The organism is Mycetohabitans endofungorum (assembly GCF_037477895.1).
Taxonomy (GTDB): domain Bacteria; phylum Pseudomonadota; class Gammaproteobacteria; order Burkholderiales; family Burkholderiaceae; genus Mycetohabitans.
This window is the reverse complement of the sequence record NZ_CP132745.1, coordinates 403,699-461,369: the sequence shown is the minus strand read 5'-3', so window position 1 is coordinate 461,369 and position 57,671 is coordinate 403,699. Positions and strand designations below refer to the sequence as shown.

Annotated in this window: 43 protein-coding genes and 5 pseudogenes; 32 read left to right on the top strand and 16 right to left on the bottom strand. The window is 58.8% G+C overall.

What is annotated here, in order from left to right:
* Window positions 1–589: 589 nt before the first annotated feature.
* Both RA167_RS14230 and RA167_RS14225 read right to left on the bottom strand, forming a co-directional pair.
* On the bottom strand, window positions 590–733 hold the full coding sequence (locus tag RA167_RS14230) for a hypothetical protein (RefSeq protein ID WP_175972484.1): 144 nt from the start codon (window positions 731–733) through the stop codon (window positions 590–592).
* A gap of 244 nt (window positions 734–977) precedes the next feature.
* Window positions 978–1,040 (bottom strand): annotated as a pseudogene (locus RA167_RS14225) (CopG family transcriptional regulator); the annotation flags it as partial.
* Window positions 1,041–1,485: 445 nt separating this feature from the next.
* On the opposite strand from RA167_RS14225, the gene hpnI reads away from it, so the two are divergent.
* The 4 genes from hpnI (at window position 1,486) to RA167_RS14205 (ending at window position 6,128) form a co-directional block, all read left to right on the top strand.
* Window positions 1,486–2,712: a bacteriohopanetetrol glucosamine biosynthesis glycosyltransferase HpnI gene (gene hpnI, locus RA167_RS14220; protein ID WP_076788244.1), complete on the top strand. Its 1,227-nt coding sequence runs from the start codon at window positions 1,486–1,488 to the stop codon at window positions 2,710–2,712.
* 82 nt (window positions 2,713–2,794) lie between these two features.
* A complete protein-coding gene (hpnJ, locus tag RA167_RS14215) occupies window positions 2,795–4,216 on the top strand; it encodes a hopanoid biosynthesis associated radical SAM protein HpnJ (RefSeq protein ID WP_076788242.1) in 1,422 nt (473 codons plus the stop codon).
* Window positions 4,213–5,070, top strand: coding sequence for a hopanoid biosynthesis-associated protein HpnK (gene hpnK / locus RA167_RS14210; RefSeq protein WP_076788241.1), 858 nt, complete (start codon window positions 4,213–4,215; stop codon window positions 5,068–5,070). Before hpnJ ends, hpnK begins: the two co-directional genes overlap by 4 nt.
* A complete protein-coding gene (locus RA167_RS14205; protein WP_076788239.1) occupies window positions 5,067–6,128 on the top strand; it encodes a lysylphosphatidylglycerol synthase domain-containing protein in 1,062 nt (353 codons plus the stop codon). The genes hpnK and RA167_RS14205 overlap by 4 nt, the downstream gene beginning before the upstream one ends.
* A gap of 10 nt (window positions 6,129–6,138) precedes the next feature.
* On the opposite strand, the gene RA167_RS14200 is transcribed toward RA167_RS14205, so the two are convergent.
* The 3 genes and pseudogenes from RA167_RS14200 to RA167_RS14190 all read right to left on the bottom strand — a co-directional run bounded on the left by RA167_RS14200 (window position 6,139) and on the right by RA167_RS14190 (window position 7,260).
* Window positions 6,139–6,498 (bottom strand): DUF3564 family protein, encoded by a 360-nt coding sequence (locus RA167_RS14200; protein WP_076788663.1) that lies wholly within the window; start codon window positions 6,496–6,498, stop codon window positions 6,139–6,141.
* An 89-nt stretch (window positions 6,499–6,587) separates the two neighbouring features.
* The gene (locus tag RA167_RS14195) at window positions 6,588–6,896 is read right to left on the bottom strand and encodes a DUF1488 domain-containing protein (RefSeq protein WP_076788238.1); all 309 of its coding nucleotides are present in this window, start codon (window positions 6,894–6,896) and stop codon (window positions 6,588–6,590) included.
* A gap of 129 nt (window positions 6,897–7,025) precedes the next feature.
* A pseudogene (locus RA167_RS14190) lies at window positions 7,026–7,260 on the bottom strand (hypothetical protein).
* Between the two features lie 318 nt (window positions 7,261–7,578).
* On the opposite strand from RA167_RS14190, the gene RA167_RS14185 reads away from it, so the two are divergent.
* Both RA167_RS14185 and RA167_RS14180 read left to right on the top strand, forming a co-directional pair.
* Window positions 7,579–8,133 (top strand): NAD(P)H-dependent oxidoreductase, encoded by a 555-nt coding sequence (locus RA167_RS14185; protein WP_139337200.1) that lies wholly within the window; start codon window positions 7,579–7,581, stop codon window positions 8,131–8,133.
* Between the two features lie 1,030 nt (window positions 8,134–9,163).
* Window positions 9,164–9,769 carry a hypothetical protein gene (locus tag RA167_RS14180; RefSeq protein ID WP_237574049.1) on the top strand — a complete coding sequence of 202 codons (606 nt, stop codon included), beginning with the start codon at window positions 9,164–9,166 and terminating at the stop codon, window positions 9,767–9,769.
* Between the two features lie 206 nt (window positions 9,770–9,975).
* Here RA167_RS14180 and ahpF read toward each other — a convergent pair whose 3' ends face one another.
* From ahpF to RA167_RS14165, 3 genes are all read right to left on the bottom strand, one after another.
* Entirely contained in the window at window positions 9,976–11,571 is a 1,596-nt protein-coding gene (gene ahpF, locus RA167_RS14175; RefSeq protein ID WP_076788235.1) for an alkyl hydroperoxide reductase subunit F, read from the bottom strand.
* A gap of 78 nt (window positions 11,572–11,649) precedes the next feature.
* The gene (gene ahpC, locus RA167_RS14170; RefSeq protein WP_076788233.1) at window positions 11,650–12,213 is read right to left on the bottom strand and encodes an alkyl hydroperoxide reductase subunit C; all 564 of its coding nucleotides are present in this window, start codon (window positions 12,211–12,213) and stop codon (window positions 11,650–11,652) included.
* Between the two features lie 614 nt (window positions 12,214–12,827).
* Entirely contained in the window at window positions 12,828–13,610 is a 783-nt protein-coding gene (locus RA167_RS14165) for a putative hydro-lyase (protein ID WP_076788232.1), read from the bottom strand.
* A 543-nt stretch (window positions 13,611–14,153) separates the two neighbouring features.
* Between RA167_RS14165 and RA167_RS14160 the strand changes: the two genes are divergently transcribed.
* Entirely contained in the window at window positions 14,154–14,867 is a 714-nt protein-coding gene (locus tag RA167_RS14160) for a class I SAM-dependent methyltransferase (protein WP_076788230.1), read from the top strand.
* A gap of 113 nt (window positions 14,868–14,980) precedes the next feature.
* Here RA167_RS14160 and pip read toward each other — a convergent pair whose 3' ends face one another.
* Together pip and RA167_RS14150 are read right to left on the bottom strand one after the other, a co-directional pair.
* Window positions 14,981–15,961 (bottom strand): prolyl aminopeptidase, encoded by a 981-nt coding sequence (gene pip / locus RA167_RS14155; protein WP_076788659.1) that lies wholly within the window; start codon window positions 15,959–15,961, stop codon window positions 14,981–14,983.
* Window positions 15,962–16,244: 283 nt separating this feature from the next.
* Entirely contained in the window at window positions 16,245–16,544 is a 300-nt protein-coding gene (locus RA167_RS14150) for a hypothetical protein (RefSeq protein ID WP_237574399.1), read from the bottom strand.
* Between the two features lie 46 nt (window positions 16,545–16,590).
* Between RA167_RS14150 and RA167_RS14145 the strand changes: the two genes are divergently transcribed.
* Window positions 16,591–17,214: a GNAT family N-acetyltransferase gene (locus RA167_RS14145; protein ID WP_076788229.1), complete on the top strand. Its 624-nt coding sequence runs from the start codon at window positions 16,591–16,593 to the stop codon at window positions 17,212–17,214.
* 54 nt (window positions 17,215–17,268) lie between these two features.
* Here RA167_RS14145 and RA167_RS14140 read toward each other — a convergent pair whose 3' ends face one another.
* Window positions 17,269–17,493, bottom strand: a complete 225-nt coding sequence (locus tag RA167_RS14140) for a hypothetical protein (RefSeq protein WP_076788657.1) — start codon at window positions 17,491–17,493, stop codon at window positions 17,269–17,271.
* Between the two features lie 542 nt (window positions 17,494–18,035).
* Between RA167_RS14140 and uvrA the strand changes: the two genes are divergently transcribed.
* The 5 genes from uvrA (at window position 18,036) to RA167_RS14105 (ending at window position 28,076) form a co-directional block, all read left to right on the top strand.
* Window positions 18,036–23,963, top strand: coding sequence for an excinuclease ABC subunit UvrA (gene uvrA, locus RA167_RS14135; protein WP_076788227.1), 5,928 nt, complete (start codon window positions 18,036–18,038; stop codon window positions 23,961–23,963).
* Between the two features lie 674 nt (window positions 23,964–24,637).
* Window positions 24,638–25,414 carry an SDR family NAD(P)-dependent oxidoreductase gene (locus tag RA167_RS14130; RefSeq protein ID WP_076788225.1) on the top strand — a complete coding sequence of 259 codons (777 nt, stop codon included), beginning with the start codon at window positions 24,638–24,640 and terminating at the stop codon, window positions 25,412–25,414.
* 422 nt (window positions 25,415–25,836) lie between these two features.
* On the top strand, window positions 25,837–26,736 hold the full coding sequence (locus tag RA167_RS14125; RefSeq protein WP_076788224.1) for a LysR family transcriptional regulator: 900 nt from the start codon (window positions 25,837–25,839) through the stop codon (window positions 26,734–26,736).
* A gap of 263 nt (window positions 26,737–26,999) precedes the next feature.
* The gene (locus RA167_RS14120) at window positions 27,000–27,275 is read left to right on the top strand and encodes a hypothetical protein (RefSeq protein ID WP_076788655.1); all 276 of its coding nucleotides are present in this window, start codon (window positions 27,000–27,002) and stop codon (window positions 27,273–27,275) included.
* Window positions 27,276–27,860: 585 nt separating this feature from the next.
* Complete coding sequence (locus RA167_RS14105; protein ID WP_139337198.1) at window positions 27,861–28,076, top strand: hypothetical protein; 216 nt, start codon at window positions 27,861–27,863, stop codon at window positions 28,074–28,076.
* A 26-nt stretch (window positions 28,077–28,102) separates the two neighbouring features.
* Here the strand turns inward: RA167_RS14105 and RA167_RS14100 are convergent, their stop codons facing one another.
* A complete protein-coding gene (locus RA167_RS14100; RefSeq protein ID WP_076788223.1) occupies window positions 28,103–29,899 on the bottom strand; it encodes a pyridoxal phosphate-dependent decarboxylase family protein in 1,797 nt (598 codons plus the stop codon).
* A gap of 1,724 nt (window positions 29,900–31,623) precedes the next feature.
* Here RA167_RS14100 and RA167_RS14095 point away from each other — a divergent pair.
* The 6 genes from RA167_RS14095 (at window position 31,624) to RA167_RS14070 (ending at window position 38,792) form a co-directional block, all read left to right on the top strand.
* Window positions 31,624–31,722: a transposase gene (locus tag RA167_RS14095; protein WP_338877383.1), complete on the top strand. Its 99-nt coding sequence runs from the start codon at window positions 31,624–31,626 to the stop codon at window positions 31,720–31,722.
* Between the two features lie 296 nt (window positions 31,723–32,018).
* Entirely contained in the window at window positions 32,019–33,479 is a 1,461-nt protein-coding gene (locus RA167_RS14090; RefSeq protein WP_076788221.1) for a DegQ family serine endoprotease, read from the top strand.
* A gap of 279 nt (window positions 33,480–33,758) precedes the next feature.
* Window positions 33,759–34,358, top strand: a complete 600-nt coding sequence (locus RA167_RS14085; protein ID WP_076788220.1) for a TetR/AcrR family transcriptional regulator — start codon at window positions 33,759–33,761, stop codon at window positions 34,356–34,358.
* Between the two features lie 131 nt (window positions 34,359–34,489).
* Complete coding sequence (locus RA167_RS14080) at window positions 34,490–35,599, top strand: NADH:flavin oxidoreductase/NADH oxidase (protein ID WP_076788219.1); 1,110 nt, start codon at window positions 34,490–34,492, stop codon at window positions 35,597–35,599.
* Window positions 35,600–35,778: 179 nt separating this feature from the next.
* Complete coding sequence (locus RA167_RS14075) at window positions 35,779–36,504, top strand: ProQ/FinO family protein (RefSeq protein WP_076788218.1); 726 nt, start codon at window positions 35,779–35,781, stop codon at window positions 36,502–36,504.
* Window positions 36,505–37,220: 716 nt separating this feature from the next.
* Window positions 37,221–38,792: a hypothetical protein gene (locus RA167_RS14070; RefSeq protein WP_237574397.1), complete on the top strand. Its 1,572-nt coding sequence runs from the start codon at window positions 37,221–37,223 to the stop codon at window positions 38,790–38,792.
* A 163-nt stretch (window positions 38,793–38,955) separates the two neighbouring features.
* Here RA167_RS14070 and RA167_RS14065 read toward each other — a convergent pair whose 3' ends face one another.
* Entirely contained in the window at window positions 38,956–40,389 is a 1,434-nt protein-coding gene (locus RA167_RS14065; RefSeq protein ID WP_076788215.1) for a hypothetical protein, read from the bottom strand.
* Window positions 40,390–40,898: 509 nt separating this feature from the next.
* Here RA167_RS14065 and argG point away from each other — a divergent pair.
* Together argG and RA167_RS14055 are read left to right on the top strand one after the other, a co-directional pair.
* Window positions 40,899–42,257: an argininosuccinate synthase gene (gene argG / locus RA167_RS14060; protein ID WP_076788213.1), complete on the top strand. Its 1,359-nt coding sequence runs from the start codon at window positions 40,899–40,901 to the stop codon at window positions 42,255–42,257.
* Window positions 42,258–42,324: 67 nt separating this feature from the next.
* A complete protein-coding gene (locus RA167_RS14055) occupies window positions 42,325–43,770 on the top strand; it encodes an NAD-dependent succinate-semialdehyde dehydrogenase (RefSeq protein WP_076788212.1) in 1,446 nt (481 codons plus the stop codon).
* An 83-nt stretch (window positions 43,771–43,853) separates the two neighbouring features.
* Here RA167_RS14055 and RA167_RS14050 read toward each other — a convergent pair.
* Window positions 43,854–43,973: pseudogene (locus tag RA167_RS14050) on the bottom strand (aspartyl/asparaginyl beta-hydroxylase domain-containing protein); the annotation flags it as partial.
* Here RA167_RS14050 and RA167_RS14045 point away from each other — a divergent pair.
* From RA167_RS14045 to RA167_RS14010, 8 genes and pseudogenes are all read left to right on the top strand, one after another.
* A pseudogene (locus tag RA167_RS14045) lies at window positions 43,953–44,345 on the top strand (IS5/IS1182 family transposase); the annotation flags it as partial. The pseudogenes RA167_RS14050 and RA167_RS14045 overlap by 21 nt on opposite strands.
* 654 nt (window positions 44,346–44,999) lie before the next feature.
* Window positions 45,000–46,022 (top strand): hypothetical protein, encoded by a 1,023-nt coding sequence (locus RA167_RS14040; protein ID WP_338877377.1) that lies wholly within the window; start codon window positions 45,000–45,002, stop codon window positions 46,020–46,022.
* Window positions 45,985–46,110, top strand: coding sequence for a hypothetical protein (locus RA167_RS14035; RefSeq protein WP_255710814.1), 126 nt, complete (start codon window positions 45,985–45,987; stop codon window positions 46,108–46,110). The genes RA167_RS14040 and RA167_RS14035 overlap by 38 nt, the downstream gene beginning before the upstream one ends.
* Before the next feature lie 105 nt (window positions 46,111–46,215).
* Window positions 46,216–47,076 (top strand): IS5 family transposase, encoded by an 861-nt coding sequence (locus RA167_RS14030; protein ID WP_076788209.1) that lies wholly within the window; start codon window positions 46,216–46,218, stop codon window positions 47,074–47,076.
* Window positions 47,077–47,189: 113 nt separating this feature from the next.
* On the top strand, window positions 47,190–47,396 hold the full coding sequence (locus tag RA167_RS14025) for a helix-turn-helix domain-containing protein (RefSeq protein ID WP_076788207.1): 207 nt from the start codon (window positions 47,190–47,192) through the stop codon (window positions 47,394–47,396).
* Between the two features lie 125 nt (window positions 47,397–47,521).
* Window positions 47,522–50,173, top strand: a complete 2,652-nt coding sequence (locus RA167_RS14020; protein WP_076788206.1) for a hybrid sensor histidine kinase/response regulator — start codon at window positions 47,522–47,524, stop codon at window positions 50,171–50,173.
* Between the two features lie 122 nt (window positions 50,174–50,295).
* Entirely contained in the window at window positions 50,296–51,540 is a 1,245-nt protein-coding gene (locus tag RA167_RS14015; protein WP_076788204.1) for a phosphatidylserine decarboxylase family protein, read from the top strand.
* A gap of 296 nt (window positions 51,541–51,836) precedes the next feature.
* Entirely contained in the window at window positions 51,837–52,691 is an 855-nt protein-coding gene (locus tag RA167_RS14010; protein WP_338877373.1) for a LysR family transcriptional regulator, read from the top strand.
* A gap of 356 nt (window positions 52,692–53,047) precedes the next feature.
* Here RA167_RS14010 and RA167_RS14005 read toward each other — a convergent pair whose 3' ends face one another.
* Together RA167_RS14005 and RA167_RS15730 are read right to left on the bottom strand one after the other, a co-directional pair.
* On the bottom strand, window positions 53,048–53,977 hold the full coding sequence (locus RA167_RS14005; protein WP_076788200.1) for a DMT family transporter: 930 nt from the start codon (window positions 53,975–53,977) through the stop codon (window positions 53,048–53,050).
* A gap of 494 nt (window positions 53,978–54,471) precedes the next feature.
* A complete protein-coding gene (locus RA167_RS15730; RefSeq protein ID WP_076788199.1) occupies window positions 54,472–54,687 on the bottom strand; it encodes a hypothetical protein in 216 nt (71 codons plus the stop codon).
* A 557-nt stretch (window positions 54,688–55,244) separates the two neighbouring features.
* Between RA167_RS15730 and RA167_RS14000 the strand changes: the two genes are divergently transcribed.
* The 3 genes and pseudogenes from RA167_RS14000 (at window position 55,245) to RA167_RS13990 (ending at window position 57,544) form a co-directional block, all read left to right on the top strand.
* A complete protein-coding gene (locus RA167_RS14000; protein WP_076788651.1) occupies window positions 55,245–56,078 on the top strand; it encodes a sulfite exporter TauE/SafE family protein in 834 nt (277 codons plus the stop codon).
* 50 nt (window positions 56,079–56,128) lie between these two features.
* Window positions 56,129–56,638: pseudogene (locus tag RA167_RS13995) on the top strand (aromatic ring-hydroxylating dioxygenase subunit alpha); the annotation flags it as partial.
* A gap of 759 nt (window positions 56,639–57,397) precedes the next feature.
* A complete protein-coding gene (locus tag RA167_RS13990; protein WP_170872321.1) occupies window positions 57,398–57,544 on the top strand; it encodes a hypothetical protein in 147 nt (48 codons plus the stop codon).
* Window positions 57,545–57,671: the final 127 nt, after the last annotated feature.

Here is a 57,671-nt window from a genome sequence, read left to right as displayed (position 1 = left end):
TATTGCTTTCATGAGACAAGCCATCGCTGTTGCCAATGACTTACTTTTTTCTGTCCGGACCACTGCGCACGATCGTAGATTCGCTACTACGCGCGGTTTTTCGTAACGATGCCAAATCACTATAGGTTTGAATTGCAAGAATCCCAAGAAATTTTTGCTTATTCAAACCGACAAAATTGTAATGGAAAAGACCTCAATGTCACATGGTGAAAAATTATTTATGTTATTCAGGCTTAATATCATTAATAATTTGCTGATTTGTGTTGACTGAAGGTGGATATAATTGGGTAAAAAATTGGCTTAAATTTAGATTTAAGAAAAATTAAGCAGCGTGTCGAGCGCCGATATAATGCTGAATCAGCCGGAAAAGTCGCCTTGCTCTGCGGCGGCGTCATGCGATGGGCAACGTCCTCCCATGCTGCGATCGGGCAGGACGGCTAGAGCCAGGGCGCTTTGCCCCCGGCGGCCAGCCAAATTCCTGCAGGTATGGTTACTTCAAATTCCTCCTCTAATGATCTCCGGCACCCGGTGCAAAGACATTGATTTGGTTAGCCGCGCATTGGCTCGGCTTGTCTCGCCTCGCTTCTAATCAAGGAACTGGACTTGACTTTTGCCGCTGATTGGCCCGCTTGACGCCGAGTTTGAGACGGCCATCACCGAGCAGTATGCCGACCAGGTGTGAGCAGGATTGGATGTGTTCAATGAAATATTTGTCCGGCGCAAATGCAATCATTTCAATTCTCAAAGGGTGCCCCGCGATGCTTGCTCAGTTGCAAGCTCATGCTCACAGACTTTGGTTTGCCTTCAATCGTTGCGCAGGGGCTGTTTTGCGGTGTCTATAAAAGCCAGCACACCAACGCGGATCTCGTCCGTATTGAAGCGCTGCAGTTGGATTTGATCGCGAGGATGCGCAGTTGCTCGCACAGTGCGATGTAGCGGCGCTTGGGCTGCTCGATGGAACATCGTAGTTGAACGACGCCTCGAACCCTCGCAGCCCGGTCAATCAAGCTTCGCTCCTCGGATTTGATGCGCAGATTCAATGTCTCGCGCTTGGTAAATTAAGCGTCGACCCGTCGCAGGTGCCAACACCCGGCGCCGGTGCAGGCCCACAAAAGGACGAAGGGCCCACCAAGATGACGAAGGGTCTTTGTGTGGTTGTGTGCGAGCTTGTGATTTTCGTCAAGACGCGGTTGCTGCCATCACATCGAGTCGTTATCATCCTGGACTCGCTTTTGAGCCTGGCGCGCCAACGGACTTGCGTGGGGTGCAACGGGGGCTGCGGCAAAGGCTGGAAAACGCGGCATCCGGTCGGTAGTATGGGTGAACGCGCACGCCATCAGAATACTGCGTACACTTGATGTAGCAGAAAATAGCCTTTCATGTTGCTTTGGTTGATTACTTTAACGTTGTCCCGGCCCGGCTTGGGCTGGCAAGAATGAATGAAAACGACGCATGTCGCTAAGGTGGCATGCGTCATACTGTGTGATGGCAGTCATCGCAAATCTCGCGTCCTGGTTAATCGTGACCGTCGCCGCCATGGCGGTGTTGTACGCCGTGATCGCCGCAGCGGCGTCGCTGCGCGGGCGTCGACCCTCGCATCAGGCACGGTTGAATGCGCTAGGCGCGCCGCTTGCGTCGGTCAGCGTGCTCAAGCCGCTATGTGGGCTAGAGCCGCGGCTGTTCGAGAATCTCGCGACGTTCTGCGAGCAGGATCATCCGTGCTTCGAATTGCTTTGTGGCGTTCACTCCTCGAACGATCCGGCAATCGCGGTCGTCGAACGGCTGCAAGCGGCTTATCCGGCATGCGACATCCGACTGTGTGTCGATCCGCACGTGCATGGCAGCAATCTGAAGGTCAGCAATTTGATCAACCTGGCTGCACACGCCCGCTACGATACGATTGTCCTTGCCGACAGCGATATCGCGGTGGAGCCGCATTATCTGGCCTCGGTGTGCGCGCCGCTGGCCGATCCGGCTGTGGGCGTGGTCACGTGCCTGTACCGGGCACACGGCGTCGGTCCGTGGTGGACGCGGCTCGGCGCGATGTTTGTCAACGACTGGTTCGCGCCATCGGTGCGGGTCGCGCATGCTGGCGGATCGACCCGCTTCGGTTTCGGCTCGACGCTGGCGCTGCGGCGGCAGACCCTTGATACAATTGGCGGTTTCCAGCGGTTGAAGAACTGCCTTGCGGACGATTATTGGTTGGCCGAGCACGCACGCGAAATTGGGCTCGCGACGGTGTTGTCCGACATCACCGTGTCCACCGACGTCGCGGAGTCGCATTTCAGTGCGCTGTGGCGGCGTGAAACGCGTTGGTTGCGCACGATCCGCTCGATCAATCCGCTCGGTTTCGGTTTCCTGTTCGTCACGTTCACATCGCCGTGGTTGACCGTGGCTGCCGCACTCGCGCTGGCCCGGCCCGCGTCCCAGACGCTGTTGAGCGGCGTTGCCGCGGTGCTGGCCGGCATCGGTTTGCTCGCGCGGCTAGTGCTGCACTGGCGTGGCATCTACATCACCGGCGAGGTGGTTCGGGACCACGGCGCGCGCACCGTGCGCGCCTTCCTGCGCGATGTGCCGCTGGTGCCGTTGCGCGACATGTTGTTGTTGGGCCAATGGTTGAGCGCTGCGGTCGGCTCGCACGTATACTGGCGCGGCTCGCGCGTGCCGCTGGTCGGCACGCCATTACCGTCGCGCAAACGTGAGTCGCTGTAGTGGCGCGCGGCCCGACGGATCAAGGCCATGGTTTTGGGGAACGGGTGCGGCGTTCATCGCACATTGCGGAGCATTTGACTAAATGAAGACGCTTTTCTTGCAGGCTCCGTCGTTTGACGGTTTTGACGGCGGCGCCGGATCACGCTATCAGGCCAAGCGCGAAATACGCTCGTTCTGGTACCCGACGTGGCTCGCGCAGCCCGCTGCGATGGTGCCGGGCAGCCGCGTGCTCGATGCGCCGGCTGACGGCCTATCGGTCGAGGCGACGCTTGATATCGCGCAAGGCTATGACCTGGTCGTTATCCACACGAGCACGCCGTCGTTCCCAACCGACGCGTTGTTTGCGCAGAAGCTCAAGGAGCGCAAGCCGTCGGTGATGATTGGCATGGTTGGCGCGAAAGTGGCGGTCGATCCGCATGGCTCGCTCAGCGCGAGTGCGGCGATCGACTGGGTCGGCCGCGAGGAGTTCGACTATACGTGCAAGGAAGTCGCCGAAGGCCGGCCGTTGAAGGACGTCACCGGCCTGTCGTACCGGCTGGCCGATGGCTCGATCGAGCACAATCCACCGCGACCGATGATCGAGAACATGGACGAGTTGCCGTTCGTGGCGCCTATCTACAAGCGCGACCTGAAGATCGACAACTATTTCATCGGCTACCTGAAGCATCCGTACGTGTCGATCTATACCGGCCGTGGCTGCCGCTCGCGCTGCACGTTCTGCCTGTGGCCACAAACGGTCGGTGGGCATCGCTATCGGGTACGCTCGGTCGAGAATGTGCTGGAGGAAGTGAAGTGGATTCGCGACAACATGCCTGAAGTCAAGGAGATCATGTTCGACGACGACACGTTCACCGACTTCAAGCCGCGCGTGGAGGCAATCGCGCGCGGGCTCGGCAAGCTCGGTGTCACGTGGTCGTGCAATGCCAAGGCGAACGTGCCGTATTCGACGCTGAAGATTATGAAGGAGAACGGTCTGCGGCTGTTGCTGGTCGGCTACGAGTCTGGCGACGATCAGATCTTGCTGAACATCAAGAAGGGATTGCGCACCGATATCGCACGCCGTTTCAGTGAGGACTGCCGCAAGCTGGGCATCAAGATTCACGGCACGTTCATCCTCGGTCTGCCCGGGGAAACGCGCGAGACGATTCAAAAAACCATTGCGTATGCGAAGGAGATCAACCCGCATACGATCCAGGTGTCGCTGGCTGCGCCGTACCCCGGAACGACACTGTACAAGCAGGCCGTCGAGAACGGTTGGCTGGAGGAAAACAAGGTTATCAACCTGGTCAGCCACGAGGGCGTGCAGTTGGCGGCGATCGGTTACCCGCATCTGTCGCGCGAGGACATCTATCACGGCCTCGAGGAGTTCTATAAGCGGTTCTATTTCCGGCCGTCAAAAATATGGGAGATCGTGCGGGAGATGCTAACGAGCTGGGAAATGATGAAGCGCCGGCTGCGCGAGGGGGTCGAGTTCTTCCGTTTCCTACGAGCACGCGAGGCGTGACACAGTCGCCGGCCCGCGCATTGATCGTTACCGCCGACGACTTCGGGCTGCATCCGCGCGTGAACGAGGCGGTCGAGCGCGCGCATCGCGATGGCATCTTGAATGCGGCAAGCCTAATGGTGGCCGCGCCAGCCGCGCGCGATGCGCTCGAGCGTGCGCGTCGGATGCCGTCGCTGCGTGTCGGCTTGCATCTGGTGCTGGCCGACGGCAATGCGATGCTGCCGCGTGAGCGCATCGCGTCCCTGGTCGACGCCCACGGCCGGTTTGGCAATACGATGGCGCGCGATGGGGCCCGGTTCTTTTTCCTGCCGCATGTGCGCCGGCAACTGGCCCGCGAGATCCGCGCGCAGTTCGACGCGTTCGCGGCGACTGGCTTGACGCTGGACCACGTCAATACGCACAAGCATTTCCACCTGCACCCGACCGTCTTGTCGCTGATTGTCAAAATCGGCCGCGATTACGGCATGCACGCGATGCGGCTGCCGCGAGAGGCTGACGCGCCGCTGCTGCTGCGGCCGTGGATCGCGCTGGTCCAGTCGCGGCTGCGGCGTGCCGGGATCGCGTACAACGATTACGTAGTGGGCATTGCCCGCAGTGGTCAGATGGACGAGGCCGCGCTGCTCGCGGCTATCGCGCATCTGCCGCCCGGGGTCGGCGAGATCTATCTGCATCCGGCCGTGCCGGGCGAGGAGGCCATCACGCCGTCGATGCGCGATTACCGCCATGCGGATGAACTCGACGCGCTGCTGTCGCCGTGTGTTGCCGCGGCGCTGGCAGCGGCGAACGTGCGGTGCGGCGGTTTCCGCGATGTGCTGCCAGCCCGGGCCGGCACGAATCGCGAGGCACTCGCATGAAGTTGCTGCGCGCACTGAGTTGGCCTCTGGGCATCGCGATCTTCGTCGCGTTGCTGTGGCATGAGGGCGTGCATGACGTGAGCCAGCCGCTGTCGCAGGCGGGCTTTGCGTTGTTATGGCTGGTGCCATTTCACATCGTGCCGCTTGCATTCGATGCGCAAGCATGGCGAATCCTGCTAGAGCGACGTGCGTCGCTGCTGTTCCTGACCTGGGCAGCGACCGTGCGCGAAGCCGTGTCTCGGATGCTGCCGTCCGCGGGCATCGGCGGTGAACTGGTCGGTATCCGGCTGGCCGCGTGGCGCGTCAACGATGCGAGCCTGGTGGCCGTGTCGGTGGTTGTCGAGGTGCTGACCACGATCGCGGTCCAGTACGTGTTCTCGGTGCTGGGCATCGTGCTGATCTTTTTGCAGGCTTCGCACCACGGTTCGCTGACCCCGATTGTCGTCGGCCTCGTATTGTCGTTGCCGATACCGATCGTGTGCGTGGTGTTGTTGCGACGCGGCGGCTTGTTCGATAAGCTCGACCGTTTCGCGAAACGATTGTTTGGGGCTGGTCACCGGTTGCTGGCCGGCGTCGATGGCGCCGCATTGGATTGCCGCATCGACGCGGTGCTTACGCGTGCGGCGACGTTGGCGTCAGCGTTCGCATGGCAATTGGCCGGCTACGTGATCGGCGCACTGGAAACGTATTGGGCATTGGCGCTGCTGGGTCATCCCGTATCGATCGGCGCGGCGCTGGCTATCGAGGCGCTGACCCAGGCGGTACGCCACGCCGCGTTCATCGTGCCGGCCGGTCTTGGGGTGCAAGAGGCGGCGGTGCTCGTGCTGGCGCAGATGCTGGGGATCGATGCGGCGACCGCGATGTCGCTGGCGGTGACCAAGCGCATGCGCGAGGTCGTGTTCAGCGGCCTGGCGCTTGCGTCATGGCAGCTCGCGGAGTCCTGGCGTGCACATCGGACCATCGGTGAGCCATTGCGCCGTCGTTGGCGGGTGCAGCAACGGCTGCGACGGCGGGCGCGCCGTGCTGCCGCAGTTTCCGTGTCGTTGGTGCGTCGCTGACGCAACGCCGTTAGTGGCGCAATTCGCTGGGCTCGGCCGGTTCGGCTTCGCAGTTGACCGTCTGCAGGTGCCAGCGGCCGTCCACGGGCTCACCGCTGCGGAGGCTGACCCAGGCGGCGGCGCCATGCTCGATCGCGGCGCGCACGCCACGCCCGAAGCGCAAGCCGTGCAGCGTGCACAGTGGGGCGTTTTCCTCGGGGCCGCACAGCAGCATCGTGTCGTCCTCATCGCGCAGCCGTCCCCATGACGGCAGATCGATGCCACTGTGCGATTCCCGTGACCAGACGCGTTCGTCAATATCGGGCCACAACACCGCGAGGTCGTCGCGAGTCTGCGGGTCGCTACCGTTAACTAGGATTGTCAAGCGCATCGTGTGCTCCTTCGCGGTTGCGCACAGACACCGTTTGACCTCGACCGTGACCGGTGATCCGGCGTAACCAACGTGATAGAGGCGCGGCGTCAGCCACACTGTGTCGCGCGTGCCGCTTCGCGGCATTGCTGGAAGCGCAGGTAGCCGCTACGCAACAAGATCTCGTTGAAACCCGAACCTTGAAGCACGTTACATGCGGCATGCTCGATCGCCGCGCGGTGCCGGTCGAACGCCGCCAACAGGTCGCCCGGATCGGTTGACTCCGCGCCGAAATGGTCCTTGAGCGCTTCTGCCGAGATCGAGCAATCGACTTGTCGGTCATCGACCTTCGCGGTGAACCCCACGGTCAGATTCCAGTCGCGGAATTCCGGCGGTGTATTGACGAAAATGATCTCCATGATAGGCTCCCCGCGTGGCGCGGACGGGGGCGGTGCGCACGGCCGCGCCACGGCGCATCATCCAGGGCTGGGCGGGCTGCCAGCCCTAATTGAATGATCGTAGCCACTAACACGCGAAAAGCAAGAAGATTAATCATTGGGCGCCCAGTGTCCGCGCACCCATTTCCAGTGATCGTAGTCCCACACGATAGTGGCCCTTAGTCCAATGGTATCCCGGCATGGGACCGCCCGGTACCATCTCCACGACGGGGGCCGGTTGCGGCGGGCGTGCGGGCTCCACCACGCACGCGGCAAGCGCGGCGGGTACGGCTGCGGTGAGCACGAGCGCGCGCAGGCGCTGAATCGTCGGGATGGCATATTCCATGCGAATTCTCCTGTGAATTAGTCGGGGCACCGGCGTAAAGACGGCGCCTTTCCGTAGAACAACGGCTCAGGACGGCGCGTACATCACGGTTGTATGCAAACGCCTGAAGGTGTAACGGGTGATTGCGCCGATGCAGCATGCTGACGCGCGCAGCGCGTGTGAGCTTGGGCAATGTTGGCCGATCCTGCCTCATGTATTGTCCGAATGTATCGGACGCGCTGCTCGATACTTTTATTCAGCGCCGCTATAGTGAGGAGAAGTCGCGCGCGATGGTCAGTATGGGCGTGCATTGTTCTATCCACCCGTTCGAAGGAGGGCGTGATGGCCTACAAAGTTGCGGTAATAGTCGGAAGTATCCGCGTGGATTCGTGGAACAAGAAGCTCGCGCATGCGCTCGCGCGGCTGGCGGGCGACCGGCTCGAGTGCCGGTTCATCGATATTGCCACGTTGCCATTGTTTAGTGAGGATCTGGAAGTGCAGATGCCGGAGCCGGTCAGCCGGCTAAAGCTTGACATCGAGGCGGCGCAGGCGTTGTGGTTCTTCACCCCCGAGTACAACCGCGGCCTGCCCGGCGTGTTGAAAAACGCGATCGACTGGGCCTCCCGTCCGTATGGCAAGAGCTCGTTTGCTGGCAAGCCGGCTGCGGTGGCAGGCGCTTCAATTGGCACGATCGGTACGGCGATCGCCCAGCAGCAGCTGCGCAACGTACTGGCGTACCTAGATGTGCCCACGCTCGGTCAACCCGAGGTCTTCCTGCACGTCAAGGACGATACGTTCAATGCCGATGGCGACATTGCGAACGCCAGAACGAAGCAGTTCTTGCAAGGTTTCGCCGATCGCTACGTCGGATGGCTGGACAAGTTGCTGAAGTGAGTGCTGACTGCGCGCATCGGCCACGGCGGTGACCAAGGCGCGCCGCGCAGTCGCGCCTCGGTTTTTACGCCTTCCGCGACGAGGATGCCACGCAGCATCGCCCAGCCAGGGCAGTGGCCGGGCAGCATGCTTTCCAATGCCGCGCTGTCAACAATGCTGTTCCAACCCGCTGGTCGGTCGCGGCGGCTCGGCGAGCGCTCGCCGAGGGTACAACGTAGTCGCTGACCACGTGATGGCCGACGTTCTGCAAGTCGAAGAATTGGCGCGGGCCATTTGAGATCCGAACGAACCCTACCAGGCGAGCGTGATGCAGATAGGCGGCCCGACATCCCGAAGGTGAGAGCATTCGGGACAGGGGCGTGGGATGCCGGTGCGACGCAGCAGCGGGCGCCGCAAAGGTGAGGTTATTCGGGAGCCCTTGAGCGCCGATGCCGTAAATCAGGCCCACGTACGGGCCTGTCGCATGGCGCGCGATGAATCGCACCGAGCGGGCGCTTTGCTACCGTGACACGGCATCAACATTGGGTATGCCGCGCATGCTGTATCCTGCATGGATGAAGCCGGTTATCAATCCATTGGTAGCGGAGCAACGTTAAACGCGGATGGCACACTGGTCGAAAGGATGTTATGCGGATTCACCGCAAAGGTCGCCGTTGTGCATGATTATGCGATCACGTATATGGACCATCGTTCAGAGGTCTCTAACCTATCCCGCGAAGAAGTATAGAGCATACGCTGTCGCCATACTGTGACGCAGCGCCGCAGGGGTGACGCGGTGCCGCAGAACTGTCAGCCGAATCTGAGGTATCGTTGTTTTCAAGGCGGTGCAGCATTTGTTAATTAGAAATGCTAGTCAATAATCATGAGATCGTCGAGACTTCGCTAAAAAGGATTTTATATCGCTATCCTGAATATTGGTTATGTGAGAAAACCTAATCTGATTGAGCATAAATGACATTGTTGAGACAGTACATGTTGCATTTCCGTCAAGTCAGATGCCTTTGTTTGAAAGTTTAGTAGTGAGGCCCCCATGCAAGTTAATACGATCAATCCAGGCTCGTCGCAGGTGGATTCCTTGTCGTTTCACAATGAGCTGAATACACGTAGTGAAGTCGCGGGACAGGGGCTAGCACGTGCCGGTTCAAAGCCAGATGGAATGCTGGCTGAACTGCCCGCGCTCGCGTGCCGCAAGTCGATGGCAAGACGCAGAAACGTGACGAGCCAGGCCGCCGTCTTTGCCCAGCATCCTGAAGCCAAGTATTACCCTCCCGCGGTGCGACAGATCAGTGGCCTATTGGAGAAACAGAACATTGGCATATCAGATCACGCGCATGACGAGGTCATTGCGAATATGAAAGGGTTGTGCTCCGGTACGCAAACCTATACGGGGGCGCATCTGGTCGAAAGCAGGGTATTCGGACGCGATGCTATTGAACATCTCAGGTCGGGTGAGATGTATCTTGCTTCGGTAAATTGCTTCGGTTCGGTAATTAATGGTGTGGCATCGATGACAGTTGGACCGGCGCATGATTTCGATGATGCCAGACGGTCGTCGGACCCTCAAAGGGCCGCACGTGCGTATGCCAGTATCGGTTGGGACTTCGAGACACTGCCGTCGCCGACACCGCGCGGTTGACATGGGCTATCGCGGGTGCCGTTTGTGGCCAATATGTTCGGCTACGTTCCCCGGGCGCCGCCCGCTGCCGGTTGGCCATGTTCCGGAGGCGATTCGCCGAACATCGCGGCAAGCGAGGGCGTTCCCCCACCTTCACTATCGGGTCATTCTTCAGCGTTCACCGTCATGGATGCCGGGGCGGCCACCCCCGCCCCGGCACTCTGTCGTCACGCCGCCTGCAATTTACTGGCGGGCAACGGCTCGATCACCACCGGGTCGGCATGGCGGATTAGGTGTTCGAACGCGCCGAGCGACGCTTTCGCTCCTTCGCCAATGGCGATCACGATCTGCTTGAACGGCACCGTGGTCACGTCGCCGGCAGCGAATACCCCAGGTACCGACGTTGCCCCCTTGGCATCGACGACGATTTCACCGTGCGTCGACAACTCGACTGTGCCCTTCAGCCACTCCGTATTGGGTACCAGGCCGATTTGCACGAACACGCCCGCCAGTTCGATGTGTTGCGATTCACCTGTGCGAAGATCCCGGTACGTCAGCCCGTCCACCTTGCTACCGTTGCCCATGATCCGGGTAGTCTGTGCTTGTGTGATCACCGTGACGTTGGATAGGCTGTGCAGCTTGCGCTGCAACACCGCGTCGGCGCGTAACTGGGGGCCGTATTCGAGCAGCGTGACATGACTGACGATGCCCGCCAAGTCGATGGCCGCCTCGACGCCCGAATTGCCGCCTCCCACGACGGCGACACGCTTGCCTTTGAAGAGGGGCCCATCGCAGTGCGGACAATAGGCGACGCCGCGGTTGCGATATTCTCGCTCGCCTGGCACGTCGATCTCGCGCCAACGCGCGCCGGTGGCGAGTACAATGGTTTTCGCCTTCAGCACCGCGCCGCTGGCGAGCCGCACCTGATGCACGGGGCCGGGAATCAGTGCGTCGGCGCGTTGCGTATCCATGATGTCGACGTCGTACTGTGTTACATGCTGTTCGAGCGCCGTGGCGAACTTGGGTCCTTCCGTTTCCTGCACCGACACAAAGTTCTCGATGGCTAGCGTATCGAGCACCTGCCCGCCGAAGCGTTCGGCCACCACCCCCGTGGCGATACCCTTGCGTGCGGCGTAGATGGCCGCAGCCGCGCCCGCCGGTCCGCCACCGACGATCAGTACGTCGAACACTGGCTTGTTCTGTAGCGACTGCGCCGTGCGCTCACTTGCGCTGCTGTCCAGCTTGGCGAGGATATCCTTGATGCCGCTGCGGCCCTGACCGAACAGCTCGCCGTTTAAGAACATCATGGGCACCGCCATGATTTGCCGGGCTTGGACCTCATCCTGAAACAGCGCACCATCGATCGCGACATGCCGGATGCGTGGGTTGATCAATGTCATCAGGTTGAGCGCTTGCACGACTTCCGGGCAGTTTTGGCAGGATAGCGAAAAATACGTTTCGAACTGGTAGTCTCCGTCCAGTTCACGGATCTGCTGAATTAGCGCATCGTCGAGCTTCAATGGGTGTCCGCCGGTTTGCAGCAGCGCAAGCACCAGCGACGTGAACTCGTGGCCGAGTGGGATGCCCGCAAAACGGATGCCGCTGGGCTTGCCCGGCTCGCCAATCGAGAACGACGGCTTGCGCGGTTCGTCGTCACGCCGCACGTTGACACGGATGTGGCCGGACAGCGACGCAATATCGTCGAGCAACGCGAGCAGTTCGCGCGACTTGTCGCTGTCGTCGACCGATGCGACGATTTCGATTGGTCGGTTGACCTTTTCCAGGTACGTTTTGAGTTGACTTTTCAGGGTTGCGTCGAGCATGTCAGTTCCAATTGGGTAGGTATTGGGGCACGCGGCGCCTTCGTGGTAACGGCGCCGCGCGTCATGCGGTGTCTTGCGTCAGATCTTTCCGATCAGGCCCAGCGACGGCTTGAGCGTTTGCGCGCCGGGAGACCATTTCGCAGGGCAGACTTCGCCCGGATGCGCAGCGACATACTGGGCCGCTTGCACTTTGCGTAACAATTCACCGGCGTCGCGGCCGATGCCGTTGTCATGGATTTCGCATAACTTGATTTCGCCTTCCGGGTTGACGACGAACGTGCCCCGTAGCGCCATGCCTTCCTCTTCGACGAGCACCTCGAAGTTGCGCGAGATCGCCTGCGTCGGGTCGCCGATCATGGGATAGGCGATTTTGCCGATCGTGTCCGACGTGTCGTGCCACGCTTTATGTGTGAAATGCGTGTCGGTTGATACGCTGTAGATCTCGACACCGAGTTGCTGAAACTCAGCGTATCGGTCAGCCAGATCGCCGAGTTCGGTCGGGCAGACGAAGGTGAAATCGGCCGGATAGAAGACGATTATCGACCACTTACCCTTGAGTGTCTGGTCGCTGACCGGCACGAATTGACCGTTGTGATAGGCGGTTGCGTTGAACGGCTTGATCCGGCTGTTGATGATCGACATTCGGTCCTCCTGTTTGTAGGGTTTCGATCCAGGACTCCAGTATGTCGGCGGCAGGATGTTAGGTAAATTTGATTAGTTTTATAAATGCAATTTATATATTCTATTAAGTGACGCCGATGTCTGAACCGCCTCATGCCGCCGGCAGCGCAGGATAGGGCAGCAGGGCAGCGGCGCGGTGAAGGCGTCGATCAGACGCTGCCCGAGCTACACATGCGCTGGGCTAGACACGCCTTAACAGGTATGTCCAGCCGAATTCGAGGTTCAATGGAATCCATCGTCGATGGTGCTCTATATCGTGGCATAACGCTACGATGTTGCTGAGCCTGCGGGCATTGACCGGACCGACCGTTGCCAACGAAAACCCGATTCAGCAAATTTTGTCCACATGTAGCCTGTAGTTTTCTGTGTTCAAGCTGACATCTTCTGATGCGGTCTGCGTTACCTCGACGAATGACTTCGATCCTACGTCCAACAAAGCACTGTTAGCGGCCACCGATGCCTAGTAAAACTGCATGAAACGCTCCGCAGCTTTGATGATAGGCGGATGACTCCGTCGCCGAGTCTGAGAGTCGGCAATGAAGTGTCTTCGTGGAGTCGATAGCGTCTGCAACCTGTCAGGATAAAAGCGTTTCAATTGAGATGTCCGTAATCAACATGTGCCCCGCAGCATGACCGATAGCAAACGGAAGCTCAGCTGCCATCACGGCGACTTGCGGGGTAAGCCCGCAAGCCCAAAAGACAGGAATTTCACCGGTTCGCACGGCCGACAGCCCGGGGAAATCAGGCTGGCCAACATCTGTGATTCCGATTTCCAAAGGATTGCCAAAGTGAACCGGCGCACCGTGTACCTGCGGATAACGACTTGTGATTTCGATAGCTTGAATGGTTTGCGCCACGCTGAACGGGCGCATCGAAACAGCGAGTTTTCCGCCAAAGGGACCGCTTCGATGATTATCGATGTTCGAAACGAACGCAGGAGCGCTTCCGCCTAACTCAATGTGTCGCACGGGTAAACCGTTTTTCAAAAGCAGATGATCGAATGAAAACGAGCATCCGAGTGCAAAAACGACGAGGTCACCTCTCCACACCTTATTGAGGTCGGTCAGTGAATTAGAGGGCTTGCCGTTTCGATACACGGTGTATCGCGGTAGGTCAGTTCGAATGTCAATGTCCTCGCCTAACGTTGGCAAGTTCCAGCTGCCAACTTCTCCGACGGCAAGCAATGGACACGCGCGCGGATTTAGTGCGCAAAACCTCGCGAAATCAGCGGCATATTCGTGTGGAAGAATCATCAGATTCGCTTGCACATAGCCTTCACAGTATCCGGCAGTTGGCTGATCATACAGACCAGCCCGTGCAGCGCGCCGAAACTCGTATGGGTGAGTGTGCTTGTCCATGCCTCTCTCCGGTTAACAGATATTGATTTCAGCGATTTCCCCAATGCGCGTAAGTACAGCCGAATAGAGGGTGTTCAGCGAGTCTGAGTCGCCCCTATTGAAATTTCGGCTTTGCAGTAACCCATCCACTAGCGAATACACCATGGTAGTTCACCAGCTACGTCGGCACATCTAGTTGCGTCGTGGCCGTCCAGAAGGAGGGAATGACGGTGGAGGATGTCGCGAACGTGAAATATCCAGTGGTTTGCAAGAACCCATCCGAGTATCGGCCAATGCGGCATGGACGTCGTCGCAATCAAGGTGCCTGGCCACCATGACATGCTTCGCTTTAAGCACGCCAACCGCAGCCAGCGTTACGCGTTCTGACGGCAACAGGAGCACTGAGCTGCCTGGCAACGCCGCCCATGGCGGCTGCTTTGCCGACAAGCTACTTCGGCAGTGCTTCGATCGGTTCGCGTTCGGTTTTGTCGGAACAGGTCGGCATCCTTACGATTCCGGCGTGGAAGAGTCGCTTGGCATGCCGAATCTTGAAGAGGAAGCGATATGGAAGCGCAACTGTTGTCGACGAATCATCGGACCGGTGATCTGAGCCGCCAGTACGATCGCTTCCCTGACAGTTATGCGCAGGATGCGCAAGACCAGAACCAAGACAGTTCACGCCTATTCCACAGCCTGGTGCCCGGCGACCTGACTGGGTTGACCGTGCTGGACATCGGCTGCGGCGCGGGCGACGATTTGCACGCACTCGGTGCGCGAGGCGCGACGTTGTTCGGCGTGGAGCCGTCGGCGCAGTTATGCGAGCTTGCGCGACGCTGCAATCCGGGCGCGACTATCGTGCAGGCAAGTGGCGAGTCGTTGCCATTCGACGACCAGGTATTCGACGTGATCGTATCGAAATGGGCGCTCCAAACCTCACCCGATCTTGCCGCGATCCTCGCCGAGATCGAGCGCACCATGGTGCCTGGCGGATCGCTGGTCGTGCTGACCAAACACCCGTTGCGACAGTACCTGGAGAAGATCGATACATTTGGTCATGGCGTCGACTATTTCGTCCAGCAAGTCGTCGCATCGCGAATTTTCGATGGCCAGATCACGCTGTACGAACCGACGCACACGCTGCAGGCATACCTGAGCCCGAACTTCCTGCGCGTGTTCGATCTGCGAAGCTTTCATGAGGGCAGCGAATTTTCCGCCGCGCAGCAACTGAACGGTGATACTTATCCGACCTATTTTGCGCTGCACGCGCTCAAGCGTTGACGGGTTGCGGCCGGCGGTTGCCTACACCGTTCAACTGCGGCATGCGTTGCGGCGAAGCGTCGTAACGAGCTGCGACATCGCCGGGCGCGGCAAGTTGACGGGAATGCATTGTGTCAACCGGCAAGGTCGGCTCGGAGCCGGCTGGCTGCTTCCCGCAAGCCGGCCGAAATACCAGGATCAAATGTCCAGTGCCCGGCGGCGTCGACCAAAGACAGCCGCGCGCGCGGCCAAGCGGCCGCCAGCGCGTAGGCCTGGTCGGCCGGGCAGACCATGTCGAAACGGCCATGGACAATGTGACACGGCAAATGGGCGATACGGGAGACACGCGTGAGCAGCGGCGGTGACGGAGGCAGTTCGTCAGCCATGTAGTGCCGCTCGAGCAGCGCCATGGCGATGGCCGCCCGTGCCTGCGTGTCCTCCGGGACGGGATCCTGGCCGGGCACCGTATCGTGCCGGATGACGGACAGCGTCGTTTCGTAGCGATGCCACGCGTGCGCCAATTCAATGCCGGTTGCATCGAAGCGCGCCAGCGGTGCCTGCGTCAGTGCGAGCACGTCGCGCGCGCTGGCGGGCTGCTGGCCGCTGGCTTTTTCGATTACATCGAGAAACGCCGCATGCAGGTCGGGGTACAGACGCCGCACGTCCCACAGGAACCAGTCGGTGTCCTGCTTGCGCGCCAGGTAGACGCCGCGCAACAGAAATCCGCTACAGCGTTGCGGATGCGTGCTGCCATAGGCGAGTGCGAGCGTCGTACCCCATGAGCCGCCGAACACGGCCCAGCACTCGATCCGCAAGTGTTCGCGCAGTTTTTCGATATCGCCCACTAGATCCACGATGCCGTTGTGCTCTAGTTCGCCGAACGGCGTGGAGCGACCGCAGCCGCGCTGGTCGAAGAAGACGATCCGCCAGCGCGTCGCATCGAGATGGTCGGCCCAGCCCAAGCTCGTCGCGCCGCCGGGACCGCCGTGCAGCACGACGATTGGCTGCGCCTGCGGATTGCCTAATTCGCGCCAGTAGATCGAATGGCCGTTGCCGACGTCAAGCATGCCTTCGGCATCGCTTGTTTTCTGCACCGTCTTGCTGGGGTTGCCCATGTATGGTTCGCCAGGGTTTGCCAATGTATCTGAAAGCATAACCGGCTTGACGAATTTTGTATTAGGTACTGCGTTGCCGGCGCGCCGCATGCGAAGTCGTTTCGGCACGGTAGCGCGATGCCGCGCTACCGTGCCACGTCCTGCATAGGCCATGCAATGGAGAATGTCGTGCACAAGAAACGAGCGATGCTGTTGGCCGCGATGGCCCTTGCGTACGCGCTTCGATGCGTGGCCGTGGAGCCTGGCACCATGCAGCACGGAAACGACGATTGGCGCATGCGCATCAGCGACAGCACGAGCGAGCGGGCACGTCTTGATCAGCAGCGGTACTGGCGGCAATATAACGATCGGCAACGATACTGGCGCCAATATAACGATCAGCAACGGTACTGGCGGCAATATAACGATCAACAACGACATTGACGGCAATACAACGATCAATATCGCTACTGGCGCGAATATAACGAGCGCAGCACGATCGGCATCTGCGCGGCCCGTGGTAGCCACGCGGCCTGACGGCGCGGCGCGCGTCGCGGCGACGGTCGCCGCTATTTTTACGGTATTTTTTCTTGCGACGCCACAAAACCGGGCTCTAGACTTCGTACAACTGATTCAATGTGGGAGGTCGCATGTCATTGCAGCGCGCGTATGTCGATGATAGCAAGGCGCGGACAGTCGGACGAGGCATCACACTCAGACGGTTCGACCCACGCGTGGATTCCTATGCGTCGTTGACTGCCATGCTGCATCGTGCATTCGCTCGCCTTGGGGCCATGGAGCTAAACTGCGCCTGCGTCGGCCAGTCGGTCACCTCGACGATGCAGCGTGCGCAGGCCGGCGATTGCTTCGTCGTAGCATACGGCCCTACGCCAATTGGCACAATGACGTTGTACGCACGCGATGCCGAGTCCGCATGCGCTTACTATCGGCTGCGTGATGTTGCGACGCTGCGTCAGTTTGGCATCGATCCGGCATGGCAGGGACGCGGGCTCGGCACGATGCTGCTGGCGTTCGCCGAGCATTGGGCGGCCACCCGCGGCTACGCGGCGCTTGCGCTCGATACCCCGTATCCGGCATCGCACCTGATCGCGTTCTATCGTTCACAGGGATTTCGCTTCGTAGACGTGATGCGATTTGCTGACAAGTGCTATGACAGCGCCATCCTGAGCAAACCACCGGTTGCGGCACGGATGCTCGGTCAGTGGGATCGGCGACTGATGCTGGCGCGGCGCACGTTGGCCGGGGCCGCATAAGCGTGGCAGCGCCTATCCAGCGCATGGTTCGCCTTCGATCGCGTTGCTGGCGCATTACGTCCCATGGAATACAAGGGGCAGTGTTGAAGCGAGATAGAGGCCCAGTCCGAGCGTCGGATGGCCTGTGCCGATCGTTGCCGTTGCGATGACGACGCCGGTCAGCGCCAGCGCGTCCAGCCAGCGGCGCACGCGCAGGCGGCGGTGAAGTGTTTGCTGCCTTTCGCGGCCTTTTTCGCTGCTATGGCGGATCGAATATTTCAAGACGGACAGATCAGACATGGCGTTCTCCAAGTGGGAATCTGCATTGTCCACTCGCCAAAAAACGGTGTGTAAATGTTCGGCTGGCTGCCGTAAAAACGACATCTATAGCCGGATGTCGGCCGGCTGCAGCAGCGGGCCAGCGCCGGGGCACGGTTGGGTGTCGGGCGCGCGCCCCCTCTTGGCGTTTTTTATATGCACGCGCCGGAGTTTTCTGACATAGGGGGTTGGCGTGCTGCAATGGCAGCATGGACTCAATGGGCACTCGCATAACGTCAGCACAAACACGGGCATCCGACGTGTCGATTAGAATGCGCACGTGGTATCTGTGGATCGTGCGAGACGATATCGTGGCGCCGGGCGCAGGCGGCCGCCTGTCTCATCGATGTCACATGTGACGGGGGTAGCGGTTGCGTGGCGCGTCGGTCGTGGTGCGGCGTAGGCGGATGCGACGATCTGTCGCCTAGCGCGGCCCGTCATGCTAGTCGCTGATACGATCCTAGAAGACAAAAATACTGTATGCGTGTACAGTATCGGGGAATACCCTAAAATGGTCGGATAAATTGTCTTCCTCGAACTTAATCCGTATCCGTGGCGCACGCCAGCATAACCTGAAGAACCTCGACCTCGATTTGTATCCGGGCGAGATGACAGTGGTGACCGGACCGTCGGGCTCTGGCAAGTCGAGTCTCGTTTTCGACACGCTATATGCGGAAGGGCAACGGCGCTATGTCGAGACTTTCAGCGCGTATGCGCGTCAGTTCCTAGACCGCATGGACCGGCCACAAGTGGACCGGGTCGATGGCGTGCCGCCGGCCATCGCGATCGACCAGACGAATCCGGTGCGCAGTTCACGTTCGACCGTCGGCACGATGACCGAGTTGAACGACCATCTGAAGCTGCTCTATGCGCGTGCTGCGGAACTGTTTGATCGGCAGACCGCGCAGCGGGTGCGCCACGATACGCCCGAGACGATCTACGCGGAGCTTGTCGAACGCACGCGTGAATGTAATCCGCGGGTGATCGTAACGTTCTCGGTCGAACTGCCGGATACTGCAACGGAGGCGGAAGTCGAACAGTGGCTGTCGGCAAGCGGTTATACGCGCGTGCATGCGCAGCGCGTGGTTGCCACCGCGTCCGGTTCCCGTAAGCTGCTGGACGTCGTGGCGGACCGTTTCCGCGTGCACGACGCTGACAAGGCGCGAGTCGTGGAAGCGATCGAGACGGCGCTCAAGCGCGGCGGCGGACGCGTTGACGTGCAGGTGCCTGAGCACAGTGACGTGCCCGCGCAGACCTGGCGCTTCTCAACCGGCCTGCATTGCCCGGATAGTGATTTGCGCTACGCGGAGCCGCAGTCGGCATTGTTCTCGTTCAATTCGGCCTATGGCGCGTGCGACAAGTGTCGCGGTTTTGGCCGCGTGATCGGCGTCGACCTTGGACTGGTGATCCCAGACGAGCGCAAGTCGCTGCGTGATGGCGCGATCAAGCCGATGCAGACCCCCGCGTGGAAGGAGTGCCAGGACGACCTGATACGTTACGCGGCGCGCGCGGGCATCCCGCGTGACACGCCGTGGGCGCAGTTGTCCGCGCAGCACCGCGATTGGGTGATCAACGGCTCGCCGGATTGGGACGGCGATTGGCAGCAGCAGTGGTATGGCGTACGGCGTTTCTTCGATTATCTGGAATCGAAGTCGTACAAGATGCATATCCGCGTGCTGCTGTCGAAGTATCGCAGCTATACGCCGTGCGATACGTGCGGCGGCGCACGGCTCAAGACCGACGCGCTGCTGTGGCGGCTCGGCACACAAGCCAACGCGGACATGGTGTTACCGCGCGAGCAGCGGTTCATGCCGCGCGGCGTTGACTGGACGCGTGCGCAGCTCGAAGCGTTGCCCGGCTTGACGATCCATGATCTGATGCTGATGCCGATCGAGCGCATCCGCCGTTTTTTCGACGAGCTAACGCTGCCGAGTCTGTTGCTCGACGATGCACTGAAGCTGTTGTTGGCCGAAGTGCGGACCCGCTTGCGCTACTTGTGCGACGTCGGTCTGGGCTACCTGACGCTGGACAGGCAGAGTCGCACGCTGTCCGGCGGCGAGGTGCAGCGGATCAACCTGACGACCGCGCTGGGCACGTCGCTGGTCAATACGTTGTTCGTGTTGGACGAGCCCAGCATCGGCTTGCACCCGCGCGACCTCGGCCGGATCGTGGAGGCGATGCAGCGATTGCGCGACGCCGGCAACACACTGGTGGTCGTCGAGCATGATCCGCTCGTGATGCTTGCGGCCGACCGCCTGATCGACATGGGCCCCGGTCCGGGCGAGCGCGGCGGTACGATCGTCTACGATGGCACGCCGGCTGACGTACGCGACGCGTCAACGCTGACCGGCGCGTATCTGGGCGGCCGCAAGCGTGTCGCCGATGCGTCCGAGTGGCTGCGTCGACCCGTCGATGCGCAGACGCGAAGACTAGTGCTCGAAGGGGCGACCGAGCACAACTTGCGCGACGTCACCGTCGAGATTCCGCTGCAGAGGCTGGTGTGTGTGACAGGCGTGTCCGGCTCCGGTAAATCAACGCTGCTGCAGGACGTGCTGCACCCGGCCCTGGCGCGCCACTTTGGCAAGCCGACTGACGCGCCGGGCGCCTATCGTGCGCTGCACGGCGCCGACGCACTGGGCGACGTCGTGTTCGTGGACCAGTCACCGATCGGCAAGACAGCGCGGTCGAACCCGGCCAGCTATGTGGGCGCGTTTGACGAAATCCGCAAGCTGTTCGCCAAGGTGCCGCTCGCGCTGCAGCGCGGCTACACGGCCGGCACATTTAGTTTCAATGCCGGGGACGGGCGCTGTCCGACATGTGGCGGCTCGGGGTTCGAGCATGTCGAAATGCAGTTCCTCAGCGACGTGTACCTGCGCTGCCCGGATTGTGACGGCAAGCGTTATCGCGCGGAAGTCTTGGACGTGAAGATCGAGCGTACGGCGCCAGGCAGCGCGTCGCGCCACCTGTCGATCACCGACGTACTGGAGCTGACGGTCAGCGAGGCGGCGGCGCTGTTCGCCAGCGATATGGAAGTGCTGCGCGTGTTGCAGCCGATCATCGACGTCGGGCTCGAATATGTGAAACTCGGGCAGCCCGTGCCGACGCTGTCCGGCGGCGAAGCGCAGCGGCTCAAGCTTGCCGGTTTTCTCGCCGAGACCGCGCCGAGCCGGGGTGCGGGCACCGTGCCGGCACGGTTGTTCATGTTCGACGAGCCGACCACTGGCCTGCACTTCGACGACATCGCGAAGCTAATGCGCGCGTTCGGTAAGCTGCTCGAGCGTGGTCATTCGCTGATTGTGATCGAGCACAACCTTGATGTAATCCGTGCGGCGGATTGGCTGATCGATCTCGGTCCCGGTGGCGGTGATGCGGGCGGCAAGCTCGTGTGCAGTGGCACGCCAGAAGAGGTGAAGCGCTGCGCGCAGTCGCACACGGGTCAGGCGCTGCTGCAATACGATCGGGCATTGCAGGCAGGCGGCGACAGTGCGGCGTTGTCCGGTCCGCATGGTGTGAACGAGTCGTCGGTGCCGTATCTGGCCGGCGAGGCCGCTGCCGCCGGCGTCGCGCTGCAAACGGCATTGGCAGCGGCGCGGGTGCGACGCGCGAGCACTGAACAGGCGGTGCGTATCGTTAACGCGCGCGAGCACAATCTGAAGTCACTTGATGTTAATATCCCCCACGGTAAGTTCAACGTGGTCACCGGGGTGTCGGGCTCAGGTAAGTCGACGCTCGCGTTCGACATTTTGTTCCATGAGGGGCAGCGCCGCTATCTCGAGTCGCTGAACGCGTATGCCCGCTCGATTGTGCAGCCCGCGGGCCGGCCGGAAGTCGACGCGGTGTATGGTATTCCACCGACCGTCGCAATCGAGCAACGGTTGTCGCGCGGCGGCCGCAAGAGCACGGTCGCGACGACATCCGAAGTGTGGCACTTCCTGCGTCTGCTGTATGTGAAGCTGGGCGTGCAGCATTGTGTGCATGACGGCACGCCGGTCGCGTCGCAGAGCATCGAGTCGATCGCCGCACAGTTGCTGCGTGACTACAAGGGACAGCATATCGGCTTGCTCGCCCCACTCGTCGTGAACCGCAAGGGCGTCTATACAGACCTGGCCAAGTGGGCGAAGGCACGGGGTAATACCCACCTGCGTGTTGATGGTGCGTTTGTCAGTGTCGATCCGTGGCCGAAGCTGGACCGCTTCCGCGAGCATACGATCGAACTGCCGGTCGCCGATCTGGTTGTGTCGGCGGATCACGAAGGTGAGTTGCGGCGCCTGCTCGCGGACACGCTCGAGGTGGGCAAGGGAGTGATGCACGTGCTTGCGCCGCTGGATGGCCTGCTCGACGGCATGACACGCGGCAGCTCGGGCGCTGATATTGGCGCGATCAAGGTGTTCTCAACCAAGCGCGCATGCCCGGTGTGTGGCACCAGCTATCCTGAGTTGGATCCGCGTATGTTCTCGTATAACAGCAAGCATGGCTGGTGCACGACATGCGTGGGTACCGGTTTGAAACTGACTCGCGAGCAACGCGCCGCGTTCGATGACACGGTCGTTGGCGGTGATGATCGTGGTCGTGAGCAAACGCTGCCTTCGGAGGAGCAAGAGCCCGAAGGCGTCGGCGACAAACCTTGCCCGGATTGTGGCGGCACGCGGCTGAACGACGTGTCGCGGGCGATCACGTTTGCCGGTCAGCCCATCGTTGCCGTCGCGCAGTGGACAGTCTCGGATACACGGCACTGGATCAGCCAATTGCGGATGGGTGGGCGCGATGCGGAGATTGCGCGCGATGTCGTCAGCGAGATACAAAGTCGGCTCGAATTTCTCGAAGAGGTCGGGCTGGGCTACCTGAGCCTGGATCGCGCGGCACCAAGCCTGTCCGGTGGCGAAGCTCAACGCATCCGCCTTGCCGCGCAACTTGGCAGCAACCTACAGGGGGTGTGCTATGTGCTGGACGAACCGACGATCGGACTGCATCCGCGTGACAACCGGATCTTGCTGGACGCGCTGCGCAAGCTCGGCGAGAAGGGCAACACGCTGGTCGTCGTCGAGCACGACGAGGACACGATCCGGCGCGCGGACCATATCATCGACATCGGGCCCGGCGCCGGCAAGCGCGGCGGTACGCTCGTCGCATCCGGCCGTGTCGCCGACATCGCGGCGGACCCGCGGTCGTTGACGGGCCGCTATCTCGCGCAACCGATCGTGCACCCGTTGCAGCCGAGACGCGCTGTCGATGCGGCCGGCCGCACGGCGCCGTCACGTTGGCTAAGCGTGCAACGCGCGTCGCTGCACAACCTGCGCGATGTGACGGTCGAGATTCCGCTGGCACGGCTGGTCGCGATCACGGGCGTATCGGGTTCCGGCAAGTCAACGCTCGCTCGCGATGTTCTGATGGCGAACCTGCTCGATGCAGTCGGGCGCTCGGTGCTGTCATCGCCAGCGGAGCGTCGCGCGCGCAAAGCGGCGCAGGGTGACGCCGACAACGTGTCGGCGCGCGCCCGACGCGCGAGCGTGCTAGCACGCACCGACGCCCGTCCGCGTATCAGTGTCCGTCATCTGTGGCGCGGTTGTGAGTCGATTATCGGCTGGGACGGCATCGATCGGGTGTTGGAAGTGGACCAGACGCCGATCGGCAAGACGCCGCGCTCCTGTCCGGCCACGTACATTGGCGTCTGGGATGCGATCCGCAAGCTGTTTGCGCAGACGTTGGAGGCGCGGGCGCGCGGCTACCAGGCATCGCGCTTTTCGTACAACACTGGCGACGGCCGTTGTCCAGCGTGCGAAGGACAGGGCGTGCGCACGATCGGCATGAGCTTCCTGCCGGACGTCAAGGTGCCGTGTGACGTTTGTCACGGGCAACGGTTCAATCCGGAGACGCTGGCTGTCACGTGGCACGGCCGCAGCATCGGTGACGTGCTGACCATGGAGATTGACGAGGCAGTCGAGTTTTTTGGCGCGATCTCATCGATTGCCCATCCGTTGCAGTTGATGAAGGACGTGGGTCTGGGCTACTTGACGTTGGGACAGCCGTCGCCGACGTTGTCCGGGGGCGAGGCGCAACGCATCAAACTCGTCACCGAGTTGAGCAAGGTCCGTGATGACGTCGCGCGACGCGGCCAGCGCGTCCCGCATACGCTATACGTGCTTGATGAGCCGACGGTCGGCCTGCACATGGCCGATGTCGCGAAGCTGATCCACGTGCTGCACCGGCTCGTCGATGCCGGGCACAGCGTCGTCGTGATCGAGCACGACCTTGATGTGATCGCCGAGGCGGACTGGATCATCGACCTGGGCCCGGAAGGCGGCGCCGGCGGCGGGACGGTGGTGGCCGCCGCGGCGCCCGAGGCGCTTGCAAAGGTCCGGCACAGCCATACCGGCGCGGCGCTCGCACCGGTGCTCGCACGCCAGCGGGCGCTACAGCACGACGTCTCGTGCGGCGATCGCCGCACGGGTTGACCGGATGGGCGGCAGGCCGCGCTGTGCGGCCTGCTCATGACCGTTGCGCAACCAATCGACACAGAGGTGACATGCGGCAGCCATTCACCCAGCAATCGGATCGCGGCGTCGGTTTCCATCGATTGCAGTAGCGCGATCGTTTGCAGCAGCGATGCCTCGTCGTGAGCTAAATCGCTTGCGCAGCGACAGCGCATATTCAATGGACAACATGATGCGCGGAACAACGTGCGCATCAGAATATCGAACTGTCTGATGCCGTCGTGGCGCACGCCGCGGCACGAAGCGCGGCGATACGATTGAGACGCTCATCTCATTCATATGAGACGTCCCATGATTATGACTCGGCTCTCTCAACGCCATGCTGGACAAGGTCCGCGTTGCATCGGCCGCTTTTCGCGTGCGAGGTTGGCGCGTCAATACGTTCCACTTCCAACACCGAGAGGTGTCTTCTGGCGTTCGGAAGCATTTATTTCATATGCGCCAATGTCCGTGATGCCACGCTCTTCGCGCGTAGACAATGATCTGAGATGCGCTGGCATACGTCTTGCCATATCATCGCGGGCCGAACGGGCGTGAATGGGTGGCCCATCCGCTGATGGCTGACGCGCTTTGCACGCCGCGCGGATGGCTCTAGGCGGTCCGGGACAGACAGGACACTTTGAAGGAGGCGTGAGATGAGTGAACCGTTGCAGGGTCAGGTCGCTGTGGTTACAGGAGGGGCGCGCGGAATTGGACGCGGTATTGCATTGGAGCTTGCGCGAGCTGGCGCCGACGTGATGGTGGCCGATTTGCTCGACGCACCCATGGCGGAGACGATAGCCGCCTTACGGGCTCTGGGGCGTCGTGCGACATCAAGAAAGGTGGATGTCACGCAGTCTGCCATGGTTAATGCCATGATCGCGCAAGCAATCGACGAACTCGGCGGACTCGACATCGTTGTGAATTGCGCCGGCGTGCTCAATATTCATCCCGTCTCCGAGTTGAGCGAAAAGGACTGGGACTTCGTGATGGATGTCAACGCGAAGGGGACATTCCTTGGTTGTAAGGCGGCACTACCTTACATGAAGTCGAAGCAGCGTGGACGTATCATCAATGTCGCATCGATTGCGGGCAAGGAAGGTTTTCCGAATCTTGCCCACTACAGTGCTTCGAAATTCGCGGTCGTTGGGTTGACCAATGCGCTGGCAAAGGAGGTCGCCCGCGAGGGTATTACAGTCAACGCGATATGCCCAGGCATCGTGCGGACCGACATGTGGGACCGGCTTTCCGACGAATGGAAAAACGACGGAGAGTCGGTGGAGGAATCATGGTCGCGTCATCAATTGACGCTGATTCCGCAAGGCCGTGCACAGACACCGGAGGACATGGGCAGGCTCGCCGTATTCTTTGCGACCATGGAGAACGTCACAGGCCAGTCGGTTAATGTGGACGGCGGTTTCACTTTCCACTGACAACCCCTTCCCTATCATGCGCGAGGGCTCAGGCAGCGCTTCGGCGTGATCCGGTGTGCGTCGTAAGTGTGTCCTGGTGGCATCATGGATTGTCGCCCAGTAGATGACTACCTGAACCCGATAATCCAAGCCTTCCCGAGGCTTCCCGAGGGGCCGGGCGCTGGCAGCTGCCGGATTGTCGTGCGCGTCAGCGCAATCGTCATCGAACATCAACGATCATTAACCTTCTCTGTAAGCCGTAAGTTGTGCGGTTAATGCGCCGCGCTCCCTACCGTTCGATGTAGCATCGGCGAAAGCCGTGGGATCGTCCAGCACATCGGCGACGGTGATCTCGTGACGTGCGCCCGTTCGGCTAGCCGACGACGGTGCCGCGCAGAACCCGCTATCATCCGCGCGTCGGTCTTATCAATAGGAAGGGCAGCGTGGACAGACTCACCAGCATCCGGGTGTTCCGTGAAGTCGCCGAAGCGGGCAGCTTTGTGAAGGCGGCTGAGCGCTTGAATATCTCGACTGCGATGACAAGCAAGCATATCGCTAGTCTCGAGCGTGAACTTCATGTCCGGTTGCTAAACCGAACCACGCGTCAGATGAGTCTGACCGAGGCAGGCAGCGTGTATTACGAACAATGTTGTGAGGCACTGGACATTCTGCAGGCCGCCGAAGCGGCGCTCGGCGTACAGAGCAGCCAGCCGCAGGGTGTGCTGAGAGTCTCGGCGCCGGGCTGGTTCGCGACGCGGCGATTCGCGGACTTGGTCGTGGCCTACCAGCACAGGTTTCCCCATGTGTTGATCGACCTGAGACTAGAGAATCGCTTTGTCGACCTAACGCAGGAAGGCTATGACATGGCATTGCGCGCTACCTTCGAGCCGTCGCCGTCGCTGATCGTGCGTCCATTGTGCGACGTGCCGTTCCTGCTAGTGGGCGCACCCGATTATCTGGCCCGGCATCGCATGCCGCGCGAGCCGCTCGACATCGAGGCGCATCGGATCGTGCTGCCCAATTATACGAACCTGGACAGGGTTGAGTTATCAGGGCCGCGTGGGCGGTTCACCATCAGAAACCGCGCGGTGCTCAAAATTAACGACACGTCGATGGCGCTGCAATGTGTCAAGGCGGGGCTAGGCTTGGCGTATCTGCCGGAGTGGATTGTCGCGAATGAGGTGCATGACGGCGCATTGCTCAGGCTGCTGCCAGACTATGCGCTGTTCTCGCCGCGCGTGTATGCGGTCTACACGAGCCGCAAGTACATGACGCCGAAGGTGCGCACCTTCATCGATTTTTTGTCCGAGGCACTGGGCTCGGACGAGGCCGTGCCTCGATGACCGCGCGCCGCGTCCCAGAGCTGTACCCGTAGACGAGCACGGCGAAACAGATCCGCCCAAACATCACGACGAGTGAAAAAGCGATTTGCTCGAACTCCCTGAACGCTGACGCATTGCCGTATTCTGTATATCGAGCCAATATGATATCGTGAATAAGCGTTATGATCTAAGCGTCAGGCCGGAGTCCCGACGTCGCGCCAACGTCTTTCCAAGAGGGGACGATAGGCGGGATGGATAATCGGATCCTTGAACAGGAGAACGGAATGCGGGAAGAATCGAGCCCCGGTGGGCAGTCGTCGTCGCCAGGCGCGCGTGGCGAGCGGCCGGATGTTGATCATCTGGATGCCGCGCTCAATCATGTGGATACACAGCTTTTGTCGGGCCATATCGCAGCTGGCGCAGCCAAGGGTATTCTGTACAGTCTGATCGAGACTCTGGGCGCGCTGGTCGGTGATCCGGACCTGCCGGATCATGCGCGTTCGGGCTACGAAGGGCTGCTGGAAACGGCGCGGGCGCTGCGCGCGCGGCTTGGCAAGTAGCGCTGGCCGCGTGGCTTGCGGGCAGCGCCGCTCGTCACTCGTAGCAGGGAGCCAGCCGGCGTACTTCCACCGTGCACCATTTGGCAGCCGGACAGGCAGCGGCGATCCCGACTGCCTACTTGCGTGTATCGCAGTTTAACAGGGAAAATCCACCCCTCATCTCCTTCGTTTTTGTAAAGGGCCCGTCGACCAGTCGGCGCTGGTCGGTGCTTGTCTGCACGCGCACGCTGTCGTAGGTGGACACAAGCGACTCGCCGCGATCACCAGCCCGCGCGCCGTCTTATTGTCAAAGCAATTGCTGCGAAGTTTGCCTGATGACGCTGCATCAAAGATTTAGCCCACCGGCTATGTCAGTCACCACGACGATCCACACAAGGGCTTGAGCCAGGTGTTCATGCTCATGAAGAGACAAATCTTGTCACGCCTATCTAATCGGTCAATGATTTAAAAATTACCAGAAAATGGTAGGCAATAAACAGTGCTCCAAGCCAGATAGGATAAAATACATAGAAATACGCAAAAGAGGCGCCAAGTACATTACAACGATCGTACCTGTCACGAACGCTAAACAGAGATAGTTTGTAAATGGATAGCCGACACTCTGAAAATGCGATTCGTCGCGTGCATAAAGAGCATCAAATAAGGACTTGTACCCATTTCGACGTAACGTGCTATATTAAAGTTCAGAAAGATTTTGGTGGTGAATCCCGTGCCAAAGCCGATATCGCACACGGATTTGTCAGAGCAATCACCCAACGCAGCAACGAATGTCCGCTTGAGAACGTGCTGGAAAAGGTATGATGAAAAACTTGCTAAGGCGGCTCAAATTATTTGCCTTTGACTCGCTCCAAAATCTTTTTGAGGTTGTTGTGCCAAAACTCCGGAAATTGCCCGTTTGTAACCGGCTTCATGACGCAGCAACGCACTACTGTAGTCTCGCATGTCGAATGGTTATCATCTGGCATGATCTGCTGCAAAGCCATCCGGTTGCGAGAAAACCACGGCATATTTTCCGTTCTAGCATGTCGCTGTTGCGGGGATCCGATTATCCGCTCGCTAAGCAAGGTAATGCGCTGTTCCACCGATCCTACTCGCTCTATAGGACGCACACAGAAATTTATGATGCTCAAGTCAGGGCCATAGATACTCTGAAACCGGTGTGTATAGCCGTCAATTGAAAGAGGCGGCAAGGCATTCAATGCATGATGAAGACGCGAAGCTGTACACAAATTTCCACTTAGCAACGCGCCATAACCATCCCGATTTAGGCCGAGCAGCCGATGCGCAGTCCATACTGCCGCCGCAGCCGCTCCTGGACGTGTACCCTCGAGCGTATAGGGGCCGAAATCCATATGTCCACACTGTGCTTGCCCAAAATATTTGATCTGACTGCCTATTACCCACGAAAAGCGACGCTCCCGCATCGCTAGACATCCGGCGGGATAAGGGACATACCCGCACTTATGCGGGTCTACGGTGACGGTGTCAACGCAATTCAGTGCGCGCAGCGCCTCCGCTACTTCGGGTTTAAGCTTTGCTGATTGATCTGATATGGTGGAAGCGAAGGATGTGTCGTCGCCTTTAGTTGGCGACAGGAGCAAGCTTCGATAGTACCCTCCAGAAGCGGCATCGGCATGGAGAAAGAATGAAGCTCCAAAGCGCTGTTCGCATTCTTGACGCAACGCCACGATTCGATGAATCTCGTCAACGCTGCCTTCACCACTGCTTCCTACCGTGGCGACGACGGCAACAATAGGATGCGCGGCTTGCAGATGGGCAAACAGGCGGCGGCGCAAATGCTCGACGTCAATTCGCATTGACGCATCTACGTCGATAGGTTCAAGCGTTAGCCCGAGCAGGTCTGCACACTTGTCCCACGCGTAGTGGCGGCCATGCGCAACAAGGATTCGGCCAGCTGCCAGCGAAGGATGAAGGCGTAACGTACGGGCGTGCGCCAGCAAGGCATCTAGTTGACCTTGCTCAGCCGCCTGGGTAAGCAGTTGTGCGATGCAGGCCGGCGGAAGATTGCAAAGCCGATCGAGATCGTTATCTTCCAACAATCCGGCCAACTCCGGCATTTCAGCGATAGCTAATGGAATGCATTTCAAGTTACGTGCAATCCACATCCCCTCATAGTTCGCAGCATGGCCGCCGGATGTAAGATGCGCCCAGCCGTGCTCTGGGTCAAAGCCAAAGAGGCTGCAAAAGTCATCGCTTAGTTCGTACTCCAATGCTGTAGTCACCGGCGAGGCTTCCGGCGTAACATTATTGGGGTTGTAGAGCATTGCGGCAAAATAGGCCAGTTCTGCAGGCAGCAACACATCTGTGTTTATCTGCGCCAGGTATCCAGATGCAGGCCATGGCATGGAGTCCACTTGCAATCGTTGCGACAATTCACGCAGCAAGATGACGGAGCGGTGCACAAGCGAGTCATCAGCTGGTGATGCCGCCGTGCTGGACGGCTGCCAGCGTGCGTGCCAATGGTAATAGTCATCTAGCAGAGCACCAAGTGTTTCGCGGATGACTCTCTGGTTGTCCGGATGTGGCCATAGGTGTCGCCATTTAGTGATGAGATCAGGTTCGTCAAGCTGATGGCAAATGCCAGGTGTTGTCGGGTTCTTCATAGTTAAGCCATGGTTGTCACAACAAACCTGCGCCGGAACGGAAATAGGGTACGTCCGTTCTGGTGAGCCGGATAGTGGTATCGTAGGCGTTGATGCGCAATACCTTAAGCATCAACTGGTACCACGGTTCATCGAAGCAATCGGGCAGTTGTAATGCTAACTGCCCCCTGATCGCACATACGACAGCAACATTGGCAGCACATGCTGCTGGCCCAGCAAGTGCAACAAAGAATTTACGAAAAGCAGATTAAATCTGCGGATGGTTAACGACGCAGGCCTCGCATAGCATGGATGAAGAAGAATCAATACCCCATAGCGTGGCCGTTGGCCAACGCTGGGCCACCAAGCGAGTAACATGCCCGACACGGTCAACGCCGGGCTCAAAAATGCCTTAAATATTTGCTCGAGTGCATTCGCGGCCCTCGGAGTGAGCACAATGATTGACGTGTGTATAAGCGGTGGAGAAGCATCGCAGTTTCGGTCAATTGCCTCGACCAATCCGAGGTAAGCTTCCGGAAGACCACTAATACAATCTTTGCAAAAACTAGGATAGCGCTTGTATTGGTTGCCATACGGATTCTCGTTGTTTCGTAGATATAGCGTATGGGAAACTTCAGATTTGACCATATAAGGGATACCAAGTCTAAGCGGTTAATGATTTGGCGTGTAAGCGGAGAGCTTGCCATCGTCATTATCTCCGCGTAGGAGGGCACGCTGTGATCAAGGCCGGGGGCAGGAACACGCGCTGACTAAGATGGTGTAAAGCATCGTAAAGGCTCGAAGGTGTATTCGACGGTTGATACGCTGAGTCAGCGGGTGATTTTGCAAGAAAAATAGAATGCATGTTGAGTCCAAACGCGGTTTCACACAGTTGACCAAGGCTGATTAGCTGAGTGTAGTTTCGTCTAGGCTGCACCTTGGCTCGTAACAGCAACGCTGGCATAAACGCTTGTCGCACTCCAACCTATCGCCTTAGCCTATCTCATACTAATCAAGATCTTGTATATTATTTCATAACATGATTTTGCTTATGCGCAAACACCATGCCTAACTGCGCGATCGGAGGTTGAATTAATAAATTGAGAATCACTATAGGCCATTTCTTGAAAAATGCAAGCTTCTTGCTATTATTCAAACCGTCAAAAATTTGAGTTTGGCGATGCAGTTGTACCACGTTCATCTCCAAAAATAACTGTAATGAAACAATGGGCTCTCTGTCGCGTTGAGGTGCGCCAAATTCGTAATAATGAAACCAGGAAAACTATTCAAAAATATGTGGATCGAATAGGAATGCCATCAAGAAAAGAATTTTTACGTACTACGAGGGCTCTCCGTTGAATGCAAATACAATCTAGGTCCTCTAGTGATATATTGTGCAATGCCGTAACGGTGCGCGGGAGTGGCGAAAGGTTGCGGTAATACAACCGGTCATATTGGGCTGTTTGGGTTCCTTGCGGTAGTCTTCAAACGTAGTTTTCGTGTCGGCTATGCGCGGATCGCATTGAGATCATCATCGGTGGCAAGCTGTCGGCGTCCGAGTGAGCGGTTGGTGCGGTCACGACCGTCAAGCGCGGCGGGCAGTGTTAGCACATCAAGCGGAGTTAGCAGAAGCAGGGCGTGGATCATGGGCGCAGCGCAGGCAATGGAAGCCCACGAGTGCCGCTGTGGCTGATGAAAAAGAAAAAGTCAGCATCATGATTGTAATGTTACAAACCTAGGATGGCGTGCCACAATCCCGGCTATACCAGCGACGCTGGAGCATCGAGGATCTGTTTCACCGGCTCAAATCGGTGCTTAGCCGCGAGATTCGTTCGTCGAGTTAGCCGCGTGCGGCGCTGTTAGCCTTCGGCGTGGCGGCACTCGCGTATAACGTGCTGAGCGTGATTGCCGCTGCGGTTAGAATCTGCCATGAACTGAAGTATGCGGGGACCGAATGTGTCCAAAAAGAAAGGCTATGTTGCCGGACGCGTGGCACGACGGTATTTCTTAACCGCGCGTGTCATCAAGGCGACACGTGGTGTTTAATCACCTTGGAAGGGACAGATTTTAAGACAGATTTAAGCGGCCGCTCCTATTCTGGCAGGCATCATAGCAGTCATTCCGACAAGGAGCGCAATCGATGAAAACCAAAGTCCTGTCGCGTAGCGCCGTTGCCGTCGCGGTGGCGGCCGCGTTATCAGCCGGGTACTTCGCTGGACGCAAGGACATTGAGCCTGTGCAGTCGGCCCATGCCGTTCCGATGATGCCGGCCGAAGCCGCCGCAAAGACCGGCGTACCCGATTTCTCCGGGTTGGTTGAAACGTACGGCCCGGCGGTCGTCAACATCAGCGCAAAGCATATCGTGCGGCAGGCCGCGCAGCGCGGCTTGCCGTTGCCAATCGACCCGAGTGATCCGTTCTTCCAGTTCTTCCGCCGCTTCTACGGGTTCGGCGGCAACCTCGGCCCGCAGCAGGAGGTGCCGAGCAGCAGCCTGGGTTCGGGCTTCATCGTCAGCAAGGACGGATATATCCTGACAAACGCGCACGTGATCGACGGTGCGAACGTGGTGACCGTGCGACTGACCGACAAGCGCGAGTTCCGCGCGAAGGTGGTGGGCAGCGATAAGCAGTCCGATGTGGCGGTGCTCAAGATCGACGCGAGCAACCTGCCGGTGGTGAAGATCGGTGATCCAAAGCAAAGCAAAGTTGGTCAGTGGGTTGTTGCGATCGGCTCGCCGTATGGTTTTGACAACACCGTGACGTCGGGCATCATCAGTGCGAAGTCACGTGCGCTGCCGGACGAAAACTATACGCAGTTTATCCAAACCGATGTGCCGGTGAATCCAGGCAATTCAGGTGGGCCGTTGTTCAATCTGCAGGGTGATGTGATCGGGATCAACTCGATGATTTACTCTCAGACCGGTGGCTTCCAGGGCCTGTCATTCGCGATCCCGATTGATGAGGCGATCCGTGTGAAAGACCAGCTAGTGAAGACCGGTCACGTCAGCCGTGGGCGGTTGGGTGTGTCGGTGCAGGGTGTGAACCAGGCGCTGGCAAACTCGTTTGGCCTAAAGCAGCCGCAGGGTGCGCTGATCAGTTCGGTCGAGCCCGGTGGACCGGCTGCGAAGGCCGGGCTGAAGGCAGGCGACGTGATCTTGCAGGTCAATGGCGCGCCGGTGTTAAGCTCATCGGAACTGCCCGCGCAGATCGCCGCGATGCAACCGGGCACGACTGCAAAACTGCAGGTGTGGCGGGACAGGAGCACGAAGGATGTCAATGTGACACTGGGCGCGTTCGCAAACGACAAGGTCGGGTCCAACGATGCGCAAGGCGCGACGCAGGGACGGCTCGGTGTTGCGGTGCGCGTATTGACGCCGCAGGAGCAACGCGCAGTGCAAGCTCACGGCCTACTGGTGCAGGATGTGGCGGGCCCGGCAGCAGCTGCCGGCGTGCAGCCTGGCGACGTCATCCTGGCGGTGAACGGCCAGCCGGTCACGACGCCCGCCCAACTCGCATCAAGCCTCTCGCGGGCCGGTAGCAGCGTTGCGTTGCTGGTGCAGCGCGACAACGCACAAATCTTTATACCGGTTGACCTCGGCTGAGCCATGATGCACCGTGGCTGCAGGGCCGGCCGCGGTGCGAATTGGAAATGCAACCGCCTGGCCATGCTCGTTGCCGCCGATGCGCCGTGCACGGCGGAGCCAGGACAGCAACGTGAGCACGTCCAATCTCTTGGCACCGCTATTAAGCCAGCGTTTTGGCACGCGAGTTGCCAGATTACTGAAAGGGCCGTCTTACACGCCAGACGAGGCTCCGATGCAAGTATGGAGCCAAGTAACCTTTTCTAGACGACTGGTCTACTAAACGCTACGATTACGTTTATGAGTGCAAATACCGCTGCCGACGTGCGGCAACATATCCTCGACACGGCCAAGCCCATTATGCTTCGTAAGGGCTTTTCGGGCGTGGGTCTGAACGAGATTCTAGCGGCTGCTGGCGTGCCAAAAGGTTCGTTTTACCACTATTTTGATTCAAAAGAGGCATTTGGCGAGGCGTTACTGGATGCTTATTTCATTCACTATATCGACCGCGTTGATAATCTTTTTGAACGCACGTTGGGAACGGCTGCCGAGCGGTTGATGCGCTACTGGGCCGATTGGCAGGCGATGCAAGTGAGTGATGACCCGTATGGCAGGTGTCTTGCAGTCAAGCTTGGCGCCGAAGTCTGCGACTTATCCGAGGCGATGCGTGACGCACTCAGGCGAGGTACCGACCAGATCGTGCAGCGGCTCGCAGCTTGCATTGCGGCGGGCATTGATGATGGCTCGTTAAAGGTGGAGCTTGATCCGCAGCCAACTGCTGCGACATTGTACGAGTTGTGGCTCGGCGCGACGCTGCTGGAAAAGATTCGGCGCGATGGCACTGCGTTGGACGTGGCGATGACAATGACACGTCGCATGCTGCAGTTGCCGGCAGAGTGACAGCGCCGGGCGTGGCGACATGTGCTGGACATTGCTTTTTTGAGTGAGTTTGTAGACGACCAGTCTAATCGGGCTGGTTTTATCGTATACCGTACCTGGTGCGGCACTTCTAACGTAATCAAGGAGTTTTCATGTCCGCGTTATTCGAACCGTTCAAGCTGAAAGACGTCACCTTGCGCAACCGCATTGCAGTACCGCCGATGTGCCAGTATATGGCCAACGAAGGAGTCATGAACGACTGGCACCATGTGCATCTGGCAGGTATCGCTCGGGGTGGCGCGAGCTTGGTGATTGCGGAAGCGACCGCGGTGTCTCCCGAAGGGCGTATTACGCCAGGTTGCGCGGGTCTGTGGTCCGATGCGCAGGCCGCGGCATTCGAGCCGTCGGTGGCGGCGATCAAGGCAGCCGGCGCGATCCCGGGTATCCAACTCGCGCATGCTGGCCGAAAGGCAAGCGCGAATCGCCCATGGGAGGGCGATGATCACATCGCAAACGATGATCCGCGTGGCTGGCAGACGATTGCGCCATCGGCTGTGCCATTCGGTGCACATCTGCCGAAGGTGCCGCGCGCGATGACGCTAGGCGAGATTGAGCGTGTGAAATACGCCTATGCTGCAGCGGCGAAGCGTGCGCTCGACGCGGGTTTTGAGTGGCTCGAGTTGCACTTTGCGCACGGTTATTTGGCGCAGAGCTTTTTCTCGGTGCATTCCAACCAGCGTGATGATGCGTATGGAGGCAGTGCCGAAAACCGCGGCCGTTTCCTGGTAGAGACGCTGGCAGCGGTGCGTGCTGTATGGCCGGAGCGATTGCCGCTTACCGCGCGCTTTGGCGTAATCGAGTACGACGGCCGCGATGAGCAAACCCTTGCCGAGTCGATTGAACTTGCGAAGCGCTTTAAGCAAGAAGGGCTCGATTTGTTGAGTGTGACAATCGGTTTTTCGACGCCGCAAGCGCGTATTCCATGGGGACCTGCGTTTCTAGCACCGATTGCGGAGCGGGTACGCCGCGAAGCGCGATTGCCGGTGGCGTCGGCTTGGGGCATCGATACGCCAGAGCTTGCTCAACGGGTGGTTGCCAATGATCAACTCGATCTCGTGATGGTCGGTCGCGCGCACCTGGCTGATCCGCATTGGCCCTATTACGCCGCTCGTCAACTGGGTGTTGAGCGGCCAGCGTGGACGCTGCCCGCACCCTACGCACACTGGCTTGAGCGCTACAAGGCGTCGGAGAAGGCCGCGTAAAACCTGCATGCTTGTGCCGCGATAGCGTGGTGCTACGGTGATTAAGCGTAGCGAGGGTTTATTTAGCGTCAATTCGGGTACGCTGTAGCCGCCGCACGCGGCTTCATGACCGACGACAGTCTCTTGCGTCCAGAGACGAACTGCTACAATGGGCAGACTCCTTTTAAATAACAAGCAACATGGGTTTTGAGCAACTTGCCGCGCTGAAGCAGCAACTCGCTGCACAGGCTAAACAGCAACGTGCTGAGCAGGCGAAGCAGCGTACGGAACGAGGTGGGCCGCAGCATGCCGAACAAGGCAAGCAGCAGAGCAAGCAACAATCTGCGGCTTATCATGCAAAGCTGGCACGAACCGGGCAGGGCGGCCAGCAGCGGCCCGTTGCACAGAGCAATAAACCGGTCGATCCGGTAGTGGAAGCGATCTGGCGCTTGCAGAAGCATTTTCCCAAGTCTTTTCCTAAAAAACCCGAACCGAAGCTGCCGCTCAAACTCGGTATTCATATTGATGCAATGCAGCATGCGAAAGAGCTTGGGCTGACCGAAGCGCAAATCAAGGAGGCGATCGCGACGTGGTGTCAGGGTAATCGTTACTGGAGTTGCCTTGTCGAACATGCTGCGCGTGTCGATTTGCAAGGTAATCCTGTCGGTGAGGTTTCAGCGCCGCAGGCAGCGCGCGCGCGCTGGCTGGCGTCACGGCGCTCGCATCCGCATGGCGGTGCCAAACGACAACGCGCGAAGGCGAAGACCGACGCGGCATGCTTGTCAAACGAAGCGCGGATAGCCAAGACGTCGGCGCAGCCGCCATCGGCGCACGCATCGGTGGGCGCGCAGCAGATGGAATGTCCGGACGCCCAGTCGGTCGAAGCGCATGAAACAACCCAAGACCGGAAGACAAATTTGGAGTGAGGCCGGGCAGATTCCAGCTGCTGCGCCAGTGCAGCAGCGATGCGCATAATGATGTGCACGAGCGCTTGGCGTTGACCACATCACGGAGCCCTGCTGTTTAGTTGCCGTGTCCGAACACACCTGCATCGTGATATGTAACGGCGTAGTCAGCATGTTTAACTTGTAAAGGTAAACATGCAAGGTATGTGTAAGCTTGCTGCCAGTATATAGGCATCCATATTATTATATGGATGCCTATATGATTTGCATGACTAGATTATTTTGTTGAGGGCGGCAACACTAGATAGTGCGTTAGCCATGAACCCGTTTCGTAGTAGCATGTACTCGTAAAGGCGTTGTTTAGCAAAATATGCTCTGGTTTGTCCACCGGAGAACGCAGCCGCAACGCTGTTCGCTTTTTAATGAATCCCTTCAACGTTTTTTCTCACGCTCATTCTTCCAACGCTGCGAATTTTCAACAACCGGACGGTGTAACGCAAACAGGCGCTGACGCCATATCGCGTCAAGGACAGCCACGCGTTCATTCGTCACCCCGGGTTCTTCAGGGGGCGATCATGACCTGGTCGTCGGACCCGACAATAAGGACCCTGGCAAATTCCTCCAGTACTAGAAATTTTCAACAATCGGACGGCTTAACGCAAACGGGCGCCGACGCCACATCGCGTCAAGGACAGCCACGCGTCCGTTCGTCACGTCGGGCTCGTCAGGAGGCAGTCATGACTTGGTCGTCGGATCCGGCAAGGACGATCCCGGCAAATAGTAGCCCGCTTCGGCGAGGTAGGCGTCAGCAATTCTCTATAACTGAGCCGGTCAACTTTGCGCAATTAGATGATGCGTTGAATGATGACATTCGGCATCCGTTCGATTTTGAAAACCATACCCGTTCGGATAATACGAGTGTATGGACACGGGTGCGAACTCGCAGCGGCTCGCCCATTCGAGGTCAATCGAGGCCAACACGACGTGATGAACCGGCTACGGTTGAAGATCAGTATTTACAGCGTCCACCCGTCAATGTGTCGTCGCTTAGCAACATGTTCCGGCGTCTTCGATCGCCTTCAGCGTCCAACCAGCAGCAACCGCTAACAGCCGAGCATGCCGGAACCAGCGTAGTTTCTAATGCTGCGACAATCCAGCAATATCTTGCTGGTCTTAACGCGGCTGCAGGTGTTGTTGGTGTAGCGAATACTCGTTTCGTGCCAGAAATGAATTTTATTTTGTCACGAGAGGACGAGTTGATCCTGTCCGACTTAGAAGACCGCTTTGCCTCTTTAGGGGAAGCTTGCCCGGAATTTAGGCATAAACCATTCGAGGATGGACGGTTGTCGGGCATTTTGCGTTATTTTTCTCATTGGCTAAATGTGAAGCATGGAGGCAGTTTGTCTGATTATTTGAGGAGTCAGCCGGTTACAGATCGAACAAATATTTACAATCCTACTACTTCGTTTGATTTGTTTAAAAACGATGCTGATTTAAAAATAAATTATAAATATAGATCTAAGCTTGATAGGGCTATTGGCAAATTTAAGTATTTGCTTGAGTGGGAGAGGGGGAAGCGATTTTCGCAAATGACGGGCTATGATGGTTTGAATTTGGAAAATTCTTCGGCGCCCACTCTGGCTAGTGACGCGCGTAATATCATTAGTCTCCGCTTGCAAATGTCGTCGCCTAAAGAAAAAAATGCTGATATCCTTAATGAATTTCGGGATTCTCTAGTATATCGTGGTACGTTGTCAAAAGTAAAGGATTTTATAAAAAGGGAATTTGGATTTGACGAGTCGTTGAGTGTTGTAAGGTCGGAGGGTGATAGGGAGTTTAATAATGCGCTGGAGGTTCTTTTTAAATCTGATCAAAGCATATCAAAAAACTTTAAAAGCGACTTTAGAAGGTCGATTAATGCTTTGCGCGGAAAAGAAAGAGCTCTTTTGATGGGAAACTACGATAAATTGTTGTGTCCACGAGACAAAATAACTTCCGATATTATTTTTAATTGTTGTAAGGATAACGGGGTTAGTCTTGGGAATAATAATATCAACATCAAGTCATTAAAAGTTTTTTCTTATTGGTTGGACACTAAGGGTTTTGATATTGATTTGGCGAATATTTTGATCGGGAGCCATTGCAGAAGGCAAGTCGATGAGCTGATGGGTCAATATGTTTTGGATAAAGGGGTTGAGCTAAGATTTAGAAGTGATATAAAAATGTTTGTTGAAAGACTTAGGGGTATAGAAAATATAAGGAGTATATTAAACAGTGGTGCTGGTGTGCATAACAGCGTTAACGTTTAAGTTTTTGGTTGATTGGGTGTTGCATGAAATGCAAAGGGTCGCCTAATTTTAGTTAGTTCATAATTTAAGTTTTTCCATAATAAGAACTGATGAAACCGATGGCCGCATTCGTGCGTATGCTAGACACTGGTGACGGTCGTCGGAAAAATAGTATAAGACAACGCTACTCGGTAATGTATCTAAGCAGAGAGGTGTGGGTATTTTGAGTAAGTTTGTTACGCTCGATAAAAGCCATGATTTCAATTTTAAAATCTCTTTTTTGCTCGGAGGATAATCTTAGCATCAAACACATATCTTTCACTGCTTCAAGCACGTCCACAACGTCCGTTTCATCGCCGCCGTCAAGTAGGCGTAGTGCGAGTTGCCATATGTGTTTCAATGGTAGGGTGTCTTTTAGCATCACTGCACTTAATATTAACCCAAACGCCGCCATACTACGCTGCGAAGGCTCCACGCGTTGAATGGTGGTTTCGAGCAGCGAAAATTCATACGCATGTAAAGCGGACGGTAGATACTTTAGCGCACATGGCAGGTTGCGCAACGCGCTACCCAATTGGTGATTCGGCAATGACAACGTCATGCGACGCATATTGGAGAAGTACTCCGGCCTTTGAGAATCTGGAACGACCCATATTGTCTCGGCCAATGCGCCAATCGGCGCACCTTGGTGCGACGGCGGCAAGCGCTGTGCCCATTGTTGGAGTATTCCATAATATTCGGCAGCTTTCGTCTCATTGACATTCCAGTGCAAACGCAGCAGGAGCTCCGCCAGTTTTGTAATCAAATCGGCTTGTCCGGTCGTGCCTAAATTAGGAAGCCGGTTTAGGAAAACCCGATATTCGCTTTCAAACTGCGAGGGGTCAATTGGCAGGCATTCTAGCAGCGATGCCAGCTCGGCCCAGGTATTGTCTTGTTCTCTGCCTCGTCGTTCTGCCATTGCATACGCAAAATTATACATTTTGAGTCGCTGCGGGGCCGGACAATCGCTTATAAGTTTGATCATCGCTTTTTGTAGCTGCAAGCGTTGCTTTTGGGGCATGCGGTCTGCAGCCTCAAAAATAAGTGAGAACGCCGTTGGCTTTTGCGCATCGGGCAAGTCTAATATTAGCCACCCCAGCGTTCTGAGTGGCTCAGCGCGCAACGCAGGGTTTACGCGGATGCGTTCAATCTCGGCTAACAACTGAAGCACTGATGTTAAATTAAAAGTTCTTTCTCCTAGGCGCATGGCGCGTGCATAGCAAAGATAGCGTAGCCGCTGTTCTCGCAGCACGTGGTATGTGCGCCTGTCCACGGTCGATAAATCGCCGATAAGATAAAAGGGTAGGTAGTCAGCTACCTGCTGGATGATTTCGGGCGGCAGATCTCGGTAGGTTGTCGGACGGTTTTTACTAACTATTGTTGAGCCATTGGCTGGTTCTTTGGCTTGATTTTCCGCTGTACAGATCAGCGGCTCTTTCAACGTACATGTGTTCTCGGGTGCCACCTGACGTAATGAGCCAGGTGGTGCGGCTGTAGCAGCATGATGGTTTTGCTGGCTCTGCATTGCGCACATAGTCACCTGAGCGCTGATAGAGGCAAGGTTAGGATCAAAATCCATGGTTAATTTTATTAAGTTTAAGTTTGAATAGGCATGCGGATGGCGTCATTGGTACAGATACTTGCCGTTGCACTGTGAATGCATTGCGGCGCCTGGACGGTCATTGCGCTAGCCGTGCGATTGGCCACAATGGGTAAAATTAAAAGCGCCCAGGCGCAAAATGAAGGCTAATGGAAAAACGTTACCAAGTACATAGCTTAAGCAGTATTAAGTAATTTTTGGTCTGATTCATAATGTTCGATGTGTTTTTGAACAGCATCATGGCGGGTTATCAAAAGTTGACGCGCTCGCGCGAGACATTTACCGCGCGCAACGCGATACTTGAGAGCGTGCGGTAAGTACCTGTATGGCGCGCGGGCTCCGCATGGCGTCGTGTAAACTATTGGCAAGAGATGGGGCGTTTGGCCCGGACGCCGTCTGCATTGCGTTTTTTGGTAATACAATTGATGTTCTGTGGGCGCAACGCCCTGTCTGCAAGCGTTTTCATCCGACATTTCCGCAAATCAGCTATGGCAACTATCCTGCAACAACTTCCGCGCGGCCAAAAGGTCGGCATTGCGTTCTCCGGCGGCCTAGACACCAGCGCGGCGCTGCACTGGATGCGCGTCAAGGGGGCGGTCCCGTATGCGTACACGGCTAACCTGGGGCAGCCGGACGAGGCCGACTATGATGACATCCCGCGTCGCGCGAAGCAGTATGGGGCCGAAAACGCAAGGTTGATTGATTGCCGCGCGCAGCTCGTCGCAGAGGGCTTTGCCGCGCTGCAGTGCGGCGCATTCCATATCAGTACCGCCGGCGTTACCTACTTCAACACGACGCCGTTGGGCCGCGCGGTGACCGGCACGATGCTGGTGGCGGCGATGAAGGAGGATGGGGTCAACATCTGGGGCGATGGCAGCACGTTCAAAGGTAATGACATCGAGCGCTTTTACCGTTATGGGCTGCTCGTCAATCCGGGCCTGCGCATCTACAAGCCATGGCTGGACCAGGCGTTCATCGACGAGCTGGGTGGCCGGGCCGAGATGTCTGAATTCATGCGCCAGGCAGGCTTCGATTATCGGATGTCGGCTGATAAAGCGTATTCGACCGATTCGAACATTCTCGGCGCCACGCACGAGGCGAAGGATCTGGAGCAGTTGGATAGCAGCGTGCGGATCGTTGCGCCGATCATGGGTGTCGCGTCGTGGCGCGACGACGTGCAAATTGCCCGTGAGGACGTAACCGTGCGGTTCGAGCAGGGTCTTCCGGTGGCGATCAACGGCGTTGAATTTGACAGCGGTGTCGAACTGCTACTCGAGGCGAATCGCATCGGCGGACGGCATGGACTGGGTGTGAGCGACCAAATCGAGAACCGGATCATCGAGGCGAAGAGCCGCGGCATCTATGAAGCGCCAGGACTGGCGTTGCTGTATATCGCCTATGAGCGTCTGGTCACGGGTATCCACAACGAGGATACGATCGACCAGTATCGTGACAACGGCCGCCGTCTTGGCCGGCTGTTGTACCAGGGTCGCTGGTTTGATCCGCAGGCAATCATGCTGCGCGAGGCGTCACAGCGCTGGGTTGCGCGCGCGATTACCGGCGAGGTGACGATCGAGTTGCGTCGCGGCAACGATTATTCGATCGTCAACACTCAGTCGCCGCACCTGACCTACCAACCCGAGCGGTTGACAATGGAAAAGGGTGAGTCGACGTTCTCGCCGCTGGATCGCATCGGCCAGTTGACGATGCGCAATCTTGATATCGCCGATACCCGCGACAAGCTGCAAATCTACGCGAAGACCGGCGTGCTCGGCGCCAAAGGTGAAATCTCGTTGCCGCAGCTGGAGCAAGGCGAAGGCCAGCGCGGCGACGCTGTGGGCAAGTAACGCCTCGCTGTGTCGTATCGCAAGGCAAGCAGCATGACCGTACTCTAACTTTCAGGGATGAGGCAGCATGGTTACGTCGAGCTATACGGACACCCGACTTCTCATTGACGGTCAGTGGTGCGATGCGGCGAGCGGCAAGACGCTCGACGTGGTCAATCCGGCGACCGGCCAGGTCATTGGCCGTGTTGCGCACGCCGGCATCGCGGATCTGGATCGCGCGTTGGCGGCTGCGCAGCGCGGCTTCGATACTTGGCATAAGGTACCGGCCCACGAGCGCGCGGCAACAATGCGCAAAGCCGCGGCGCTGGTGCGCGAGCGCGCCGAAGGAATCGCGCGGCTGATGACACAGGAGCAGGGCAAGCCGTTTGCAGAAGCGCGGATCGAGGTGTTGTCGGCAGCCGATATCATCGAATGGTTCGCGGATGAAGGGCGGCGCGTATATGGCCGTATCGTGCCATCGCGCAATCTTGCAGTGCAGCAGTCGGTGCTGAAGGAGCCGATCGGACCGGTCGCCGCCTTTACACCTTGGAATTTTCCGGTCAACCAGGTCGTACGCAAGCTCAGCGCGGCGCTTGCATGCGGGTGCTCGTTCCTCGTGAAGGCACCGGAGGAAACGCCGGCGTCGCCGGCGGGGCTGCTGCAGGCGTTCGTTGATGCCGGCGTGCCGGCCGGCGCCGTCGGACTCGTGTTCGGCGATCCCGCTGAAATCTCGAGCTACCTGATTCCGCATCCGGTAATCCGCAAGGTGACGTTTACCGGCTCGACGCCAGTCGGCAAGCAACTCGCGGCGTTGGCCGGCGCGCACATGAAGCGTGCGACGATGGAGCTGGGTGGCCACGCGCCGGTGATCGTCGCTGAGGACGCCGACATCGCGTTGGCGATCAAGGCAGCCGGTGGGGCGAAGTTTCGGAACGCGGGGCAGGTGTGTATTTCGCCGACGCGCTTCCTGGTACACAACAGCATCCGAGAGGCATTCGAGGCGGCACTGGTCAAGCACGCACAGGGTTTGAAGCTTGGTGACGGGCTTGCAGAAGGCACCACGCTCGGCCCGTTGGCGAACGCGCGTCGTCTTGCGGCGATGATGCGGATCGTCGAGAATGCGCGCGCCACCGGCACGACGGTGGCCACCGGCGGCGAGCGGGTTGGCTCCACAGGCAATTTCTTTGCGCCGACGGTATTGACGAACGTATCCCGGGAGGCGGACGTGTTCAATCATGAGCCATTTGGGCCTGTTGCCGCGGTCCGCGGCTTCGACCGGCTCGAGGACGCGATCGCCGAAGCGAATCGGTTGCCGTATGGCCTTGCTGGCTATGCATTCACGCATTCCGTGCGCAACGTGCATTTGCTGTCTCAGCAGCTCGAGGTCGGCATGCTTTGGATTAATCAGCCTGCGACGCCGTGGCCTGAAATGCCGTTTGGCGGCGTCAAGGATTCAGGGTATGGGTCCGAAGGCGGGCCGGAGGCGATGGATGCCTATCTGGTCACCAAGGCGGTGTCCGTGACGGCGGTTTGATTTCGCTGTGACGCGGCCGCCGCGGTATTCGGGCGCTCGGCGGGGCTGGCCGGGCCCGAACAGGGCTTATCGTGCTAGCGTTTTGGGTCGGCCGGCGTGATGAGTCCCAGGTGATATCGGATTGAGCCGGCATAGGGGGCGCGATGGCGCACGAGGCTTATGCCAGGAGGTAGTTATGCGAACATTGCCGCCTTGATCGTCAGAACCTGCTGCAGGAGTTGCGTGGCTACCGGCATGATTCGATGGCGTTCGAACGTACCCTCCCAGCCGTGCCGGGCTTGAACGGTTCGCCGTGCAAACGCCCGGGCACACTGCATGCGGACAAGGATTACGACTTTGCCCGTTGCCGACGCTATCTGAAGCAACGCGCAATCACTGCATCCATCGCCCATCGCGGCGTAGAAAAGCGCGAGCGGCTCGGACGGCATTGCTGGGTAGTCGAGCACACGCACGCCTGGCTTGCCGGTTTTGGTAAGCTGCACATCCGCTCCGAGCGGCGCCTGGACATTTATATCGCCTTGCTTTGCTTGGCCGCTGCCGTTATCTGTTCGCGCTTCGTGGACGACTTGTGTTAGCGACTCTTAACGGTTGTCGCGGCCCAGCGCTCGTCGGCAATGCATGATCCGCCGAAAACCCAGTGGCCGCTGCTCACCGATATATCGATACATGCGTTTTCGATTAGGCTACGCGTACCTAGCACCGCTTCGCGCGGCGTCTTTCCTCATTTCTTGCCAAGTTTGCCAATGGACTTTGACTTAAACACCGCTTTAAATAACACGCAGCCCGCTATATATGCAGTGCAGAACCAGCAAGCCGGTCATCCTGACACAACTGTGCCGCCACATACTCTGACAGTGCCTGCGAACATACCGGAGCCGCAGGGCTCGACGACAGGTTCACTGACCGGTGCGGCGCACAGTCCAGTAAGCGGTTTGGCGACGACCCAAACAAGCTTCCCAACAACGTACCACAAACTGCCGCCCGAGATCCTCCGGCAGGTGTCTGCCCACATGCCATTTGACGATATCAGCAACCTGTCGCCCGTGAACAAGGGGACATACCACGCCCTGCAAGAAAGGCGGCTGAGCTGGCTTTGCTATCAGCGAGCTGCTAACGCCAAAGCGTTGGATCTCGCGTTGGTGCAACAGTTGCTGACCGAAATCGAGCGGATCCGCGAACCGATGTTGCGCGCTAAGCCGTTTGAGGCTCTATGGCCAAGGCTATCGAGTTTGCCGGAAGAGCAGCAGACAGCGGCATTCCGACAGGTTTTCGAGGCTGCCGGCTGCGTGCCCAAGTACGGCCTGCCAATACAAAAAGACATGATCCGATCCATACGAGACTTTCAGGAGCTCCAACAGCTCGATTTGTATCATCTCGCTTATGCAGACGCCGAACGGCGAAGCGTTGAACAGGGCAGCACTTGGGCCGCTGTTGCGTCGATCTTGATAGCTTTGCCAGAACAAACCATAAGTTTAATAGATTATCAGCATTTTTTTGACCGTATTCCGACTTTGGCCGCGGCTGATCGAGCCGATCTGATTACGGAACTGGTAGTATCGTATATAGACTATATAACATTCGCTTCTTTGCTTGGTCAGGGGCAGGAGCATGTGCCTGTAGACGAGTGTGAGCGTCGCCGTCGCCAAACATACCGAATATGCTGGGAATGGGTGCAACGTTTGCCGAAGTCGTACCAAGGTGCGCCGATCGGCGCGTTAGCTAGCGTAGCATGGGTGATGCCACGCGAAGAACTGCCCGCTCACTATGCCGAACTGCGTCGCTTGATACAATCACTGCCGGATCACCAATTGGGCAGCGCACTACGCTACCTGCCGATCGCGCTGCGAGGCCTGCCGGACGATCAACTGGCGCACGAGCTTTCATTACTTGAACCCTTGATTCAGCGCGTGCCGCTCGCGCAGCATACGCTGGTAGCTGCTGGTCTGCTCCAAGCCACACGCGGAATGGACGACGCGATATCGGCGCAGGTATGGCAGCGCGCACTGCGCTTGCTCGATGTAGTCAATGAGGCAGACGTGCTAAATGTACTTCTTGGGCTGGAAAAGACGGATTATCTTCCAACCGTGCGACAGGCGCTACAGTTGCGAGATTATGCAAGGACCGAAATCATAGCGCTCATTGAACGCAACCACTTCAGCCAGCAAACCCGCAGCAAGGTACTCGACTTTATTTTAAGAAACCGCGACAATCGCGATGTCACTCCGCATCGCGACGATCCAGCGCACGATTGAGCACGTGCGACACTTAGCGGAAGCAGCGGCGTCGTTCGCTGACCCTGAACTATCGGTGCTGGTCGACACGACGGTGCAGGTGCAGTAGGCTTGCGGGCAGAAACGACAGCCGATGTCAAATGCAAATACAGCTGCAGGCCGTCGACCAACCCTGGTCGATGCGTATCGGCGCACCTAGCGCCTAGAGCGTGTTATGCACTTTCAGCGAGTCTCAGAGTCGAATCGAGATGGAGAACGCAGACCCTATCCGAGCGACGTGACGGACGAAGAATGGAGCTTCGCTGCTCCGTACTTGACATTGATGGAGCCAGATGCACCACAAAGACGGTATGAATTGCGCGAGTTGTTCAACGCGCTGCGTTGGCTGGCTCGTGCGGGTGCTGCGTGGCGTATGCTGCCGACGAACTTTCCGCCATGGGAGGCGGTGTATCAGCAAACTCAACGCTGGCTGCGAGCGGGCTGCTTCGAAGCGATGGTTCAGGATTTGCGTTCGGTGCTGCGTGTTGCGCAGGGTCGCCAAGTTCAGCCTAGTGCGGTGGTTCTGGACGGGCGTATGTTGCAGTCGAGCTGCGAGAGCGGCCCACGCGCAGGCTACGACGGCGACAAGCGCAAACGGGGGAGCAAGGTGCATAGGGCCGTCGATACGCTCGGGCATTGGCTGGCGGCCCATGTCACGCCGGCCAATGAGCAAGAGCGCGCACAGGTTCAGGTGTTGGCACAAGAGGTGCAACATGTGAGCGGGCAGAGCGTGAAGCTTGCCTTTGCTGACCAAGGTTATACAGGAGAAGAGCCTACACAAGCCGCGCAAAACGAAGGCATCGAATTGCAGGTTATCAAACGGTCAGAGGCAAAGAAGGGCTTTATCCTGCTGCCACGCCGATGGGTCGTCGAGCGCAGCTTCGGATGGCTCAATCGCTTTCGAAGGCTCGCTCGTGACGATGAGCGTTTGCCTGAAACGCTCATCGGTTTGCATTTCGTTGTCTTTGCCATGCTCATTCATCTTGCAAAGTGCATAACACGCTCTAGTGTTTCATCACAGACAAAAAGTGCCTAACATGCTCTAAATAGGCTACGATAACCGATTTGACAGCTATGTCGATGAAAAACAGCGTCCCCTAGAAAGCGCGGCATACGATCAAGCCCGCAGACGTGCGACGCGAGGAACGGATGGATGCCGGTACCAAGCTGTTTGTGCTGAACGGCATCGACAAGACGACGATCGACGACATCGTCATTGGGGCAGCTAATTCGAAGGGCACGTTCTATCATTATTTCAAGTCGAAGGATGAACCTGTTGACGCATTGCGAGGCGATTTTCAAGGCCTGGTGATGTTGTTTGCGAGGCTGCAGACAGCCGGTGCGCAGGGCGCTTGAAGTGTCGCGTGGTTTGCGTTTAGATTAGCGTTCGCTATGTTCACCGGTCTGCGTGATGGTTGCGGGCCGTCGCGGCGGCATTGGCCGGGTAAAGGAATTTCCGCGCGATATTTGCAGGGGGAGCCATGTCCGTGCTCGACGAATCTCGGCGCCATGTGGGTGGCGACGGTGAAATGGCGCAGCGGATTCGGGCGTTCGACTGGTCCATGACCGAATTGGGCCCGATCGAGCGTTGGCCGCAGAGCCTGGTGTCGGTGATGCAAGTGGTGCTGGCTTCTCCAGTGCCGATGGTGGTGCTGTGGGGTGCCGATGGCTATATGCTATACAACGATGCGTATGCGGTATTTGCTGGCGGTCGGCATCCGTACTTGCTCGGCTGCCCGGTCGAGCAAGGCTGGCCGGAAGTGGCCGCGTTCAACCGCCGCGTGCTGGAGACCTGCCTTGCCGGCGGCACGCTAACGTATCGCGACAAGGAGCTTGTGCTGCTGCGCGACGGCAAGCCGGAGGACGTCTGGATGGACTTGTATTACAGTCCAGTCGCCGGCGACGATGACGTGCCTGCGGGTGTTATCGCGGTAGTCGTGGAGACAACCGAGCGCGTGTTGACGGAACAGTCGCGGCAACGCGCGGAGGTCGCGCTGCGGTTAGCCAACGAACGGCTGCAACTCGCGCTTAATACCGGCGCGGTACTTGGCACGTGGGTCTGGGACGTTGGTTCCGGCACGGTTAGCGGCGACGAACGCTTTACCCGCACCTTCGGCGATGTTTCGCAGCGGAAAGTCCGCGGCATCGGCGATTTATTGTCCATTCAGCAGGTTGATCCTGACGACGTCGCGCAAGTGCAGGCACAGATGCTTGCGTCGCTGCGTGCGCAAACGCCGTTTCGCGCCGAATACCGGATCACGCGCGCGAACGGCGAATTCCTTTGGGTGCAGTCGAGCGGACAGTGGGAGTTGGATGCGCATGGGGGGCCACACCGGTTACCCGGCGTGCTGATCGACATTCATGAGCGCAAGGTCGCGGAAGCGGCATTAGTGCAGTTGACGGCCACCCTGGAGCAGCGGGTCAAGGATGCGGTTTCCGCGCGGGCGGCGGTGGAGGCGCAACTGCGGCAGGCGCAAAAAATGGAGGCGCTGGGCAGTCTCACCGGTGGTGTCGCCCACGACTTCAATAATGTCTTGCAAGTGATCAACGGCAACCTGCAAATGTTGTCGGCAGAACTGGCTAACCACCCGGTCGCGCAACGCCGGATTGCAACCGCGGCGGAGGCGGTGCGGCGCGGTGCCCGGCTGGCGTCGCACCTACTCGCGTTCGCGCGACGTCAGCCTTTGTCGCCGTCGGTGGTCTGTCCGCGGCAGTTGCTCGAAGGCATGGACGAGATGATCCATCGTTCGCTTGGCGAGACGGTCAATATTGATACGATCGTGCCGGACGATTTATGGAATGTGCTGGTCGACCGCAATCAGTTGGAGAACGCGCTGCTGAATTTGGCCATCAACGCTCGTGACGCGATGCGCGGCGAGGGCAAGTTGACGATCGCTGCACGCAACGTGATGCTGGACGGCAAGCCGGACAATGGTCACGGCGGTGGTGGCGACACTGAAGTCAGGCCGGGCGAGTACGTCTGCTTTTCGGTCTCGGATACCGGTGTGGGCATGTCCGCCGAGGTGCTCGAGCATGCCTTCGAGCCATTCTACACGACCAAGCCGGAAGGCCATGGAACCGGGCTGGGCTTGAGCATGGTATTCGGCTTTGTCAAGCAAAGCGGTGGTCACATGGAGATTGATAGCGTGGTCGGGCGCGGCACGACGGTCGAGTTGTTTTTTCCGCGCTCGCTCGAGACGCCATGCACGGACTCGCCCGCGACGTTGGGCGGCGTGCCGCGTGGTAACGAGACGGTGCTCATCGTCGAAGACGATGCGGACGTGCGCCTGACCGCCGTCGACATGATTGCGCAGCTTGGCTACCAAGTGTTGACTGCGTCGACCGGCGATGAGGCCAAGGCGATACTGCTCGGCGACGCGCGCATCGACCTGCTGTTCACCGATGTCGTGATGCCGGGGGACGTGAAGAGCCCCGAACTTGCTCGCCTTGCCGCGCAACGGGTGCCGTCGGTGCCCGTGGTGTTCACATCGGGCTACACGCGCGACGAGATTTTCCATCATGGCCGGCTCGATCCGGGCGTGACGTTGCTAGCCAAGCCGTATCGGCGTGATGAGTTGGCGCATAAGCTGCGCAGCGCGCTCGAAGGGCAGTCTGGAGGACGGGCGATGCCTCTTCAGTCGGCACTGTCGAGTTGCAATGACGAGTCGCCATCGCCGTCTATCCCACCGGCCGAACCGGTATCGCCCTCCCCATTGCCATCACTTGTGGCGGCACAGTCCGCTGCACCCGGGCCGTGCGACGAAGAAGGGCCGCTGCCATGTCATGTGCTTCTGGTGGAAGACGACGCACCCTCGCGTGAGGCGATGCGTGACCTGATCGAAGTGATGGGGCTGCGGTGCTGTGCGGCCGGCAGCGCGGAGGAAGCGCTGAAGCGAGCCGCGGCGCAACGCTATGATGTCCTGCTGAGTGATCTCACGTTGCCCGGCATGGCTGGCGACCAGCTTGCATTAGCGCTGCGGCGTACCCAGCCGCATGTTCATGTGTTCCTGATGTCGGGATACGGGCAATGTGCGGATGTTGACCCATTGCTCGACGATGTTCCCGTGCTGCAAAAGCCTCTGGACGCGCTGGCACTTGGCCGCCGACTTGCGGCGTGCCGCAAGTCGGCGTAGCGGCGCCGCCCGTTGGCTGCCAGCGCAGTCGCAGCGCGATATGACACTATTCTTGGGCAAGCAACTTGCTGAAGTCGGTGTGTTCACGCTATTCCTTACCCTATCGACAGACGGAGAGAGCAATGGCATCTGAAATGGGCGCACGCACACCCGAAAAGCGGCGGCTCGGTGGCTGGCTTCCCAATCGGGAAGACGCGCTGGCGCAGTATCGGCTGGAATTGGCGGCGCACGCAAAAGCACGCCCCGACTTGCGTACCAGCGTGGTCCAGGAACTGGCTGCGTTGGTGAGCAATGATGCCGTATTACGCATGAACCTCGAACGGGCCATCGATGATGCGCGTGGCGCGGGTTACCAACTGGGTTACGCGACGATCGACGAGCTGATGTCCTTGATCGACTATCTGATGACGTATGCACCGCCCTTTAGCGAGTCGAGCCTGATTATCTGCCCTCTCAATGCGTTGCTCGACTGGCCGATGTGTATGCCGTCCGGCTATGCATTTTTTCGTGACCCGGCGCTCAACGCGCAACTCAAGCGGGTATTGAATCATTGGTGCGGGTTCCTGAGCGGTCCGTACTCCCGAACGCACCTGAACACCCAATCGCCGAATGGCTGGTTCTGCGACGAAGCGCTCAAAAAAATTAGCATGATGGAATTCATTTGCGATCCTAAGCAACCGTATTGGGGCTTCGCATCCTGGAATAGTTTCTTTACACGCCAGTTTAAGCCCGGCGCACGGCCTGTCGACGCGCCGCACGACTCCAAGGTCATCGTCAGTGCCTGCGAGGCGTCGCCATACAACATCCGCTCGGACGTCCAGCTTCATGATCGCTTCTGGATCAAAGAGCAGCCCTATTCGTTGCAGGAAATTCTAACGACGGGCGAGCACGAATTGGCCAAGCGATTCGTCGGCGGATCCGTTTACCAGGCATACTTGAGCGCATACAACTATCATCGTTGGCATGCGCCGGTCAGTGGTACGGTATCGAAGGCGTACTGGGTCGATGGCAGCTATTACTCCGATCTCGAGGCCGAGGGCGTCAACCCGAGCGGGCTGAATGCCTCGCAGGGCTACACCACCGCGATCGCCGCGCGGGCGGTGATCGTGATCGATTGCGATGATTGTGCGCTCGGGCAGGTCGCGTGCGTGTTCGTCGGAATGGCCGAGGTCTCGTCATGCAATATCGTGGCGTTGCCTGGGCAACATGTGGGCAAGGGCGACGAGATCGGCTATTTTCAGTACGGCGGCTCCACGTACTGCCTGATATTCGAGCCTGGTGTGATCGAGCAGTTCGAGCCGCAGCCGCCATTCGACGACAATGCCACGCCAATCAAGGTCAATGCGCGGCTGGCTATGGCGCGATAGGCCCCGCGCCGCAGTGTCCTGCGCTATACGGGTGCGACTGTCCAACCGTCGGCCATCGCGGCGCTCATGTAGCCCGCGGTGAGCGGCGTCAGGCCATGAACCCAGCGATCATTTCGGTGTTCGCGACGGCTACGCGCGGCGTAACGCGCTTTTCATGGACGCGGCAGCACAGTTCGACCCACTCCATTTGTTGCAAGCAACGCACGTCTGCGTAGAATTGCGTTGATCAAATGTCAACGCCGAGGCCAATGGTGAGTCTGAGCGAGCGACGGCTCCACTACCTTCATGCGGCGCTCATGGCCGGTTCGATGCGTGCCGCCGCCGAACGGCTGGGCGTGGAAGCATCGGTCATCAGCCGGCAGATCCAATTGCTCGAGAAAGAGCTGAATGTCACGCTGATCGAGCGGCGTGGGCGCGGCGTTGCGCCGACCGATGCGGGGCGCCTGGTGCTGCAGGCATACGAGGAGCGGCGCCTGGTGGAGGAAACACTGCGGCTGCGCCTGGACGAGCTACGCGGGTTGGAGCGGGGCGAGCTGACGATCGTAACCGGCGAGGGCTTTGTGCGCGAATTGATGTCCAAGGTGATGGTGGCATTCTGCGCCCGGTATCCGGGCGTCAACGTGCAGATGCAGACGGTCGGGGCGGAAGAGGCGGTTGCCCACGTGGTCGAGGACCGGGCGCATCTTGGCTGGACGCTGTGTCCGCCCGCCCATCCGGCGGTGCGCATCGTGCACGAACGGCCGCAGCCGCTTTGCGCGATCATGGCGGCGACGCATCCTTTGGCGGGGCCGGCTGCCCGGGTGTCTTTGGATGCTGTAGCCCAATACCCGCTGGCGCTTGCCCCGGCGGGCACCGGCCTGCGCGCGCTGACGCGCCAAGCCGAGGTGGCGGAGGGAATCCGGTTCAATGCCGTATTTTCGGCAAACTCGATCGATGCGCTGACGCACTACGTTGGCGTGGGGCTGGGCGTGACATTCTTGTCAGTCTATCCGGTGGAGCACGAATTGGCCGTTGGTGTGCTCGTTGCACGGCGCACGACCAACGTCGTGCTCGAGCGTGCCAAGGCTCAGCTATTCGTGCGGCGCGGCCGTCGCTATTCGGCCGCCGTGCAAGCTTTTCTCGCGCAAATGCGACAGTCCGGCCTGTTCTAGCACGCAAGCTGTCCGGCAAGAACGCGGCTGGCCGGCGCGTCCGCCCGCCGTCGACGATTGCCCCTCGTCAATCCCACTGCCGGGTCGCGCTGCCTCGCGCGTCCATGGCCGTGAGAATACGCTACGATGACGCGCTGCTCGCTTGAGCGTTCTTATATTTGCGTCGTTGCTCATTCTTGACAAGCAGGCGCTTAGGCGGGGAAAAGATTCCCATCGCCACGCTGGTGGCGGGATCGACCGCTTCAGCGGCAAAAGCATGGAGTGCCGTCACGCTTTACGGCCTGATGGATGCCGGCCTGATTAGCGCGCTCTGCGCCGGCCGAATAAGCCGTGTGGCCACAACGCGTTACACGTCGCTATGATGGCTGCGAGCGCAGTCGCTCGATTAAGCCCGTGGCGAAGACGGTACCGATCAGCACAATGGCGCAGCCTTCCATCATCTTTATTGATATGGATAACGAAAGGAATAGCGAATCCCAAAGGATGCCGAACACCGGAATCACGAATGTGGCGGTCATCGCGTGAGTCGGCCCACCGGCGGTGAGCAGGCGAAAGTACAGCACATAGGCAACGCCGGTGCACGCCACGCCGAGCGCCAGCGCCGCGAGCCACGCCTGCATCGAAATCGGTGTCGCTGGCCATGCCCATGCGGCGAGCGGTAGTAGTACGATCGATGCGCCGACGAGGCTGCCGGCCGCGATCACCAATGGGTCGATGTCGGACAAATAGCGCTTTGTATAGCTGGCCGCGATACCCAGCAGCGCTGTGGCGGTGAGTCCTGCGGCGGCGGCCAGTGCAGTGGCCTGCGCGCACGGCGCTGCGCCTGCGATGCCGCTCGTTGCACTGATCTGATTTCCGACCAGCAGCGTCACGCCGGCGAAACAGAGCGCGATGCCTGAAACTCGCATGATGCTGGGCCGGTCCCCGAGCCACAGGAACGCTACCAGCGTGCCCCACAGCGGTGCAGTCGCGTTGATCACGGAGGCCAGGCTCACCGACAGGGCAGGCACGGCATACGCAAACAGACAAAACGGCATCGCAGCGTTCAGTACGCCGAGCATGAACAACGGCCACAGCTTGCGTTGCGAATCACGCCATTTTCCCTCCACGCCTTTTCGCGTGATCAACAGCGCGATTAAGAAAGTGGCGCCGATCGACACACGCAACGCTACCATCGGCACGACGCCGAACTCCGCAACGCCGATGCGCACAAAAAGAAACGACGTACTCCAAAGTGTTGCGAGCGCCAGCAAATTGGCCACGTTGAACACCGATCGGGAGATCATGCATAGCCTTCGCAGGGTGACCGGTATTGCACGTTGCACGCATCGGCAAGTCCGGATGGGACAAGGACAACTAGGCAGGCACCACTATGTAACAGCCTATTCGAAAGCGAGAGCAGTATCGGTGGGGTCAGCGGAGGCGGTTATATTTTTGGCGGATAACGTATGGTAAGCGCAGCCGCCGCTGGCTGCTGTGAAGGGCGTTACCGCGCCTGTTAAGCGGGCAAAACGTCCGTGATCCGACAAAACGCTGTCGGAGTTCGCCGACGCGCAGCGCCGCCTCTTGCATTGTCTATTACATAGTATCAGCTTACCCGACTACTGCGTCAGTGCGTCACGCTGCATTCCGGCTTCGCGTACGATTGTTGGCTCGATGCCAATGGGGCTCGTGCTTGGCTACGATCACCTGGCGGTTCAATGCTATCGACGTGGTCGATGCATCGGCGGGCGGCGCAGGCCACAGCAGCATTACACTGCCGAGTGGCGGCATGCCGAGATTAATAGAAAGGCTCCGAATGAAGCCATCGCTTTTTGCGAATAAAGCTGGTTACAGGAGACAAACCGGCGTAGTACCTGAGCGCTTGGTCGTTGCTTCCATAGCAATATCCCAGCACGACATGGTTTTGCGAACGAGTGGCGCACGTGTTCCGGGTACTGACAGGATGCGCCAAACGTTCGGCCAGCACGTCAATGCCAAAGCTGGAGGTGGCCATCGGTCGTATCGGGCGACTGGCGGTCCTTTGAGTTGCAACGTCAACACGATCACCACGAGCTTGTCGGCCGATGCGTCGATCTCGGACGCACGAGGCGACCGCCACGGTGGCGGCTGTCCTGACCACATCGGTTGCCATTGGCGCTGGCACGTGCAATGGCGCCCCGCTGCGTCCCTGAGCAACGGCTCGTGCTGGATTGTGCGCCAGGCGCGCTGGGCCATGTATTGGCGTTCCGTCTGCCGGGCGCTGGTGTGCGTGTTAGCCGTGTTTTGGCAAAAAGCCGCATCCTGGACGACGCGGTGCGACGCACTGGGGGTGCATTACCGGATGCGCAACGCATCGAAAGCGAACGCCGATGCTGGTGCTTCACTTCGATCATACGGTTACGCAAACTCGAGCAGGGTGGCGCTTGGCCAGGACGCGCCGCGCCGTTCGTCTCGAGACTGCGCAATGGTGGTATCCGTGGGCGTTAATGGGTGGCGTGGTATTCCGGCTTGCGCCGCGTGTTGGGTCGTGCGGCTCGGCGACATCCCAGCGACAATCAGGAGCGCGTAAAAATGATCGAAAGTACTGCGATTCTTGGCGTTGCGGTTGGCCTGGTGTTGGCATTGACCGGTGCAGGCGGTGCGATTCTTGCGGTACCGCTGCTGTTATTTGCGCTGGATCTGAGCGTTGCGCGGGCTGGGCCGATAGCACTGCTTGCGGTGGGCATGTCGGCAGCGGTCGGCGCGGCAATTGGCTTGCGCAGTGGGATTGTCCGCTACCGGGCGGCCGCGCTGATGGCGGTAAGCGGCATGGTTGGGTCGCCGATCGGCCTGTGGGCCGCGCGCTGGCTACCGAACGGGCCGTTGGCGCTCGTCTTCGCGTGCGTGTTGGCGGGGGTATCGTGGCGCATGCTTCTGCAGGGTCATGCGTGTGCCAGCCATTCGGATCGATGTGCGACGCGCATGAGCATGTCACCGCCTCGTCAACTGGACCACGCGAGCGGGCACTTCGTTTGGACCGCCTCCTGCGCGCGTGCGTTGATCGCGTTGGGTGCCGGTGCCGGATTTCTGTCCGGCTTGCTTGGAGTGGGGGGCGGCTTCGTGATCGTGCCGGCGCTCAGGCGAGCGACGAACGCGCCAATGCAGGCGATCGTCGCAACGTCGTTGGCGGTGGTCGCGTTGGTCTCGACGGCTGGCATCGCCGCTAGTGCGCTGGCTGGACGGATGGACTGGCCAGTGGGCTTGCCGTTCGCCGCCGGTGCTGTCGCCGGCATGCTCGGTGGATGCCGAATCGCCGCGCGGTTGAGTGGACCCCGCCTGCAACAGGTTTTTGCGGTGGTGGCTGGGTTGGTTGCGCTTGGCATGATGGTCAAAGTGCTGTTCGCTTCGCCCGGTTGGTCGGCATGAGCTACGGTGCGCGTGGCGATCCAGTGGGTTTCGCTTGCCGGGTGGAGAAGGGCCTAACTCGCGGCGACGACTGGGTGGAAGTGAACTACACGTTTGCGCGCATGGCGGGCAGCCAGCCCATGGGCGAGGCGCTGTTGTTTGGCGCCAGCAAAAATGCGGGCAGCCAGGCCAACAAGAGCGTGATGACGGTGCGTACCTGCTATCCGTACCAAACTTTGCAGATCCGGTCAGGGGACGGCGTGCTGGTCATGGATTTGTGGATCGTATACGTGCCGCTAGATGCGGCGCAGCGTACGAACCGCACGTTCGGCCTGCTTTCCATCCGTAAGCCCAAAATGACGTTCGCGCTGGACCTAGCCTGGCCGCTGCTGATCTGGTTCACCGAGCGCATCTTCAAGGAGGACCGCTGGATCGTGGAGCGGGAGCAAGAGGCCCACGATAGGCAGGGCGCGGATTGGAACTGCGAGTTGTTTCCGGTTATCAATGAGTTGCGCGACTTGCTGCGCCACTGTGGCGGCCGCACGGTGATCCCAATTCGCGAGACGGGCAACAGGGTTTGACGTCCCACGGGTCCCCATTATTTTAATCGAGTCCATTTCGTTCTCGACACCGCCCGCGGACGTCGATCTGCGGGTTCCGGACAGCCGTCAATTTTGATTAGCCGATAGATCATTATTGATTTCGTCTGGGTTTGTTTAACTCGTATTTCATGGTCTTTGTTCAGATTGGACTTCTTCATCGAGTGGCCGCGTCATCCTGCGTTACGTTTGCCGTGGGCGGTTTGAGGTCATCGGCAAGGGCAAGCAGTGCGACCAATGCATTGATGCACTGCATACGCATTGGCGCGATCGTGGTCGGCATGTGAAAAACCTTGGCCGACTGTGGCGCGATCAAGATCGTGGCTCAGGGCAAGTTTGGATGAGATGTGACGCGGGTCTTGCCGGTGCGGGAAGAATTCAACATTAGGCTATCTGTCGTCCGCTACCTTCGAAATTGACGCAGACACAAACTATCTAACTGCTCGATATTATTGGGCCATGGCATGGTGCCTGGGGGTGGTACAGTGGTGTGCAGCGACAACGGCTGATGGACACCACTGTACCCAAAAATCCAGCAGCAGAGTGCGTTACATGTGTGCGAGACGCTGGTGCAGATGCGCTGCCCCCGCAAGGGCAAGACTCGCATGGCGTACCTGCGAAGTTATACTTCGACATAGTTCATCGGAATGTGCTCGATTATTTAGAACTGCGTTTTAAAGCAGACTTGGATTCATCGAAAATCCGCGGACGGACAAACCATTCGGATTGTAAGTTGCTGAGATGCTCGAGCGGCCATCACGTTTGCGCTATGCACCGGTCAAGCCGGTGATGCATCGGCGGTGCGAGTTGTTCGAGAGCCTGGAGGCGGTCAATCGTGCGCTGCATTTGGACGACGTAAGTGGGCGTGCCAATAGCGTGATGACATGACGAGACAAATGCCGCAGCCCAAAAAACTTGAACTTTTGTTGAACTTGTGAGAAATTTCGTTTCGTCCGAACGAGGGGCATGCAGCGAAATGAGGCATGATGGTTCGCTGAGGCAAGTGCAGTACCGT

Excerpts from the sequence above, each read along its gene's own strand:
- RA167_RS14230 (WP_175972484.1), bottom strand. The coding sequence starts at position 733 with ATGATTGCATTTGCGCCGGACAAATATTTCATTGAACACATCCAATCC.
- hpnI (WP_076788244.1), top strand. The coding sequence starts at position 1,486 with ATGGCAGTCATCGCAAATCTCGCGTCCTGGTTAATCGTGACCGTCGCC.
- hpnJ (WP_076788242.1), top strand. The coding sequence starts at position 2,795 with ATGAAGACGCTTTTCTTGCAGGCTCCGTCGTTTGACGGTTTTGACGGC.
- RA167_RS14205 (WP_076788239.1), top strand. The coding sequence starts at position 5,067 with ATGAAGTTGCTGCGCGCACTGAGTTGGCCTCTGGGCATCGCGATCTTC.
- RA167_RS14200 (WP_076788663.1), bottom strand. The coding sequence starts at position 6,498 with ATGCGCTTGACAATCCTAGTTAACGGTAGCGACCCGCAGACTCGCGAC.
- RA167_RS14195 (WP_076788238.1), bottom strand. The coding sequence starts at position 6,896 with ATGGAGATCATTTTCGTCAATACACCGCCGGAATTCCGCGACTGGAAT.
- RA167_RS14180 (WP_237574049.1), top strand. The coding sequence starts at position 9,164 with ATGCAAGTTAATACGATCAATCCAGGCTCGTCGCAGGTGGATTCCTTG.
- ahpF (WP_076788235.1), bottom strand. The coding sequence starts at position 11,571 with ATGCTCGACGCAACCCTGAAAAGTCAACTCAAAACGTACCTGGAAAAG.
- ahpC (WP_076788233.1), bottom strand. The coding sequence starts at position 12,213 with ATGTCGATCATCAACAGCCGGATCAAGCCGTTCAACGCAACCGCCTAT.
- RA167_RS14165 (WP_076788232.1), bottom strand. The coding sequence starts at position 13,610 with ATGGACAAGCACACTCACCCATACGAGTTTCGGCGCGCTGCACGGGCT.
- RA167_RS14160 (WP_076788230.1), top strand. The coding sequence starts at position 14,154 with ATGGAAGCGCAACTGTTGTCGACGAATCATCGGACCGGTGATCTGAGC.
- pip (WP_076788659.1), bottom strand. The coding sequence starts at position 15,961 with ATGGGCAACCCCAGCAAGACGGTGCAGAAAACAAGCGATGCCGAAGGC.
- RA167_RS14145 (WP_076788229.1), top strand. The coding sequence starts at position 16,591 with ATGTCATTGCAGCGCGCGTATGTCGATGATAGCAAGGCGCGGACAGTC.
- RA167_RS14140 (WP_076788657.1), bottom strand. The coding sequence starts at position 17,493 with ATGTCTGATCTGTCCGTCTTGAAATATTCGATCCGCCATAGCAGCGAA.
- RA167_RS14130 (WP_076788225.1), top strand. The coding sequence starts at position 24,638 with ATGAGTGAACCGTTGCAGGGTCAGGTCGCTGTGGTTACAGGAGGGGCG.
- RA167_RS14120 (WP_076788655.1), top strand. The coding sequence starts at position 27,000 with ATGCGGGAAGAATCGAGCCCCGGTGGGCAGTCGTCGTCGCCAGGCGCG.
- RA167_RS14105 (WP_139337198.1), top strand. The coding sequence starts at position 27,861 with ATGGATAGCCGACACTCTGAAAATGCGATTCGTCGCGTGCATAAAGAG.
- RA167_RS14100 (WP_076788223.1), bottom strand. The coding sequence starts at position 29,899 with ATGAAGAACCCGACAACACCTGGCATTTGCCATCAGCTTGACGAACCT.
- RA167_RS14090 (WP_076788221.1), top strand. The coding sequence starts at position 32,019 with ATGAAAACCAAAGTCCTGTCGCGTAGCGCCGTTGCCGTCGCGGTGGCG.
- RA167_RS14085 (WP_076788220.1), top strand. The coding sequence starts at position 33,759 with ATGAGTGCAAATACCGCTGCCGACGTGCGGCAACATATCCTCGACACG.
- RA167_RS14080 (WP_076788219.1), top strand. The coding sequence starts at position 34,490 with ATGTCCGCGTTATTCGAACCGTTCAAGCTGAAAGACGTCACCTTGCGC.
- RA167_RS14075 (WP_076788218.1), top strand. The coding sequence starts at position 35,779 with ATGGGTTTTGAGCAACTTGCCGCGCTGAAGCAGCAACTCGCTGCACAG.
- RA167_RS14070 (WP_237574397.1), top strand. The coding sequence starts at position 37,221 with ATGACTTGGTCGTCGGATCCGGCAAGGACGATCCCGGCAAATAGTAGC.
- RA167_RS14065 (WP_076788215.1), bottom strand. The coding sequence starts at position 40,389 with ATGGATTTTGATCCTAACCTTGCCTCTATCAGCGCTCAGGTGACTATG.
- argG (WP_076788213.1), top strand. The coding sequence starts at position 40,899 with ATGGCAACTATCCTGCAACAACTTCCGCGCGGCCAAAAGGTCGGCATT.
- RA167_RS14055 (WP_076788212.1), top strand. The coding sequence starts at position 42,325 with ATGGTTACGTCGAGCTATACGGACACCCGACTTCTCATTGACGGTCAG.
- RA167_RS14035 (WP_255710814.1), top strand. The coding sequence starts at position 45,985 with ATGTCACTCCGCATCGCGACGATCCAGCGCACGATTGAGCACGTGCGA.
- RA167_RS14030 (WP_076788209.1), top strand. The coding sequence starts at position 46,216 with ATGCACTTTCAGCGAGTCTCAGAGTCGAATCGAGATGGAGAACGCAGA.
- RA167_RS14025 (WP_076788207.1), top strand. The coding sequence starts at position 47,190 with ATGGATGCCGGTACCAAGCTGTTTGTGCTGAACGGCATCGACAAGACG.
- RA167_RS14020 (WP_076788206.1), top strand. The coding sequence starts at position 47,522 with ATGTCCGTGCTCGACGAATCTCGGCGCCATGTGGGTGGCGACGGTGAA.
- RA167_RS14015 (WP_076788204.1), top strand. The coding sequence starts at position 50,296 with ATGGCATCTGAAATGGGCGCACGCACACCCGAAAAGCGGCGGCTCGGT.
- RA167_RS14010 (WP_338877373.1), top strand. The coding sequence starts at position 51,837 with ATGGCCGGTTCGATGCGTGCCGCCGCCGAACGGCTGGGCGTGGAAGCA.
- RA167_RS14005 (WP_076788200.1), bottom strand. The coding sequence starts at position 53,977 with ATGATCTCCCGATCGGTGTTCAACGTGGCCAATTTGCTGGCGCTCGCA.
- RA167_RS15730 (WP_076788199.1), bottom strand. The coding sequence starts at position 54,687 with ATGGCCACCTCCAGCTTTGGCATTGACGTGCTGGCCGAACGTTTGGCG.
- RA167_RS14000 (WP_076788651.1), top strand. The coding sequence starts at position 55,245 with ATGATCGAAAGTACTGCGATTCTTGGCGTTGCGGTTGGCCTGGTGTTG.
- RA167_RS13990 (WP_170872321.1), top strand. The coding sequence starts at position 57,398 with ATGCTCGAGCGGCCATCACGTTTGCGCTATGCACCGGTCAAGCCGGTG.